67 protein-coding genes and 1 CRISPR repeat array are annotated in these 49,632 nt (G+C 45.9%); of the genes, 52 read left to right on the top strand and 15 right to left on the bottom strand.

Annotated features, from left to right (window positions below; genetic code table 11):
* Window positions 1-45 precede the first annotated feature (45 nt).
* Window positions 46-381, top strand: coding sequence for a hypothetical protein (locus HV832_RS16515; RefSeq protein ID WP_176805099.1), 336 nt, complete (start codon window positions 46-48; stop codon window positions 379-381).
* 33 nt (window positions 382-414) lie between these two features.
* A complete protein-coding gene (locus tag HV832_RS16510) occupies window positions 415-753 on the top strand; it encodes a hypothetical protein (protein WP_176805097.1) in 339 nt (112 codons plus the stop codon).
* Between the two features lie 358 nt (window positions 754-1,111).
* Here HV832_RS16510 and HV832_RS16505 read toward each other — a convergent pair whose 3' ends face one another.
* The 7 genes from HV832_RS16505 to HV832_RS16475 form a co-directional block, all read right to left on the bottom strand.
* The gene (locus HV832_RS16505; RefSeq protein ID WP_176805095.1) at window positions 1,112-1,621 is read right to left on the bottom strand and encodes a hypothetical protein; all 510 of its coding nucleotides are present in this window, start codon (window positions 1,619-1,621) and stop codon (window positions 1,112-1,114) included.
* A 97-nt stretch (window positions 1,622-1,718) separates the two neighbouring features.
* Complete coding sequence (locus tag HV832_RS16500; protein WP_176805094.1) at window positions 1,719-2,324, bottom strand: hypothetical protein; 606 nt, start codon at window positions 2,322-2,324, stop codon at window positions 1,719-1,721.
* 45 nt (window positions 2,325-2,369) lie between these two features.
* Entirely contained in the window at window positions 2,370-2,651 is a 282-nt protein-coding gene (locus tag HV832_RS16495; protein ID WP_223827372.1) for a hypothetical protein, read from the bottom strand.
* 43 nt (window positions 2,652-2,694) lie between these two features.
* Complete coding sequence (locus tag HV832_RS16490; RefSeq protein WP_176805090.1) at window positions 2,695-3,552, bottom strand: DNA/RNA non-specific endonuclease; 858 nt, start codon at window positions 3,550-3,552, stop codon at window positions 2,695-2,697.
* Between the two features lie 75 nt (window positions 3,553-3,627).
* Window positions 3,628-4,827 carry a DUF1173 family protein gene (locus HV832_RS16485; protein ID WP_176805088.1) on the bottom strand — a complete coding sequence of 400 codons (1,200 nt, stop codon included), beginning with the start codon at window positions 4,825-4,827 and terminating at the stop codon, window positions 3,628-3,630.
* 91 nt (window positions 4,828-4,918) lie between these two features.
* Complete coding sequence (locus HV832_RS16480) at window positions 4,919-5,554, bottom strand: hypothetical protein (RefSeq protein WP_176805087.1); 636 nt, start codon at window positions 5,552-5,554, stop codon at window positions 4,919-4,921.
* Entirely contained in the window at window positions 5,551-5,997 is a 447-nt protein-coding gene (locus HV832_RS16475; protein ID WP_176805085.1) for an adenine nucleotide alpha hydrolase family protein, read from the bottom strand. Before HV832_RS16475 ends, HV832_RS16480 begins: the two co-directional genes overlap by 4 nt.
* Window positions 5,998-6,083: 86 nt before the next feature.
* Between HV832_RS16475 and HV832_RS16470 the strand changes: the two genes are divergently transcribed.
* From HV832_RS16470 to HV832_RS16350, 25 genes are all read left to right on the top strand, one after another.
* The gene (locus HV832_RS16470; protein ID WP_176805083.1) at window positions 6,084-8,063 is read left to right on the top strand and encodes a PRTRC system ParB family protein; all 1,980 of its coding nucleotides are present in this window, start codon (window positions 6,084-6,086) and stop codon (window positions 8,061-8,063) included.
* 92 nt (window positions 8,064-8,155) lie between these two features.
* Window positions 8,156-8,611 carry a PRTRC system protein E gene (locus tag HV832_RS16465; protein ID WP_176805081.1) on the top strand — a complete coding sequence of 152 codons (456 nt, stop codon included), beginning with the start codon at window positions 8,156-8,158 and terminating at the stop codon, window positions 8,609-8,611.
* A gap of 12 nt (window positions 8,612-8,623) precedes the next feature.
* Window positions 8,624-8,833, top strand: coding sequence for a PRTRC system protein C (locus tag HV832_RS16460; RefSeq protein ID WP_176805079.1), 210 nt, complete (start codon window positions 8,624-8,626; stop codon window positions 8,831-8,833).
* A gap of 121 nt (window positions 8,834-8,954) precedes the next feature.
* A complete protein-coding gene (locus HV832_RS16455) occupies window positions 8,955-10,037 on the top strand; it encodes a hypothetical protein (RefSeq protein WP_176805077.1) in 1,083 nt (360 codons plus the stop codon).
* Between the two features lies 1 nt (window position 10,038).
* Window positions 10,039-10,773: a PRTRC system protein B gene (locus tag HV832_RS16450; RefSeq protein WP_176805075.1), complete on the top strand. Its 735-nt coding sequence runs from the start codon at window positions 10,039-10,041 to the stop codon at window positions 10,771-10,773.
* A complete protein-coding gene (locus tag HV832_RS16445; protein WP_176805073.1) occupies window positions 10,754-11,413 on the top strand; it encodes a PRTRC system protein A in 660 nt (219 codons plus the stop codon). Before HV832_RS16450 ends, HV832_RS16445 begins: the two co-directional genes overlap by 20 nt.
* A complete protein-coding gene (locus HV832_RS16440; protein ID WP_176805072.1) occupies window positions 11,394-12,179 on the top strand; it encodes a PRTRC system ThiF family protein in 786 nt (261 codons plus the stop codon). Before HV832_RS16445 ends, HV832_RS16440 begins: the two co-directional genes overlap by 20 nt.
* Before the next feature lie 216 nt (window positions 12,180-12,395).
* Window positions 12,396-12,623, top strand: a complete 228-nt coding sequence (locus HV832_RS16435; protein ID WP_218132068.1) for an antitoxin of toxin-antitoxin stability system — start codon at window positions 12,396-12,398, stop codon at window positions 12,621-12,623.
* Window positions 12,616-12,972, top strand: a complete 357-nt coding sequence (locus HV832_RS16430) for a type II toxin-antitoxin system PemK/MazF family toxin (RefSeq protein WP_244954629.1) — start codon at window positions 12,616-12,618, stop codon at window positions 12,970-12,972. The genes HV832_RS16435 and HV832_RS16430 overlap by 8 nt, the downstream gene beginning before the upstream one ends.
* Window positions 12,973-13,197: 225 nt before the next feature.
* Window positions 13,198-13,857 carry a site-specific integrase gene (locus HV832_RS16425; RefSeq protein WP_176805068.1) on the top strand — a complete coding sequence of 220 codons (660 nt, stop codon included), beginning with the start codon at window positions 13,198-13,200 and terminating at the stop codon, window positions 13,855-13,857.
* Complete coding sequence (locus tag HV832_RS16420; RefSeq protein ID WP_176805066.1) at window positions 13,857-14,582, top strand: phosphoribosyltransferase; 726 nt, start codon at window positions 13,857-13,859, stop codon at window positions 14,580-14,582. The genes HV832_RS16425 and HV832_RS16420 overlap by 1 nt, the downstream gene beginning before the upstream one ends.
* A gap of 188 nt (window positions 14,583-14,770) precedes the next feature.
* Window positions 14,771-14,992, top strand: a complete 222-nt coding sequence (locus HV832_RS16415) for a hypothetical protein (RefSeq protein ID WP_176805064.1) — start codon at window positions 14,771-14,773, stop codon at window positions 14,990-14,992.
* Between the two features lie 83 nt (window positions 14,993-15,075).
* Window positions 15,076-15,240 (top strand): hypothetical protein, encoded by a 165-nt coding sequence (locus HV832_RS16410; RefSeq protein WP_176805062.1) that lies wholly within the window; start codon window positions 15,076-15,078, stop codon window positions 15,238-15,240.
* Window positions 15,241-15,282: 42 nt separating this feature from the next.
* Window positions 15,283-15,411 (top strand): ribbon-helix-helix protein, CopG family, encoded by a 129-nt coding sequence (locus HV832_RS16405; RefSeq protein WP_176805060.1) that lies wholly within the window; start codon window positions 15,283-15,285, stop codon window positions 15,409-15,411.
* Window positions 15,412-15,606: 195 nt separating this feature from the next.
* Window positions 15,607-15,777, top strand: a complete 171-nt coding sequence (locus HV832_RS16400) for a hypothetical protein (protein ID WP_176805053.1) — start codon at window positions 15,607-15,609, stop codon at window positions 15,775-15,777.
* A 16-nt stretch (window positions 15,778-15,793) separates the two neighbouring features.
* The gene (locus HV832_RS16395) at window positions 15,794-15,964 is read left to right on the top strand and encodes a hypothetical protein (RefSeq protein ID WP_176805051.1); all 171 of its coding nucleotides are present in this window, start codon (window positions 15,794-15,796) and stop codon (window positions 15,962-15,964) included.
* Window positions 15,965-16,169: 205 nt separating this feature from the next.
* Window positions 16,170-16,589, top strand: a complete 420-nt coding sequence (locus HV832_RS16390) for a hypothetical protein (protein ID WP_176805049.1) — start codon at window positions 16,170-16,172, stop codon at window positions 16,587-16,589.
* A 19-nt stretch (window positions 16,590-16,608) separates the two neighbouring features.
* Window positions 16,609-16,887, top strand: coding sequence for a hypothetical protein (locus HV832_RS16385; RefSeq protein ID WP_176805047.1), 279 nt, complete (start codon window positions 16,609-16,611; stop codon window positions 16,885-16,887).
* 468 nt (window positions 16,888-17,355) lie between these two features.
* Complete coding sequence (locus tag HV832_RS16380; RefSeq protein WP_176805045.1) at window positions 17,356-17,673, top strand: hypothetical protein; 318 nt, start codon at window positions 17,356-17,358, stop codon at window positions 17,671-17,673.
* 13 nt (window positions 17,674-17,686) lie between these two features.
* Window positions 17,687-18,061 carry a hypothetical protein gene (locus HV832_RS16375; RefSeq protein ID WP_176805043.1) on the top strand — a complete coding sequence of 125 codons (375 nt, stop codon included), beginning with the start codon at window positions 17,687-17,689 and terminating at the stop codon, window positions 18,059-18,061.
* A 559-nt stretch (window positions 18,062-18,620) separates the two neighbouring features.
* The gene (locus HV832_RS16370; protein WP_176805041.1) at window positions 18,621-18,950 is read left to right on the top strand and encodes a hypothetical protein; all 330 of its coding nucleotides are present in this window, start codon (window positions 18,621-18,623) and stop codon (window positions 18,948-18,950) included.
* A gap of 147 nt (window positions 18,951-19,097) precedes the next feature.
* Window positions 19,098-19,349, top strand: a complete 252-nt coding sequence (locus tag HV832_RS16365) for a hypothetical protein (RefSeq protein ID WP_176805039.1) — start codon at window positions 19,098-19,100, stop codon at window positions 19,347-19,349.
* 12 nt (window positions 19,350-19,361) lie between these two features.
* A complete protein-coding gene (locus HV832_RS16360) occupies window positions 19,362-19,625 on the top strand; it encodes a hypothetical protein (RefSeq protein ID WP_176805037.1) in 264 nt (87 codons plus the stop codon).
* Between the two features lie 10 nt (window positions 19,626-19,635).
* The gene (locus tag HV832_RS16355; protein WP_176805036.1) at window positions 19,636-19,950 is read left to right on the top strand and encodes a hypothetical protein; all 315 of its coding nucleotides are present in this window, start codon (window positions 19,636-19,638) and stop codon (window positions 19,948-19,950) included.
* Window positions 19,951-20,057: 107 nt separating this feature from the next.
* Window positions 20,058-20,363: a hypothetical protein gene (locus HV832_RS16350; protein ID WP_176805028.1), complete on the top strand. Its 306-nt coding sequence runs from the start codon at window positions 20,058-20,060 to the stop codon at window positions 20,361-20,363.
* 46 nt (window positions 20,364-20,409) lie between these two features.
* Here HV832_RS16350 and HV832_RS16345 read toward each other — a convergent pair whose 3' ends face one another.
* The 5 genes from HV832_RS16345 to HV832_RS16325 form a co-directional block, all read right to left on the bottom strand.
* Window positions 20,410-21,573 carry a methyltransferase gene (locus tag HV832_RS16345; protein WP_176805026.1) on the bottom strand — a complete coding sequence of 388 codons (1,164 nt, stop codon included), beginning with the start codon at window positions 21,571-21,573 and terminating at the stop codon, window positions 20,410-20,412.
* Window positions 21,574-21,682: 109 nt separating this feature from the next.
* Complete coding sequence (locus HV832_RS16340) at window positions 21,683-22,147, bottom strand: hypothetical protein (RefSeq protein WP_176805024.1); 465 nt, start codon at window positions 22,145-22,147, stop codon at window positions 21,683-21,685.
* Window positions 22,148-22,157: 10 nt separating this feature from the next.
* Window positions 22,158-22,667, bottom strand: coding sequence for a hypothetical protein (locus HV832_RS16335; RefSeq protein WP_176805022.1), 510 nt, complete (start codon window positions 22,665-22,667; stop codon window positions 22,158-22,160).
* An 84-nt stretch (window positions 22,668-22,751) separates the two neighbouring features.
* Complete coding sequence (locus tag HV832_RS16330) at window positions 22,752-23,057, bottom strand: hypothetical protein (RefSeq protein WP_176805020.1); 306 nt, start codon at window positions 23,055-23,057, stop codon at window positions 22,752-22,754.
* Between the two features lie 449 nt (window positions 23,058-23,506).
* Window positions 23,507-24,361, bottom strand: coding sequence for a CPBP family intramembrane glutamic endopeptidase (locus HV832_RS16325; protein WP_176805019.1), 855 nt, complete (start codon window positions 24,359-24,361; stop codon window positions 23,507-23,509).
* 241 nt (window positions 24,362-24,602) lie between these two features.
* Here HV832_RS16325 and HV832_RS16320 point away from each other — a divergent pair, with 241 nt between their 5' ends.
* The 10 genes from HV832_RS16320 (at window position 24,603) to HV832_RS16275 (ending at window position 33,268) form a co-directional block, all read left to right on the top strand.
* Window positions 24,603-25,274, top strand: a complete 672-nt coding sequence (locus HV832_RS16320; protein ID WP_176805017.1) for a hypothetical protein — start codon at window positions 24,603-24,605, stop codon at window positions 25,272-25,274.
* Window positions 25,275-25,381: 107 nt separating this feature from the next.
* Window positions 25,382-25,756, top strand: coding sequence for a hypothetical protein (locus HV832_RS16315; RefSeq protein WP_176805015.1), 375 nt, complete (start codon window positions 25,382-25,384; stop codon window positions 25,754-25,756).
* Window positions 25,757-25,816: 60 nt separating this feature from the next.
* Window positions 25,817-28,036 (top strand): DNA methyltransferase family protein, encoded by a 2,220-nt coding sequence (locus HV832_RS16310; RefSeq protein WP_176805013.1) that lies wholly within the window; start codon window positions 25,817-25,819, stop codon window positions 28,034-28,036.
* A gap of 75 nt (window positions 28,037-28,111) precedes the next feature.
* Window positions 28,112-28,369, top strand: a complete 258-nt coding sequence (locus tag HV832_RS16305; RefSeq protein WP_176805011.1) for a hypothetical protein — start codon at window positions 28,112-28,114, stop codon at window positions 28,367-28,369.
* A gap of 114 nt (window positions 28,370-28,483) precedes the next feature.
* Window positions 28,484-29,149 carry a hypothetical protein gene (locus tag HV832_RS16300; protein ID WP_176805009.1) on the top strand — a complete coding sequence of 222 codons (666 nt, stop codon included), beginning with the start codon at window positions 28,484-28,486 and terminating at the stop codon, window positions 29,147-29,149.
* Window positions 29,136-29,411 carry a hypothetical protein gene (locus HV832_RS16295; RefSeq protein ID WP_176805007.1) on the top strand — a complete coding sequence of 92 codons (276 nt, stop codon included), beginning with the start codon at window positions 29,136-29,138 and terminating at the stop codon, window positions 29,409-29,411. The genes HV832_RS16300 and HV832_RS16295 overlap by 14 nt, the downstream gene beginning before the upstream one ends.
* Before the next feature lie 179 nt (window positions 29,412-29,590).
* Entirely contained in the window at window positions 29,591-29,773 is a 183-nt protein-coding gene (locus HV832_RS16290; protein ID WP_176805005.1) for a hypothetical protein, read from the top strand.
* Between the two features lie 419 nt (window positions 29,774-30,192).
* The gene (locus tag HV832_RS16285; RefSeq protein ID WP_176805003.1) at window positions 30,193-32,049 is read left to right on the top strand and encodes a DUF4942 domain-containing protein; all 1,857 of its coding nucleotides are present in this window, start codon (window positions 30,193-30,195) and stop codon (window positions 32,047-32,049) included.
* Window positions 32,050-32,189: 140 nt separating this feature from the next.
* Window positions 32,190-32,594: an MbcA/ParS/Xre antitoxin family protein gene (locus HV832_RS16280; protein ID WP_223827370.1), complete on the top strand. Its 405-nt coding sequence runs from the start codon at window positions 32,190-32,192 to the stop codon at window positions 32,592-32,594.
* The gene (locus tag HV832_RS16275; protein ID WP_176805001.1) at window positions 32,594-33,268 is read left to right on the top strand and encodes an RES family NAD+ phosphorylase; all 675 of its coding nucleotides are present in this window, start codon (window positions 32,594-32,596) and stop codon (window positions 33,266-33,268) included. The genes HV832_RS16280 and HV832_RS16275 overlap by 1 nt, the downstream gene beginning before the upstream one ends.
* Before the next feature lie 165 nt (window positions 33,269-33,433).
* On the opposite strand, the gene cas1 is transcribed toward HV832_RS16275, so the two are convergent.
* The gene (cas1, locus tag HV832_RS16270; protein ID WP_176804999.1) at window positions 33,434-34,459 is read right to left on the bottom strand and encodes a CRISPR-associated endonuclease Cas1; all 1,026 of its coding nucleotides are present in this window, start codon (window positions 34,457-34,459) and stop codon (window positions 33,434-33,436) included.
* 105 nt (window positions 34,460-34,564) lie between these two features.
* Window positions 34,565-35,108: direct repeats of the CRISPR family, unit length 27 nt; unit sequence GTAGGTGTTTTAGTTTGGTTGAAGGAT.
* Between the two features lie 262 nt (window positions 35,109-35,370).
* On the opposite strand from cas1, the gene cas12c reads away from it, so the two are divergent.
* The 7 genes from cas12c to HV832_RS16235 all read left to right on the top strand — a co-directional run bounded on the left by cas12c (window position 35,371) and on the right by HV832_RS16235 (window position 42,207).
* Window positions 35,371-39,093, top strand: coding sequence for a type V CRISPR-associated protein Cas12c (gene cas12c, locus HV832_RS16265; protein ID WP_176804998.1), 3,723 nt, complete (start codon window positions 35,371-35,373; stop codon window positions 39,091-39,093).
* Window positions 39,094-39,131: 38 nt separating this feature from the next.
* The gene (locus HV832_RS16260; RefSeq protein WP_176804992.1) at window positions 39,132-39,467 is read left to right on the top strand and encodes a hypothetical protein; all 336 of its coding nucleotides are present in this window, start codon (window positions 39,132-39,134) and stop codon (window positions 39,465-39,467) included.
* A gap of 265 nt (window positions 39,468-39,732) precedes the next feature.
* Complete coding sequence (locus HV832_RS16255) at window positions 39,733-40,146, top strand: hypothetical protein (RefSeq protein WP_176804990.1); 414 nt, start codon at window positions 39,733-39,735, stop codon at window positions 40,144-40,146.
* Between the two features lie 96 nt (window positions 40,147-40,242).
* Window positions 40,243-40,563 carry a hypothetical protein gene (locus HV832_RS16250; protein ID WP_176804988.1) on the top strand — a complete coding sequence of 107 codons (321 nt, stop codon included), beginning with the start codon at window positions 40,243-40,245 and terminating at the stop codon, window positions 40,561-40,563.
* A gap of 171 nt (window positions 40,564-40,734) precedes the next feature.
* On the top strand, window positions 40,735-41,337 hold the full coding sequence (locus HV832_RS16245; RefSeq protein ID WP_176804986.1) for a DUF7007 domain-containing protein: 603 nt from the start codon (window positions 40,735-40,737) through the stop codon (window positions 41,335-41,337).
* Between the two features lie 139 nt (window positions 41,338-41,476).
* A complete protein-coding gene (locus HV832_RS16240; RefSeq protein WP_218132067.1) occupies window positions 41,477-41,782 on the top strand; it encodes a hypothetical protein in 306 nt (101 codons plus the stop codon).
* Window positions 41,783-41,886: 104 nt separating this feature from the next.
* Window positions 41,887-42,207, top strand: a complete 321-nt coding sequence (locus HV832_RS16235) for a coiled-coil domain-containing protein (RefSeq protein WP_176804984.1) — start codon at window positions 41,887-41,889, stop codon at window positions 42,205-42,207.
* 41 nt (window positions 42,208-42,248) lie between these two features.
* Here HV832_RS16235 and HV832_RS16230 read toward each other — a convergent pair whose 3' ends face one another.
* Window positions 42,249-43,052, bottom strand: coding sequence for a hypothetical protein (locus HV832_RS16230; protein ID WP_176804982.1), 804 nt, complete (start codon window positions 43,050-43,052; stop codon window positions 42,249-42,251).
* A 1-nt stretch (window position 43,053) separates the two neighbouring features.
* Window positions 43,054-44,067, bottom strand: coding sequence for a tyrosine-type recombinase/integrase (locus tag HV832_RS16225; protein WP_176804980.1), 1,014 nt, complete (start codon window positions 44,065-44,067; stop codon window positions 43,054-43,056).
* A gap of 1,072 nt (window positions 44,068-45,139) precedes the next feature.
* Here HV832_RS16225 and HV832_RS16220 point away from each other — a divergent pair.
* From HV832_RS16220 to HV832_RS16185, 8 genes are all read left to right on the top strand, one after another.
* Complete coding sequence (locus HV832_RS16220; RefSeq protein ID WP_176804978.1) at window positions 45,140-45,622, top strand: hypothetical protein; 483 nt, start codon at window positions 45,140-45,142, stop codon at window positions 45,620-45,622.
* On the top strand, window positions 45,606-45,887 hold the full coding sequence (locus HV832_RS16215) for a hypothetical protein (protein ID WP_176804976.1): 282 nt from the start codon (window positions 45,606-45,608) through the stop codon (window positions 45,885-45,887). The genes HV832_RS16220 and HV832_RS16215 overlap by 17 nt, the downstream gene beginning before the upstream one ends.
* Before the next feature lie 679 nt (window positions 45,888-46,566).
* The gene (locus HV832_RS16210) at window positions 46,567-46,818 is read left to right on the top strand and encodes an AbrB/MazE/SpoVT family DNA-binding domain-containing protein (protein ID WP_176804974.1); all 252 of its coding nucleotides are present in this window, start codon (window positions 46,567-46,569) and stop codon (window positions 46,816-46,818) included.
* Window positions 46,812-47,162, top strand: coding sequence for a type II toxin-antitoxin system ChpB family toxin (locus HV832_RS16205; protein ID WP_176804972.1), 351 nt, complete (start codon window positions 46,812-46,814; stop codon window positions 47,160-47,162). Before HV832_RS16210 ends, HV832_RS16205 begins: the two co-directional genes overlap by 7 nt.
* 11 nt (window positions 47,163-47,173) lie before the next feature.
* Complete coding sequence (locus tag HV832_RS16200) at window positions 47,174-47,440, top strand: hypothetical protein (protein ID WP_176804970.1); 267 nt, start codon at window positions 47,174-47,176, stop codon at window positions 47,438-47,440.
* Between the two features lie 17 nt (window positions 47,441-47,457).
* Window positions 47,458-47,793, top strand: a complete 336-nt coding sequence (locus HV832_RS16195) for a hypothetical protein (RefSeq protein ID WP_176804968.1) — start codon at window positions 47,458-47,460, stop codon at window positions 47,791-47,793.
* 18 nt (window positions 47,794-47,811) lie between these two features.
* On the top strand, window positions 47,812-48,084 hold the full coding sequence (locus HV832_RS16190) for a hypothetical protein (protein ID WP_176804967.1): 273 nt from the start codon (window positions 47,812-47,814) through the stop codon (window positions 48,082-48,084).
* Between the two features lie 903 nt (window positions 48,085-48,987).
* A complete protein-coding gene (locus HV832_RS16185) occupies window positions 48,988-49,599 on the top strand; it encodes a hypothetical protein (RefSeq protein ID WP_176804965.1) in 612 nt (203 codons plus the stop codon).
* Window positions 49,600-49,632: the final 33 nt, after the last annotated feature.

Here is a 49,632-nt window from a genome sequence, read left to right as displayed (position 1 = left end):
CCGGGGTAGAGGCAGTAGGAATCCCCTGCCTTTAGGCAGGGGAGGATGTCAATTGCTCTTGTTTTTGCCTCTTCATCAGTTTTTGCTCAAGATAAAGTATTGTCAGTCGTTACACTGAAAACTGGTGGTGTTACTGTAGGTCTTCCGAAAACAAAAACGGAAGAAGGATTGATCTGCCAAAGTTATGTGAGTGATGTTAAGCGTGAAAGGGATGGTGCCATGACCCTTAAAGTTTCGAAATTTTGCGGAAAACCAGTGGTTTCTCAAGATTCGTTCGGTAATGAGCAAATATATCCAGCAGGTCTCTTATCAGTACAGGATGTAACAGTCGATGGCATAGTGGTTCAGATGCTTATAACGAAAAGTGACTCGATGGAATGATTTAGCGGGACAAAAATTATAAGGATTCAGAAATTGAACAAATTGCTTATCCCATTGCTTCTGTGTTTGGCTTTGTTGACCACCCAGGCCGTGGCTTGCAAGTTGACGGCCAGTGAAGTGGTGAACAACATGCAGGCGCAGTCCCTGACCACATTCAAGGTCGAGGTATCCACAGACTTTTGTATTGATGCGAGAAAATTTCAGAACTGGTCTATCGCGGATACTCAACATTGGCACACCAAAGTGACTGCACGTGATCAAAACCAGAACGCGGTTGAATACAGAATTGTGCCGCAAGTTAAAGGATGGACCACCTCAGTGATACTCATAGGGCATGATGGTAAGACCTATGAGATTTTACTCACGTCTTAATTGCAGATTGCAGAATCATCATTAGCATGACGCAAAAAACAAAATCCGAACGTTTTAAGATTTTCCTGCAACGATTGCAATTAGCCGAATCTGCCGACTCGCGTGAAGGCGCGCTGGCATTGTTGAAGCAGATTATGAATGAGGTTGAAGATGGGTATTCAGGCTATCCAATGTCAGAGTGGGATCGAAGGATGCATGTGTACGGCTGGGATCACGGCTGGGAAAATTTAGATACAGACCCTTGTTACTGGGATGATCGGATATCCAACAAACACAGAACGTGGATATTTAATGATGGGCGCATCGTGATCGAATCACTGCATGAACAACGTATCCTCATAGACAAACAAGGATTTAGTCAGTCGTCATCACTACTACAGCTACCAGAATCGAACGAACAGCTGCCACAGTCAAAATTACTTGAATCTGTGTCACAGTCTTGAAAGAAATTTCCGCCTGAACTGGTATCTGAGTCACTTTGGCTGAAATTCAAAGTGCTGCGGTTGTCGCCGTGGTCTGAATGGCTTGCCAGCATCCCGCCTAAAAAACCGCCTGAATATCCACCCAATAAGCCGCCGAGAAATCCACCACCAACATTGCCACTAATTAGTGTGCCAACAGAAAAGCCGGTCAAAAAATCATCTGACCGCGATGGCCGAGCTTCAAACTGTGACTGATTTCCAAGCACAGGGCAGGTGTACAAACCGGGCGTTGGAACAAAGTGCGTATTAAAACACTTAGGGCAGCGAACCCGGTAGTGTGGCCGGAATTCATCCTGGCAAGATTTTGCTTCTTGCAGCTGCATCTCTGCCTGATGGGATGATTTGCGTCCGTTGGATGAAAACAGATTTTTGATCCAGTTCCACATGCTCAAAATCCCTTCCTTCTAATTTCATGAATGCTGACAAAGCCCGGCTGTTATGATCGACCAGGTGCGCTGCAAACCCGGTCTTGCCAAGTAACGGTCAGATAATGGGGGTCGAAAGCAGGTCGGCAGCATCGGTATGGGACTTTTCCAAAGACTCCCAGGCTGCAAGGGTTTCTTCATGATCTGATCCGTAGCGTACATAAGAACGTTGGAACGCGCTTACGTTTTTTACCAAACTTTGCAAATGCTTTTGGTAGTGAATGTGCAAAGGGTCGGTTTTGTCACCATACAAAAGCTGTGGTTTAGCCGGTGATGCAGACGAAGTAGCTTGCCGGAGGATTTCAGTGATGGTATCGGTGATCGCATACCTGTCGGCAATATCAACCAAGTCCAGCGCCTGCTTCAATTGGCATCGGCAACTCAGATCATCCAGCACCATGAACGCCGCGAGGTTAGGGCTATTGACAGCATTCCTGCCGTCATAACTCTCGGTCTGGACATTTTCCAGCGCCTTTGCAGCAGCTTCATGAGATTGCAGACGGTCATACCGCTCGCCGGGACGAAGCTTGGCATAATACCGGTCATTCCGCAGCCACTCATACTCAGACAGCAGAGTGGCAAATTTGTTTGCCTCATCGCCTAAACCTTGAGACCGCAACTTCTCCGTCAGTTGACGCAATTTTTCGACATTGAGCGTATCCATGCGCTGTGAGCTTTCTGCTTTTATGAAATTAAATCAGTAGCCGTATCAGGCTTTACTGTTCTTGTTACCGGCCTGGTCAAATTTCCGCATTTCTTCTGCAGTGACATGAACAGTGCGCGACGTGTTAGGAATTTTAATACAGAGTTTCCCTTGATTGTCGCCGGACTTGGCCTCCCTGAACTCTGCTCCTGTCACGCTCATAACATCGTAAACCTTGCCGTTACCTAGCCATCCTGCTGCATAGAGTCGGAAATTGGCGCTGACCGGTGCCAACTTTCTCAAAGCAATCTGACCAAATGGATATTCGGAAAAAATGTCTGTACGCATGTCCATGAATTAACCTCCAAAAATTAAAATCTGCTGGCGCTGCTTATCGGAAAATGGCCTTCAAACCACGCTCCACGACCGCAGACATGTCATTGTTTGCGGCATGCCGTGAATGTGACCGGCCTCCTTTGTCATTGTGCGGAGTTGGCTCAGGCAGTCTGGCCGCTTTCATTTTGATGGATTCAGTAATGCCAGGGAAGACGTTGATGCCGATCTGACGTTCCAGATCGTGAATACTGACCACCTCATAATCCATACCCGGTGCATTTTGGACGATGTAAGCAGCGGCTTCTTTGCGATTGGGGTCATAAATCGCTTTGAAAATACGCGTCGGAATCATGATCCGGCCATTCAGCAGATGATCTCGCTGATCGAAGATTGGACCGGTGACGACAAAGAGTTTTTCATGCTGTGTTGCCAATGTCCGCGTAGCCGACTCGATGCCTTCCCACAGAATCTGATTATTGTTTGAGTCCTGGGCAATGATATTCGCCAGTGAAAACGATTCAAACTGCGCAGAGTAGGTCGAAAAGTCGCTATTGGGACTCATGTGGCCCCTGTCAATGGACAGCCTGCCAATACCCTTAAAATCCTTCAGCGTGTTGCGATCAGAAACCGGCAACCGGTCTTCCTCATGAAAACTGTCCTGTCGCTTTAATCTGCGTGCTTCCTTGACGCGATTATTAGTCAGGTATTCCGCTGTCCATAATGGGGAGCGCGTCACGCCGGAGTAGGTCAGCGCATACTGTTCAAAACAGAGAAAGGTGGTTCGGGATTGCAATTGCGCAGACAGCTGCGGTGCCTGGCCGTTATAGAATTGACTGCTGCAATCGTCGGCATACACGATAGGGGTTAGGAATACTGTCAGCACCAACAGTTTCATCATCCAATTTTTAAACATTTCATTACCTTTATACGTGGTGGGAATAGATGCAGAATCTCACGAAACGACAGGAAGTCAAATTCTGGATTCGCGTTAATTCTGAACTTCAGGAAGCGTAGGAAAGGGTGAACCATCTTCGCGAATCCAGGAAAGATAGCGTTTGCCTGATCCTTCGAAAAATTTGCCGCGCAGAGCAATATTATCCACACCATCCTGTAACAGTGAATCGAAGACTTCACAGTATGTTCTGGGGAAACCGTCAATCAAAATGAATTGGCAACGTGATTGCAAGTCATCCGGACCCTCATGAATAATGCGGACAAAGCGTCGCTCCTGGCTCACCAGAAAAGCCGCGAAAGCTAACTCAGCGATGGAGTTGCATGGGATAAGATTCTGATCGGTAATCATTCCATTTAACGACTCGCAATTCCACCACTCCTTATTGTCTGGCGCTATACGAGCAAGCATGATTTTGCTGGTCTGGCCAATGGAGTTGTCCCCCACATGCTGATGCGCGTTCAGGAACGATTCCAATTGCTCTCGCTGAACTGAAATGCGTGGAATGCCGCTGAATTCTTTCAGTGGCAGGATTTGGCGTTTTTTTTCAGGGTGAATATGGTGTAGCCTACCGATCACCAACAATTGGTGTTTTCCATTGCCGGCATGCGCCATCACAGTTTGATTATGGGCATTGATCAGTTTATCGTGGTTAGCCGCAGCGATAAGTAAATACTGGTCAAGCGTTGCGCCGGACTGATTGATGATGAAGCGCTTGGCTGCATTGAGTATTGCATAGCACGCTTGAAACCATTGAGTCGATTTTCCACGGAAAATATTCAAACTGCTTGTTCTCCATAGTGTATTGAGCAGCGTAGCATCGTCCAGCCGGTTTCGCTTTACCTCAGCGGACTTCGATTTAAATGATTTTAATTGCCCCGGGACGCTGGCTTTTGAAGGTAATTCCAAACCGGCTTCCAGATAGATTCTCTGCAGGCCTTCTTCTGTTTTTACCACGGCGGGCAGGGCGTGTTGAAGTCGATCAATTGGATTATCTCCAAAAAACAGACAATCCTGATGATGGTCAAACCCTGTTTCTGGCCACCGAGCCAGTCCATGCATCACATTCAAAGTGCCCTTGTGATAGCACTTGATAATCAGCTTCACCGGTTGTGAATGGCACATACAGAATGCTTCGCTCTTGTGATAGGCATGAGAAAGCGCGGATTGCAGAGCGTGGCTTGAACGGTCGGTGTATGTTTGATTATTTACCAGCACGCGAAAAATAGCTGACATGACAAGTAGCTCCCGGTTAGGTACTGATACCGATGAAGTATCCTGCAATCAACGGACTGCAGGCCATGCAAAAGCAATACGATATTTGTGGTCATTCTGTTTCGAACGTAAACGCCTGCTGCGCTGGGAGAATGGGGATCACTTTGCGTTCCGGGTCAGAAAAGCGTCGATCCAGTGCGTTGTCCGATGTCTGAAGTGCCGCTGCCGAGGTAATAAAACGCTCGATGGATTCAGCGCTGCGCCACACTCTGAAATCAGCATCGACCACATTATTGACTCTGGCCCACTGGTTCCAGCTGAAACTGCGGCCCAAGCCGACTGTAGTTGCGGTGGATGGAAATCGATCTGCGTTACGCACCAATTCTTCCCATGATGCGCCAAATTCAACTTCATCAAATCGGGAATGTTTGCCGGTCAGGGCAACGCGTTCCATATACAACGCCCGTTCCAACAACTCAGGTTCATGCGCTGCTATCCAGAACAATTCCCATACTTTGGATGCAGGACAAAAGAAACAGGAGGATTTGGTCGGCACCAATTCCGCACCCAGCAAATCCGTAATCGCCCGGACGCAATCGGAACGTTCCCAACCAAGCGTCTGTAAAGGATAGAAATAATCAAAATCAACATCAGATGTAGGAATTTTCTTTGATCGGCGCATATCCGCACGCCCCGCATCATAGCCAATCAGTTTAACGATCCGCTGACCGGTTTCTAGATAATTCAACCAGATTGGATGGGGAGGGCGCTTAGCAGGGCCGGACTTCGCGCCTTTAATATGTGAGTCCTGCGGACCTTGCTTCCACTTGACTGAACACGATTTTCGAATGCTAGCGCGGGCAACGTTTCATTATCAATGCAATTGCCGAACAGGTCGTCATAGCTGGTCGATTCCAGCGTAATTTTTTTGCATACTGTCACTAACGACCATCCCCAGGATGGTAAAACCTGATTCATTTTTTGTACATGCTGGTACGTGATGTTTTTTTCAGCCCCGGTATCTGCGAAGGTAATTAATTCCGGACGGATATTGGCAGCATGCAAGGCGCAAAGCATCGCGGTGCTATCCACGCCTGCACCAAAGCAAACCACCACGATGCGGCCTTCTATCGATTGTTGTAAACGCTGAATTTGTTCGTGCGTGAGGATGGAAACAGAGTTGGTATTCATGACGGACTCCAAAGGAAACATATTCCCATTCTCCGCCTGACAGAAAAAAATCAACTTTTCGCAACAAACCCACTCTGATATCGGATTTGGCAATTTTCTTAAAGTGCGGTATATTTAATCATCTTCGCGAGGCAACTCGCATCGTTTACTGGCGCAATGCCATATTTGTAGGTCAACCCATAGGGAAACATGTATCCCTATGGGGGCATAGTTTCCCTTTTTTTTTTGAGGACATTATGCTTACCGAATCTCAACCATCATTCCAAGATCCAACACAATTCCAAAGCGCAGCCGTATTGGAATCTGATAGTAGCTCAGGTAAAGATTGCCCTGATCGCAGTTACTACAAACTCGACGGGCTTGAACGTATCATTGACGCTAACTCTCTCACCACGCCTATCTGGTCGTTAGTAGTCGGTGATAATCCTCGTCAGTATTTTGATCCCCAAAATATGGACGAACTGAAAGCCGGCATTGCTGCACAGGGTTTGCTTCAGCCTATCCTGATTCGCGTCAATGAAAACAATTTATTAGAGATTGTCGCTGGCGAACGTCGTTATCGAGCATGTCTGGAACTCTTCGGTGACGACTATGAAATGCCGATCCGCTTTGCAGTCATGAGTAAGCAGGAAGCGGAAGCTGCTGCGATCATGGAAAACCATCACCGTGACAATGTATCCCCAACGGAGGAAGCCACGCATGCGGCTAAAGTCCTGGCGGAATTTCAGGGAAACAGAGAAGCGACAGCCAAGTTTTTAGGTTGGTCGCCGGCGACATTGAATAATCGTCTGGCGCTGATGAATCTGACTCAAGCAGTACGAACTGCCGTCAACACCAAGCAAATTACCGTATCAATCGGTGAATTACTGGCCACGCTGAATAAAGAGCGGCAAGAAAAGGCGCTGGCAACCATTCTGGAGAAAAAACTCACCGCGGTTCAGGTGAAGGCTTTCATCCAAAGCCAGGCAAAGGAGTTGGCAACGTGCATTTTCGATAAAACCGAATGTAATACCTGCCAATTTAACTCAGACCTGCAGCAAGGCCTGTTCGCAGAAACCATCAAGTCAGGTGTTTGCAGTAACAGTCCGTGTTTCGACAAGAAAACTGACGAAAAGCTGGAAGAATCCAAGTTATCGCTCCAGGACGAATTTCCGCTCGTGAAGTTCATCAATGTGGGTGATAACCATACCGTGATTCGTATTGTTCCTGACGGTACCAATGGCGTCGGGCAGGAACAGGCAGAGTCGTGTAAAGCATGCGCCAATTACGGCGGGGCAGTATCAAAATTGCCGGATTCGCTCGGTAAGATTTTTACTAACCAATGCTTTGATGTGAAGTGCCATAAAGAAAAGGTGGATACATTCAAAAAAATGTCTTCGCCAAATCAGGGTGCCAGCGCATCGAAACCCACTCCAGCTTCAGGTACCACTGCCAAATCCGATGCCAAAGCAAAGGATAAAGCCGTGTCCACTGAAACTAAAGCGGTGGTCACGTCAATTATTGAAACCACACGGGTAGTCGAATATCGTGTTGATGTCTGGCGAAATGCGCTGCGTGCCGTTCTGATGACGTCGCCGGAAAAGTGCTTGTCACTGTTGTTTGCGTTAGCAGCCACAGGAAACATTCACCATCTGTCGAGTTCGTCAATCAAAGACGCAATCATTAAATTGTCTGCCTCTGACAGCACTGAGGAAAGAACCAAGGAATCCTCATTTGATGTGTCCGCTCTGGCGACTAAAACCGACGCACTGAGCAACGAGAATCGTGAAAAACTTCTCAGCGGTTTGACGCGCTCTGCAGTAAAAGGCGTTGAGGTGCATGTTTTGAAATCCATGTTGAAATATGCCAATGTCAATCTGGCCGATCACTGGGTAATCAATGCTGACTTCCTGAACTTGCTGACCAAATCGGAAATGGAAGTTCTGGCTAAAGAGATTGGATTGATTTCATATCTCGACAGCAAATACGCTGCCATGAAGCAGAAAAAAAAACCCGAATTGATTACTGATCTGCTCGGTTGTGGTTTCGATTTCAAAGCCATCGTTCCTAAAGTCATGCGATTCTGATTGAACAGATTTGCAGTCTCCAACATGCCGTGAGGCTCCGTAGATTACGGAGCTTTTTTTCGGCCAAATCAATCTACTTCTTGAAAGAAAATATGAACCAATTTTTCTCAGAATTAATGCCGGTCATCCAGCAATGCAAAACCTTTTTGATCAGCATTACGGTCAACAGCGACGGTAGCCGATTGAATGTCATCACGACACCTGTGTTGAATCATTCTGATGCCAGTACGGTAGTCACTCCCATGCAACTGGTGGGTACACCGGAAGAACTGGATGCCGAGTTTATTACAGCCATCCAGGGTCAGACTCCAGAATTTGCTTCGATCAATGAAATGCTGATTCAGAACAAAGAAAATCTGGAAAAGCTGAAAACAAAGATCGCCAGCAAGAACAAATCGAAACCGGTCAGTGCTCCAAAGCAGGCCAGTGAAGACGATGATGATGATGAAGATTCAGATTCTGATGATGAAAACCAATCAGAAAATGAAAATCCACCAAAGGCATCCCCTGCATCTCGCGATCAGGAAACCATGATCGATTTATTTTAAAAGGATCACAACATGGCACTCGAAATTGCAAATGTGATCCGTTTCTTTGTCTATAACGGCACAAAACTACCTGATATCAATCCAACTTTTTCGGTTTCAAAAATCGCTGAACTCTACTCTGCAGCATATCCGGAATTAACCAACGCCCTGATTGAAGGGCCGGTCATGAAGGATGGCGAAGCCATATTTACCTTTTCCAAAGCCGCTGGCGGGAAAGGCTAATCATGAGTGCTGAAATAGATGCTTGGTTATTTGAAGCTCTACATTCAGCGAAAGTAAAGGGACTCACAAGAGTCTCTTTACTTCCTGAGTTCAATGAAAAACAAGCCAAGGACTTGAAACTATGTATGCAAACTTTGATGAACTTGGAATTCCACAAGTCAGAAAATCTGTTAAATCTTCCAAACGCAGGACTTCCCCCTCCGTTCTGAACGGTCTCCCTCTCATCGATGAGAATGTTCCGTTTCAATATATTTCACCACCTTCTCCTGTGTTGATCAAATCGATTTATCAGGCAGCGCAATACGGCCTGATAAACGAAACCGATCGCCAGCAACAAATGCCACTGCAAGAGATTTTCAAGAATGCATGCCTGCGCCGCTTCACGCAATTGCTAGGTCAAACGCATTGTATCGATATCGATATCGAACTCATTACCAGCGAAAGTAATTATCTGGGGGATTTATACGAAGCCATGCCAGAAGAAACGGAATGGATGGTTTTGCGAATTCATAATGCAGCGCAATTCCACATTGCCTGTATCGGTGGTGCAATCGCTAAACTCAATCTGATTCATCCGGATTTGGGCGAGACGATGTATGCCATTCTGGAAAATGTGAACGACCATTATTTTCCGATTCATACGATTGCGGAATTGGTGAATCGCTTTTCTTGGGAATTACGATATACAGAAGATTCCCTCGAATTTGAGTATATGGATGACGATGAAGACTCGGATACCACCATCTTAAATCAACACGAACTACTGACTTATCTTAGTCAACTACCCTTCGACTGGGTGGGTAATGCAAAACAAAAGCTCACGCTTGAACAGCTTCAGCAACTGCATTCCTCAACCCAATCTGTTGAATGCCAGTCCGTGATCAGCGCTGCACTTGACCTGGTAAGAATGAATCAGACAACAGCCAAATTTCCAGTTGTCGGATATTGCCCAGTTCACCCATTACTGATTCTCTCAGTAGATTCGGATGTCGAAACTGATCCGGTCATCCAGATGCAAGATGATGTGATTGAAATCGCAAACGAGTGTGAAGATAACTTCAGTCATTACCAATATCAACAGCAGATTGATGTCAGTTCTGCAGAGGCATTTGGTGAAACTTTTCACCAATTTGAACAATACTTACAGCGTATTTCCATTGTGGATCGGTTGATCTTTGCATTGGAAGCTCTTGAGGAAAACTAATATGGAATTTTCGATTAACACAAACTCGGAATCGCATTCTTTGAAACATGCAATCCTGATTTATCAGAGTGACCACCACAATGGAACGCATTATCTGACCAAAAACGAGGTCACCGAAATCAATGGTAAGTCGGTGATTGGCGCAGGAACCATGTTGACAGCTGATGCTTTGAAACAAGTAGCAAACAGTTTAAAAACACGCCAGAAAAAGCAAGAAAATCTGGCATTTCTCGATACCAGCGTGATCGCCAAAAGCGACAAAACCATCATTTGGTGGGTGCCGGCCGGTAAGCAAAAAATCTTTTTCAATACCAAAACAGAGGGATTGGAAAAAGTTGCTGCTGTTGTAGATCAACCGGCGTTGGTGTTCTTTTATTCAAAAAAGACCTGGAAAGTTTTTGCTTTGGCGAGTAACAAACGCCCTAATGAAAATACGCCCTTGTTGGTAAGTCCGTATCTGAACGTCAATGATCAGCATTCCATTTGCATAGGAAGCACAGTCATGCCGAAAGGTCTGGACCATCAATTGCTGACGCAGGCCTTTTTTGCATCGGCGTTCACGCATTCAAACTATCGTTCCCGGCCTATCAAATATGACGGAGACAGAGAGCAGCTTTGGATCGATTTGATCAATGGAAAGCTCACACAGTTTCCGCGCAAATGCCTGCCTAAGTGCAGGCTGACCGTGGGTGACTTAATTGCAGAAGGGAGTCGTCGTGAATCTATCTCCTATTGATGCACAGCTGCAAGGTCAGTTTCCAACAGTGATGGTACCTATTTACTCCACATTGGACGGACTCGACAGGAACGGCCATCGATTTCTGATGGCCAAAAACGGTTTATGGATGGAAGTAAAACGATCGTATCTCCATGCGGTCATTCCAGTTATCAACCAAATTCCCTGCGTTGTGCCTTATGGTCAAGTGGAAAAATCATTATCGATCCTCCCGATCGCCAGCCAACTCATCCGTGAATTCAAAAATTATGCTGCTACGGTTTTACCGTTTGAATGTGCAGGACGGATATTGCTGCATAAACCAACGGGCACTATGCGCCTTGAAATCTTGAAGGCAACATCAGTTAGCCCAAGTCACGTGGAATACCAAATACCAACTCTGTCAGTCGATGAGGAAATGGTATTGGACATTCACTCGCATGGAAACTTCAATGCCTTCTTTTCATCGCGCGACGATGAAGATGATCGGTCTGAAGTCAAGATTGCAGGGGTGATTGGAAATCCAGCGCGCAACGAGCGCTGGGAGGCCTGTTTCCGTCTGTGTCTGAATGGATTGTTTTTTCCATTGAAAGTCAATGTTGAAAATGATCACTACCTATTTTCTTTTGGAGAAGTCGTAAATGAAACACCACATTCATAGTGATTTACTGACTGATAAAGTCAATGTATTAGTGGTTGGTGCCGGAGGGACGGGTTCTCAAATCCTTTCTGTGCTGGCCAGACAACATCATGCGATGCTCGCATTTGGTCATCCTCATGGATTGGATGTCATGTTGTGGGATGACGACACGGTATCTGAAACCAATTTGTTTCGACAAGCCTTTTATCCTTGTGATGTGGGAAGTTATAAATCCCACGTGGTAATCAACCGGATCAATCTGGGCTTTGGAACGCAGTGGAAGTCGGAAGTGAAGCGGCTGTCTGAAAATGACAAACTCTCAAATTTCGACATTATTATCGGCTGCGTTGATAATCGGGCAGGCAGACAGGCAATACTTAAAGCCTGGAATAAAGGGCAATCCTACAGCAATAGTTATTGGCTGGATTGTGGTAATCGCTTATCTGATGGGCAGATCGTGCTGGGTGAATTGCCCGGTACCAGAGCCAAACAAGAACGCGACATTCTGCCCCATGTGGGTAACCTCTATCCGGAGCTGCTTGATCCGTTTTTGGATGAAACCGATGTCATGCCAAGTTGTAGTGTGGCAGAAGCACTGGAGAAACAGTCATTATTTGTCAATTCGGCGATGGCCATGTATGCAGGCAATATTCTCAATGAATTGTTCAGACATGGGGCTATTGATATACATGGCTATTTTGTGAACTTGAAAACTGGCCGTTCCAGTCCGTTAGAAGTCGATCCGGTAGCATGGGAGCGTATGGGCTACCGCCGGCAGGTAGTGTAATAGTATTCTGTTCAGAGCAACGCCTGAATATTTTAAAAAAAACGCCCCTAACCGAGGCAATCAATTAACCCAGAGGGTACGCATCCCCGCTGGGGATGCTCTCGCTTCATTAAGTAGGTCTTTATGGTCAATAAAATAAATAACAAAATTGTAGTGCATAAATGTAAGACATTTTGTGCTACTATTAATTCCATTCTCACTGCACTTGGAATTATCATGTCTACAACACTATCGTTTCGTACAACCAGTGAATTTGTCGAACAAACACAATCGTTCGCGGGTATGGTCGGATTAAAAAGTTCTGACTATGTTCGCGAAGCTGTTCGTGAAAAAAACGAAAGGGTTATGGCGGATCGTTTGGCCAATCTGTCACGTAAACTTTCAGGCAAACATCAGTCATTCAATGAATCTATGGATGATTCGATAGGAGATGGAATTGCATAATTTTAAACGCGGACAAATCTGGGAGGTTGATTTTACCCCTCAGACACATAAGGAAGAGCCAGGCAAGCGACAACGCCCAGCTCTGATTATTCAAACCGACAAGCTCAATGATGCCGGACATAGCACAACCATCGTCATTCCTAGAACATCTGATGTCGAAAATGCAGATTATTTTCCTCTTCGGGTTGCGCTTGGAAAATTGCCTGGGTTGACCTATTCGACAGATTTACTGATTGATCAAGTCCGGACAATATCAAACAAACGTTTCATTGGAGAGCAACCCATTGCAACGTTGACTATAAATCATATGCGTCGAATTGAGGATGCATTGAAAATTTTGACGTCGTAATTCATTGATCTACAAAACCACCTCACCTCACGGCAAGGTGGTTTTTTTTTCGTCTATTGGTTTTGGATTTGATGGCGACACTGTTCCGAATTGCAAAATGGTTTTCCTAGTTTTCCACTTTTCGCGTGCTTTTCCGAGGACTCAAGCCAGTGCTTGATAATCGAGCATTTCAGAGTTAATATTTGTCTGTTAACTCTGAATAAATACGATTTAGGATGTAAATTAATGGCAAAAGCTCCATTTATTGAAGACGCGAAGCTGAAACATTTACTGAAAGTCGCAAGCGTTTCTGGCGGTCTTCCAGTGCGCAATATTGCTCTGTTGTACGTGATCTACGGAACCGGCCAAATGCTGACAGAAGTTGCGCGTTTCCCCCTGTCTGCATATTTGAATGCTGACGGCACGATCAAAACAACCTCCGAAGTTTCAGCAGAAGTGGCATATAACGGGAAAGCAAGGCCGCTTTATTGGTCAAGTCCTCGCGTTACAACAGCTATCGACAACTACCTGACATACAGGATTGCCGCGAAACATGGCGTAACAACTCGATTTGCGGCCTATCGCGGCCTCGATCCCGATTCCCCATTGTTTCGAACTGATGAAGGTGAACCGTACCGCTTGACGAAGCGCAAAACAACGACTGGTGCGATCAGCTATTCGTGCGATTCATTAAGTCAGCTTTTCAGAAAGCTTCACTTGCAATCAGGGATAGAAGGGGCAAGTGCAATGTCAGGTCGTAGGACGTTTGCGATCAGGCTGCATCAGAAAGGCTATGACCTCCGGCACATCAATGAGCTTCTTGGGCATGAGACGTTGACAGCGACCAAGAACTTGATTGATGCTGATCCGGTGCGGCTGGGTGCATTGGTTGCTGGAGTTATCTAATGGTCAAACCGTTCAGATTCCCATGGAACGAGTTTCCAGATGTTTTGATTCACGCGGAAGAGTTATTTGTAAAGAAACACCCCTCCTATATGGCAGCTAAATCTGGTGATGTGGATGCTGCGTCAGAGCTGGTGTTAGCAAGTGTAAACGAAGACGTTCTCTATCAATTACAAGATCAATTTGATGAGGCAGAGCCGCCAACATTAATCAGTGTTCACGCCGAAGAAGCTGTTGGAGTAAATGCGATACCTGAAATAATGGCTGACTTTCTGTCCTATATTTTGCAGTGGCGAATTGAGCGATTTGTTATACAAGCCAATGTTGTAAATCACACCGGAGCGAATGGGTTTTCTCGCATGGCAAAACAGGCTGTCTTTGAGGGTGAGATTGCGCCAGGCAAAAAATATGTGATTGTTGATGATTTTATTGGGCAAGGTGGAACGATTGAAAACCTGCGCGGGCATATATTGGCAGGCGGTGGTGAGGTAATCGGTTCTACGGTGCTTACAGGGAAAAGTTATTCAGCAATATTAAGTCAGCAAAATAAACAGTTATTGGAATTGAGGGAACGTCATGGACAAATTGAAGACTGGTGGAAAGAGCACTTCGGCTTCGGATTCGACTGCCTTACAGAATCGGAAACAAGGTATCTTATTAAGACTCCAACAAGCGAAAAAATCAGGGGAAGTATCCAAGAATACTTTGAGCAAAACAACCAGGTCTAGCAGCCATTTAATTGTTTCTGTTGGGACTGGCGACACGCTGCGAGGCAAGGCCAGAATGCTGACAAAAATTGAGTTAGACGGACTTAGAAAATCTAAAAAGATAATCGCCAAACGAGCAATAGCAATCATAAAAAAACGTTCAGTGTGATTATTTCGCATGCGAAAACGTGATACTTGAGAAAGAAACGATGCCTAAGAAGATGCAAGCCCCGCCAAACTACGATTACACAGGCAAGGAGCGCGTCCAGCGGCAGCGTGACGCCTTGGCACAAGCTGGCGGTGCGCGAGTAGAGGCGCACCTTGATGCAAGCGAGCTTGCCCGGTTAGACGCCCTGGTAGCGACCGGCATAGCTCAGTCCCGCCGCGCTGCATTGAAATACCTGGTGCAGCAATTACCTGAAGCGAAATGAAAGAAATTGCTTGACACCGTAACCGGCTACGGTATAATGTAAAACATAGGCAGAGCATTGTGCGCGAGTAACCGGAGATTAAAATGAGCGTAGAACAAAAAGGCAAACTGATTTGGGCGATCATCGCGCACTTGAAATTTGCCGCGCAGTCTCAGAAAAAAGCATTTGACGAAGGCGATACGTTTTTCTCGCTTGCTTTCAAAAGTGACGCCGAATTGCAGCACATTGCGAAACTGGCAGGCGTATAAATACCAACCGCCCCGAAAGGGGCGCTACCGAAGGAAAACGAAATGGATGACGTGACTTTCAAAGTAACCATCAGCGAAGATCACAGCAAAAAACTGAATGCCCTTGCGAACGCCAAAGGAATTTCAGTCAATGAGCTAATCGAACAACTGATTGAAACAGCCAGCGAATAGGAAAAATCGTGACAGTTAAAGCATACAAAGCAATCAAGTTTCACTGCGAAATATGCGGCGCAGCCCAACATGCAGACTACTCATTGGCACCGGATTGGGAAGATGATCGTGCGGTGAATGCAGACACTATTGACTGCAACTTGTGCGGCCACACAAACCGCGTGATTGAAGAACTCTAATCGGATCGGAAAAATCGTGACAGTTAAAGCATACAAAGCAATCAAGTTTCACTGCGAAAAATGCGGCGCAGCCCAATATGCAGACTACTCATTGGCACCGGATTGGGACGATGATCGTGCGGTGAATGCAGACAATATTGACTGCAACTTGTGCGGCCACACAAACCGCGTGATTGAAGAGCTCTAATCGGATCGGAAAAATCGTGACAGTTAAAGCATACAAAGCAATCAAGTTTCACTGCGAAAAATGCGGCGCAGCCCAATATGCAGACTACTCATTGGCACCGGATTGGGAAGATGATCGTGCGGTGAATGCAGACAATATTGACTGCAACTTGTGCGGCCACACAAACCGCGTGATTGAAGAACTCTAATCGGATCGGAAAAATCGTGACAGTTAAAGCATACAAAGCAATCAAGTTTCACTGCGAAAAATGCGGCGCAGCCCAATATGCAGACTACTCATTGGCACCGGATTGGTAAGATGATCGTGCGGTGAATGCATACATTATTGACTGCAACTTGTGCGGCCACACAAACCGCGTAATCGAAGAACTCTAACCGGATCGGAAAACGACCATGACTGCTGTCGCAGATCTATTTCCAGAAACAGTTAACGGAGTTGTGCCAGTGCGTCGGTTTGAAAGCACGCTTTGCGATCCAAAATGGGGGAATCCTCGCGCACTTGCCGAGTTGCGTCCACAGTGGAATGCGAGTTCCGGCGAATGGGTCATCGGTTGGTTCTGCTTCGTTGAAAAGGCAAGTGCTGACGAATGGCTGCATGGACAGAATACACCGCAGAGTTGGCCGTGGTATCGACCTGGTAGTCAACCTAACGGCAAAGAGCTTGATGTTGCGTTAGCGGTTGCCGCGAGGGCGCTGAAGATCGTCCTGACGCAGATTAAAGAATACGCTCAACCGGAAGCAGCAAAGGCCGCTGATGAACTGATCGAACGCTTGGAAACCGAAGCTCGTAAGTGGCTCGGTGCAATCAACTAAGGAAAAATCAGAAGTGTCAATGAGCGATAAAGACCAAAAAATAGGAGGCGTGGCGTTTCTGACGTATATCGGCGGGGTTGTATGGCTATTCCTTGCAGAGACTCGTCTGACTACGCTCCTGGCTATGACGGTAATAGTTATCACGGGTTGGATTTTGGCGAAAGTGATCAACAAAAGCGGCTTTGCCAGTCAGATCACCCGCGACATTCTGTTTGACAACCCGATTCAGGAAATGCGCAAAAATGAATTGGCTAGTTGGAAAGCACGCTGGCATAACGCACAAAAGAAAAACAGATAGGAAACCAACCGTGAGCACTCCATCTGTCGATGATATGTATGTGGCAGCGAAGAGGCTTATGCTGTACTTGTTTGCGAAATTCGCACGTTACGGGAGAAGCTGGATCGTACAGAAAAGAACCTGCGGAATGCCCTCGATCTGATTCCCCGTAGTCCGTTATTTTGAAAAACAAATTAATGCCGTTCGAAAACCGCCCTAACAGACATGATCAAAAATGCCCTGATGGGTTCGTCTGCAATGGATATCGACGTATCAATAAGGGCGGCTACGTTCGATTTTCTTCAGACCGCCATTACCATGTCGAACTTGCGAAATATGTTGGGGAGTGGGTCTTTGTTGAGCTGGATGATCCCTACGGTATTCATGTGAATATTTGGCTAAACAAGCCGTGGCAGAGTGGCGTTAGGCCGCTGGCGGCATATAACGAGCGCGAGTGGATGCTTGCGCAGAAAACATAAAGGAAGAATAGTGGAATCACCAGTCATCACTAATGAATATTTATCGACGCTGGACATAATCGTGCGTGAGGCACGGGCAAATGGCGACTTTGAATCGTCGATTACGGATACTGAGCGTACAACTACGATTTCGAACATTCAGAAAGCGCTACGGCAATTTGGTCACGAGGTTTCAACCGGACAGGCTGAGGAAGTGTACCGAATGTATTCGTATAACAAATGGTCAAGCTGGATAAGCGGAGGCTGCAAATCGCCTGAACATGCTGTTTTAATGCTCAAAGAGTTCTGCCATGACGTTCGATTTGGTGAAAACCACATTGGACTGTAACCAAGGAAAGCTAATGAACAATCCACTCAAAAATCCAATCAGTGTTGGTTTTTCAATTCTGATTACAATAATCACCTTTGCCAATTGCGTATTTGACAGTCAATCAAATGAAGTAATACTCTTCCATTGTTTTGTCGCATTTATGAGCGTTACAGCGGTATTCGGATTTTTAATGTTTTTAGCGCATTTAGATAAGTATGAATATCTCGATAAATTTAGTTTTCAAGATATAAGGCAAGTAAATTGGTGTCCTGCCGCAATCGAGGTTTTACAAAGTCGTATAAACAACAATCAAAAACTCCGTGGAATTGATGCTGACACTATGCGATCTATCCAGGATGAATTTGAATGTAGCGAGTCGATAAATGACATCTTAAAAAAAACATGAAACCACAACATTTCCATATTTTCGTAGCCGTAATTTTGTTCGTCTTGGCCCTTGGTTTGGTTGTCAACAACGAACTCGCCATAGCACTCTTTTTTGGGATTGGCTCTTTCGTGGCACTGCTACACTGGAAAGCTGCTAAGGTAGGGTTGGCTGATTGAAAGAATCAGGTTTACGTGAATCCAACGAGTGCGGGTTGTTCTTCGTGGGAACAAGGTGATCTGAGTCTCAGGATTTACAAGTCACCATATTAGATCGAGGAATAAAATGAAATTGATGGATTTACGTGTTATCGCGAGTTTAGGGTGCTGCTGTGGCGTTGCAACAACCATGATTGCAAATCATACGGGCAATGTCGCTTACGCACTGTTTGCGTGTGTTGGGTTGGCCGTGATGTGCGGTTTGGGTTACGGACTTTTCTTGATCTCTAAGAGATAGGAATTCACTATACAAGAAGAAACGAAAGCTCAAAAAACATACTCTTTGTTCTTTACTGTTGGGGTGGTTCTATTGGGTGTAGTTGCGATTTATTTTCAGTTTCAATAAACAACTGCAAAACTTGATGAAGATTTCAAAACTTTTTTTTTCAAAGGAGGTTGCGCAGGAAGTTATATTTGCCGCTGACATGATCACCTCAAGAACTACCAGAGAAATCGATTGTACAGGTAACGAAAATCTTGGCGTCACATGCAAAGCAATTGGGCAAGAATTGTTCACCATAAATTTTACCACCACATTTCCGATGCCAGATTTTAGAATCCATGTGGTTAGAGAAAACAATAGTCTGGATATTCGGCAAGCGACTGGATTGCCATTGCATCGGGATAGCCCCGATATAGAAAAGATTTTGAAGGTATTTAATAACCCTATTCTTAGCCAGGAAAATGTTTAAAGTGAGACATAACTTAATGCCGATGAACAGGCTATTGCATTGGCAGTAGATGAATTGGCTGATTGGATTTACAGGCATCAAGCGGTATTAATGACTGGACGGATAACATAGAAGAAAAACCGGCGCTGGCCGAAAAAAGGAGAAAACATGTTTGCAAAGCTGTTTGGATCGGATGACGATCAGATTCTTGTGACGGCTGGATCGGCGGAAGATGGTAGGCCAGAAGTGAAATTTGCATTCGAGCCGAAGGGCTTGGGTGTTTGCCACATCGCGGCGTTCTATCCTGACACCGATGAGGGTTGGGATAAGGCGGAACTGGCACTGAAAGAGATGACCGAAGAAAAGGCCCGTGCTGCTATTTCTGCTGCGAAAGCGCAGATGGAAGCGATGGCTGAATAACCGAGGAAAGTAATGCAAAACAATCATAGTCATCAAATCAATATTGGCAAGACTTCCGACGCCATGAGAGAAGCGCCAAAAGGTGGCACGTTTACGACGTTCATTGCTGCTCCGTCAGGAGAATCAAAATCTTTATTGTCGAAGCTATCGCCTGAGCAGTTTAAGACATTAAACGAATGGTCGAATGCCCAGCCGTGTCGGGATGGTTGCATCAATTTAATGGAGTGGCCTGGTTGGGCTGAAGCGCTGCAACAAAATTTGATATCCAAACCATAGGAAAATAGTCATGGGCGACCTTGAGAAGAAGGTTAAATCCGTAATCCAAAGCGCGGCAACGGAAGCGCGAACCGCGAAAGCGGAATGGGAACAATTCGGCACCAACACCGCAGGCTCACGGTGGTTCAATGGAGTGCCGAAGGTTGCACTGACGGAGAGCCATCGCGTTGTGTGGAAGTGCCCGACAACAGGCTGTGATGGCGATATGCAGGACACCGGCGAGATGTGGATGACTGGCGATCCCGGCTATCACCACGAATGCAATGTCTGCGGCTTCAAAGCGGCAATAAAGGGAGCGGTTTTTAACCCTCGTGGCGATCAATAGTTTTCAAGGAAAAAGATGAGCTTTATTGAGTGGACAATAATTGCAACAGGTGAGGTTAAACGAACTCGCCAAAAAATTGAAAATGATGTTGCGGAAAAATTGGTGAAATGGTTAAACACACCAAACTCGGCATCACAATACAAACTTATTCCAGCGTAGAGGAAAACATGCTTGCCCCTAATGACCGAACGCCCAATGTTGTGATTCAACTGGCTGGAATCAGCAATAAGGGCAAGCAGCGCATCAAACAGCATGGGTCTGCCTGGCGAGTGATTTTTAGGCGAGATACGGTACTATTCAGCACTCAGCGCGGACCGTGGCTCATGGTTGTACCAGATAGTCATGGGGATACCAGTGAGGCTTCCAGATGGGTGCATGCACTTTTTGACGCAAATTTCAAAGTAATGCCATAAAATTACAAACAAAAAAGACAGCGAGATTTCCCGCTGCCTTTTTGTTTTAGAAAGCAAATTCTACCTGTTTCACTTCATGACGAGCCGGTACCGGCCTGTCAATCAGATTGCCGGGAGATGCAACTTCTGAAAGCACCGGTTCCTGCGTTGTGAATCGTTTCAGCACTTCTACCGCGTGCGCGTTTTCAATCAAAGGAACTTTCACGGATAAACGGATTGTGCGTACAAGCGTGCCACTTTCTTTAAACGCATTTGCCGGATTTTCGATGAAGCTACCATTCATCGATTCAATGAGTGCTTTGAATTCCAATATCTTCCGGTTAGTACGAAATAACAAAGAAGCGCTCATAATTGCACGTAACTCACCACCTGGCTTCAAGAACTTCAGCGCATGCAAGACATGATCCAGATCGCGTTGTTGCTCAAAGGGCGGATTCATCACTACGAAGTCCGCGAATGGGACCGGAATCTGCTGCAGGAAATCACCCTCGGTGACGTTAAAACCCAGATTTCTTAAGACATCACAATTTTTCTTCTGGATCTCAAAGCAATGGATTTGACTGATATCCACAATTTCCGCACACAACTTGGCGAGATTACCGGTTCCTGCTTCGGGTTCCAAAATAATGGAATCCTCGTTGATCGGTAAGTCAGCCAGCAATTCACGTCCAATCGCCGGAGGTGTAGGAAAAAATCCGAATTTCTTCGGCTTTTCAAGCTTTCCGGTCAGAATGAAATCTGCGATGACTTCCTCTGGGTCATGTTCTTTAAAGACATGCCCTTTTGCAGATTTATTCCATTTACCACCCAACGCATTCAGGATGGTGTTGACGGTTTCATAGTCCTTTCGTTCGAGTTGCATAGGAAGGCGCACCATCTGACCGTCATAGCTCAGATTTTTCAGCGAATACATGACTGAATCAAAAATGTGAACCTCTTCGATGTCATCGTTAAAGTATTCCTGCAGGCAGCTGGCATCGACTTTTCCCAAAGCCCACTCATCAATGTCGATCCTGCACTTTGACTGGATAAGTTCAATATCTGCTTTGCTGATCGTGCCGTCAATACGTCGCTTGGACTGGATCAGATGGTAGATATCTGCAGAATTTTCCATGGTCAAAATTGCAGACCATGTGGCAGACAGAGTGTGATCCGGATGCGTGATTTCCTGGATAGCTGAAAGATATTCTTTCGAGTAAGTTTCGTTCATGGAGATTTCCTTAATCAGTTGAAAAGGGAAATCCCCGGTCGGGAGATTTCCCGATGGGATAGAAATGGCGTTGAACGAACAGACCGGGTACGCCCGATCTGTTCGCAAGTCAGAATTCAATAGATGCTTCTGACAATGGCTTGTGGCCGGATTTATTCCGGAATTGATTGAGTATTTCTTTGCGTTGCATGTCCGGCAGTGTCTTTGTCGATTCGCCATTCAAAAAGGAACAGACAGAATTCGTCAAGTCTTCTTCGGATAATGGAAGTGCTGAACAGTGATCTTCAAAGAGTTGCAGCGCTTGCTGTGCTTCCACCAAATCCAATTGCTGCAACATGGATTGAATGAAAGGCAATGCTTCAGAGACGGCGCAGGCGGTGAAAATCGAATGCTTGTATTCGTCCCCCAGAACAAGGGCAAAATGCAATTTATTCGCAAACAAAATCCAACGCTCGGCACCGCAATCCTTATGGATATTCAACATGAATTCCATCGGGTGACGACGATCAACATAGACACCAGTGATCTGATCCCGTTGGAAGTTCATTCTTTCAAGTAAAGCTGGAGTTTGCATGGGTGATTCCTTATTGATCAAGTGGATGTGATGACTTAATACGGGAAATGACTTCACAAGCCTTATCACAAGCGTCTTTGCCGTGGTGCTCATGAATGAGACCAACAACGCCGGGATGCAGCAGTTTCAGCAAGTCAGCGATATTCTGTTTCAAAGTCACCATCTGATCTGCAGAGACTTCTGCAAGCGTGTTTTGAATGATTTCCTTGTCGTGTTCCAGCATATTGATAACGCTTTGCTGGACCACTTTGTCCAAATCGGACTGTGCTTCAATCTGCGCCCAGTTACCAAGGTTGACCGACAGGAAGCCGGTGACAGATTCGCGGAGGCTGTTATTCATTGCCTGTTGATTCGCAATGACTGGTTCTTGATGACGCACCCGGCTTTCGAGTTCGAGACAGTATTGCCGTAATTCGGCAATTTCCTGTGCTGCATATTGAAGATCGGTATGCAGCACTTTTTCGTGTAGCCAAAGATCGGATTCTTTGCGATCGTGCCATGGTTGAATATTGGTTTTCATGGAATTACTCCCTGTAAAGCGGATCATTCCCCTGCGGAAATGGGTACCCGCAGGTTTATCAATTTTGGATTTATAAGCGAACGATTACGTTCCCTGGTGAAAGATCAGGTAACTCAAATTCTTCGCTTTTGCCTGCTCAAACACTGGTTGCAATCGTTCTGGAATTGCATCAAATGCATTGGAAAGATTCAAAATAAATTCGAATACGCCATCTTCGCCATTTGAGCAGTGTTGATACGACGCATTCTGTTCAATCCATGTCCACTCCGGGATTGTGTTTGCATCATCATAATCACCAACAACATCCGGCATAAACACTTCTGCGACCGCATACATGGAACCTTGCGTAATGAAGGCTGTCGCTTCATTTTGCGATTGGTAAGTCATCATTTCTCCTGAATGGATTGTTCGACCCTAACCTCATACCAGGTGGTCATAAGTGGGTGATGTTGATTTCATTGACAATTTCAATACCAGAATCTGGTGGTTGAAATAAGGATGCTTGTGAATGCAAACGCATTCGCAAGATGCTTTATCATGGGTTCTACAAAAAAGAATGCGGAGCTTCCCATGCGGGATAGCGTACCCGCAGAATAAGCAAAAGGAATGTGAATAAAAAAGTTCAAATCACGATAACCTCCGGGGAACTAATGGAGAATCGTGAATGAATGGAATTGTTCAACTACCCATAGGGACTGATGAACACTTGAATGACAGGCATTCGCCCTGACGATGTGAGTTTCCTCACGTAGATAACATCAAGTATAGCAATAAGTCGCGATTTAGTGCTAAAAAGTGCTCAAGGCAAGAAATAGTTGCTTAATGAAAATACGACCCTATCAGATGGGGAGGGCGTTGTGGGTGTCTATCGCTGGGTAAATGAATAAAGTGAAGTGCAAGATATTCACCAAAAAATGCAGAATAATAGACAAAGAAACACGCTTGGTAGTTGCATACACAAACCCGTTTCCTATGCCGGCCACAGTTGCCGCTATCATCAATGGCCAGCCGCCACCAAGATGAACCAGCCCAAAAAATATGCCGGTAATGACTACAGGTATTAAATTGCCGGCAAAGCGATGATGGCAGAATCGTTGAATTCCGGATCGAAAGAAGACTTCTTCCGTAAAACAAGTAATGAATAAATTAACCATCACGAAAGGCCATAGGTAAGAACTGAGGTGGGGATCAAACCGGGTCATTCCACTGAGTAACGCAAAGCCAAATACAGCCAGGATGGTAGCCACAGCGATCACACTAATACGATTTACATTGAGCGGTGGCGGCGTCCTGACCTGATCCAAACCAATCAGGGTAGCAAACATAAATAAGCCAGCGAGTCCTTTATCCAGGTTCACGTAAAGTGTAAAGGGAATTGCTGAAGTGGATAACACCGCTTTTTCTACAATGAGCGGATTATGAAAAAATGGAATTTTATGTAAAGAGAGTGCAAGCCCAATACAACAGGTCAGCAAAATTGACAGCCGTCTGTATCTGGCCTGATTGCCATTCAGGGCAGTAAAATGCAGGCTGGTTAGTACAACGATTAGCGCAAGGACAGTCGGTGTGAAAAAGCCTTCATAAATTCCAGCAACTAAAAATGCACTTAAAGGGATATACCAATAGTGTTTCGCGGGCTTGATGACCAAGACACAAAGCGTGGCTAAATAGAGCAAAAAAGATGTGCTTAACATAAAAGAGCAGGATTCAAGCAAATTTGACTGGCTGGCTCAAAATAAGCGCAACCGCGGCCAACATTATGACGGATGAGGTCGTTTTCGTGTTGGTCTGTAAGTAGATTGACACAGATAAATTGGTTAGGTAGAATCAAATTATCTTCAGTGAGGCAACTCACATCGTTTAAGGCAAACGCCTTCTTACCCATCGGGAAATCTACCCGATGGTATGGATTTCCTGAAATTTTAAGGAAATTCCATGCAAACACTACCTCCTGGCATCTTTGCCATCGATCCTTCCGAATTACAAGATGTCTTTTCTTTCGCTGCAAAGTCCATACTTTGTTTCCCGGCATTGTATTTAAAAATGCAGGAAACAACGGCAATTCCCATTGCGCAACAGGTTCAACACTGTATTGATGCCAAACAGAATTCCGGTATCCGTACTGACATTGAATGTTCTATTCAAAAATCAACAACCTCACAACCGCGTAATTTCAAAAAATCACCGCGAAATATTTTCACAGATATTCTCGATGCGTGCGAAATTTCTTCCTCCAACTCACCACGCGAGCCAATCCGGGTTCGTCGAGATCTGATCGCCGGAGAAGTATTGTCATGGTATCCAATCGATACTGTGATCACGCGTGAACTCTATGACACAGATACGCAATTCGGTGAATTATTAATTTGGCTTAATCCACATTTCGAATTTCCCGATTGGGAAGGTTACACGCTGTATAAATACCTGCGGAAGTTTGCAACGAAAGCTGATAATGCGGCGCTGAATGCACTTCAAATCAGCAGCAAGCAGATCAATAAAGACGGAGTATGCGCCGTCAACGTCACCCTTCAACATTTATTTGATGCGCAGCCCATTGGCGAATCAGGATGGCTTCTGCCTTCTGGTTTGGAAGTCTGGTTCCATTAAATCCAGCGCCGGCCATGACAGCCTCAGCGACAAATTTTTGATGATCATCACGTTCATCACAACCCATAACGATAAAAAGAAAGGTCTCTTTAAAGAGACAGGCATCTATGCGAAATTCAACATTAAAAAATTACATCCAGCTGATTCCAATCCAGAATCTGACAGCAATAACAGAGGAACGATTTGAACAGTTTTTCAAACCGGAACCCAATCCGATTGAACATTCAGAAGTCACCAACACAATCCACCGTGCTTTTCTGGACCCGTATGATCCTGCTCAAAAAAAGATCATTACCCATTTCCGAGATGTCTATCCACGTCAAATCTGGACATTAATGGAGATCCAGGATCAGGATGTTTTGGTCTCCGGATACATCCATGCAAAACGGGAAGGTTTCCGTAGTCTGGGATATCTGCTCTCCAAAACCAGCGTCAACGTGGGTACGGAGTTTGCTGTACCTATGACCAAAAAATTCATCTGACCAATCCACACGCAACGCCATGTTTACAACGGCGTAAATCTAAAAAATAAGGAGTACATCATGGAACTTTCGCAAGTTCTGCATGCAGATTCTGCACAACTGCAGATATTCGATTCTGCTCTCTGCGGGCTATCACCAACAGTGATGACCATCGAAGAACACAAATCCCTGTTCAAAAACATCGTTTCCGGCGACATGCCAGAAGTGGGTGAAGTAAAACTCAGCTTTGAACGACTTGTCAGAGATGCGGAGCCGATCAAAGCGGAATTGAAGAAATTCAAAGTAGCCGAACTCGAAGCAATGAATGGCCCGATGTTCAGAAAGGAAAATAAACCGCAACTCATCAATAGCGTTTATGCCCGATTGATGAATGACTACGGTTTTCTCACGGTCAGGGACGGGTGCCTGAGCATTTCAGGTTATGGTGACGACGCCCGGACTATTGGCATCAGAAAACGACTGGCTTCACTGACAGCCGCCGACCTGGAATTTCGACGTGAGAAGGCGAATGCTCAAATCGCTGAACATAAGGCTAAAATCGATAAGATTAAAAACGCCATCTCCAATCCGACGACAAAAGAAGACTTTGAAACGCTTGTGAAATACAAGGGTGAAGAAAGTCTCACTCCCGACCAACGGATTTTGCGCGATGAACTCGTTGCAGCAGAAATGAAAGCGAAGCTTGAGTCAGCACAACTGGCAAAAGCTCAGGTGGATGGTGTGAAGGTTGACACGGAAGTGGAGATCATCAAGACACAACATACACGCGATCATTATGATTTATTCGTGGTGCGCTTTAGCAATCGCGTATCCCCGGATGAATTCAAACAACTGCTGGCATCGGCCAAGAAACTGGGAGGCTGGTATTCCTCTTACCAGGCTTCAGGTGCGATACCGGGTTTTCAATTCAAAGTGGAATCTGATGCAGAAAGTTTTAAGGCAATTTGCCGTGGCGACACAGTAAATACTTCAAACAAAATCATCGGTGCCATTGAAGAGAAAAAATCCACTGCGGTGGAAAGACTGCGCGTCATGGCCGAGCGTCTGCACATTTCTGGTTCGGCTGCATTGAATCAGACACGCAAAACCAATACGCACAGAAGGGCAATGCAAGCGTCCCGTACTGAAGGTGTGGCGCGTGAACTCATCGCACTTGCCAATACCATGCAAAACATCGCCAATGCAATTGAAAGCGGGGCTGCAAAGCATTTGGATAAATTGCGGGACAGAGCACAGGTGGAAATGTTTATTCGTTTCATCAAAAATGCGAAGTCCGACGAAATCTTATCCACATCAAGTGGCTATGCCGAACAATTGAAACGCGAAGGTGAACCGGCAACGCTTGCTACGATTGAGTATGTCAAGTTTCCCGATTACTCAGCATACGGATACAACTTGTCACCGGTCATCAAAGCGTTACGCCAACGTCCAGGAATGGTCCGGTTGGCTGACCGGGTTCAAAAAATGATCCCTGCGGACAATCAAGACAATGTGAAGCTGCGCATACCTGCTGAACTGGCCGAAGAAGTGTTTGCAAAACTGGGCAGTGCAAAAGATCAAGTATGTCCGATGTCTTGGTTACTGGCACATGAAAGACGTGAGCGCCTGCAAAAGATGGGGATCACGTCGATTGAACAGTTGCGTGCAGCCTGCCGGGAGTTCCTGGAATTTCAGGGAGATGCGCCAAAGGTGGATAAAGCAGTTCAATTGGAGCGTGCATTGGTTGGGGCGAAGGTCGGCATTGACTTCTTCCCGACACCAAAACACGTTGCAAGAGAAATGGTCCAAATGTCGGGTTTGTCGGATTGTTTGCATCGGAATCCGGAGGCGCTTGAACCACAAGCAGGGAATGGCAATATTGCTGAAGCGATCCGGGAAACCGGCGTAGAACCAGATGTAGCAGAAATTTCATCGCAGCTGAGAGAAATCTTGGAAGCCAAGAAATTTAATCTGGTCGCGTGGGATTTTCTGGAATACAACACGAAGCAGTATGACTTTATTTTTGCCAATCCACCGTTTGGCAACAATGCAGACATTATGCATACGCGGCACGCCTACTCCCTGTTGAAGGAGAACGGTGTGTTGACAACCATTGTGGGCGAGGGCGCATTTTTTCGATCCGGCGCAACAGAAAGTAACTTTAGAAACTGGCTTGATGAAATTGGCGCTGAAATTACACAGTTGCCAGATGGAACGTTCAATGATCACACATTATTGGCAACCACCAATACCAATGCCCGGATCGTTAAAATCATCAAACGCGTTTCAGCTGACAACTGATTCCGCTACATCTTGAAATCCCGATATCCCATGCTTCCGATTAGGAAGCTGGGATATTTTATTAAAGGATAAAAAATGTCGGATAAAAATTTCACGATAATCCTCAACCAAACAACCGTCAGAATCGAAGCGGAAGAGGAAGGGAGGGCACGCTATATGGTGCGGATGGTCAAGAACGGTGAGAGTGGGGCGACTCGGATAGGCTATTTGACGGGAGCCAATCAAACCTGGCTGGCCGAACCCTATTCCGGTACCAAGCAATCTTTCACCGCCACCTCCGCGAAAGAGGCCTGCACAATCCTGGCAAAGATGGCGAATTCAATACAAGCCTGATCTGTATGTATGGTTGGCGCATCGTCAGATGCATATGCACGCCAAACATTTCAGGTCATATATCCTCAGTAAATCACAAAGCGGCATTTGCCGCATTTTTTTTTGGAGATCCACATGGATACCACCCAAGAATCAAAACCCATTCAGTTTTTAAATTGTGCCTGCTGCGGCAGTGAAACATTAGGACGTCAGTGGTTCAACCAGGATGTCGGCTATGGTCTTTGCAATAACTGCATTCCTCGTTGTTTGACATCATATGGTGCGGAAGAATTTCAACGCATCTATGGCGTTATCACAGAAAACGTAGGTATCCAACCACAGCAAATAGTCAGACAGTTATTTGCGAAAGTAGCGCAGGTTAATCAACTGGAATCGCGTGTTGACTACATCGGCAAAGGTGCCGACACTCCGATCCAATCGGATGAGGCATTCAATCGCCGGTACCGGTCGTTCCAGCGTCAATTACAAGATGCTGGACTGTCACAGCTCGGCCCGGGTGGTTATGAATTAAAACTCGAAGACAAGGGTCGTATCTTCTACGCTGTAAAACGAACTCACGGCCGGAAATGGCAAGTCTATTTCTCTGGAGTGTCGATCGGTTTTTCGGATGCGGAGACATCCGAGGGGGCGATTGCTGATTTACACCGAAATTGTGTGAACAACGCGCTGTATGTTAATTCAAACAATGCAGGCAAGTCACTTCCAATGGAGTACACCATACCGCCTGCAGAAGTTCTCGCTGATTATCCTGACCTGGTGAAAAAATATGAAATCAGTTAAAACAAACCACATCCCTGATGAGATCAAAAATGCGGCTATTCAATATGGTTTCCATATTGAATACAGCGCATCCGAAGCATGTGAAATGCTTTTACGGTCATCAGATAGCAAGCCACTGCTCGGGTTGGAAATTAAGAAGAATCGTTTGCGCGTATTTTCACCAACGACAAAAAATCTTCTTTTCTCCGGCTCGGTGACCGCTGCTGCCATTGGCAATTTTTTGGAAAATTTTTTCTACGCCAGAAAGGTACAGCAAAACTAAACTCTACTTACACGAACTAAGCCACTTTCAACGTGGTTTAGTTCGTTGAGAATGTGCCTATCTCGCGGCTTTGGTTCATCTGGAGTGTGACAGCCCAAGTTAGCCAGCAATTTAAATTTGACGATTTCATACCTAACTCCTAAAATGCCATTAAGTGACTATCAAACAGGGAGGAAACTATGAAATCCAAAACCATTTTAGCCTCTTGGATTATTTTCTGGGGGGTGGCCGCGCTACTGATCCCGGTAGTGTTGATGCAATTCGTGCCCAGTCTGAGCCAAACTTGGTTATTGTCGTCTTCGTTGGCATGCTTAGTGATTGCGTGTGCCAATATTTCAGAATTTATCCCGGCAAACGAATAAGCCGTTCAAAATCAATACAGAAACCACCTTTTAAAAGGTGGTTTTTTTGTGCCTGAAAATTCCACGATTAATCTGTTCCGGGGATTTTTTGCTATACTTCCAGTCACTCCAGTGAGGAAACTCACATCGATCAGGCTCATGGCCTCAGCGCAGTTAATACTGTAGCTTCACGCAAGTATTCAGCCGACGGATTTCGATTTTGAATCTGGCTGTTTAAACCAACAGTAACTCTGATATCCCTATTAAATAGTCCTTTGAATGGTTAGCAATGACCATTTGAATTCATTTTCACACGGTACCAACTCACTTTGATCAGCTGTGATTCACACAGCGTGATTTCCTATTTGTAAATTTCATTAAACCCTGCGGGTATATGCCTCCCGTCAAGGGTGGCTCCCCGCTATTCGTGGAGAATAATAATGTCCTTTCAATACTACGCAACCGGCGAACACACCGCCGTTAAAATGTGGGCCAAATTCAAGAAACCCATTGAGCATGTCTGTGAACCAAATGCGGGAAAAGGGCATTTGCTTCGTTATGCCCTGGATGGGTTTTCAGGGGTGTCTGATGACGAAGTTCCCTGGCTATCCGAAAAAAATATGCCAGACATAGAATCACTTTCCCTGAAAACACAGTTCAAAAAACATTACCGGCAGATCTTGGATCGCAATATTCCAATATCGGTAATCGAAATTGATGTGAGCCACCATCCCAATCTGAAGGAGATTGGATCAAATCTCAAAATTGTTGGTTATGATTTCTTGCAGACCGAATCCTTGGCCACCGTCACACATGTAATTATGAATCCGCCATTTTCTGAGGGTGTAACGCATGTTTTGCATGCGTGGGATATAGTGTACGAAGCGGAAATTGTTGCCATTATCAACGCTGAAACCATTCGTAATCCATACTCTGCAGATCGTAAGCGACTCGTGGAACTGATCCAAAAATACGGAACCGTCGAATTTCTGAAAGATGAATTTATACATGACGTCGAACGGAAAACGAAAGTCGAAGTTGCTTTGATTTATCTGGAAAAAATTCCTGATAATGGTTTTGATGTAGCGGCCATTCTCAGTGAATTAAGTCCAAGGAAGAAGGTTGAGGATCTTGAGCCAGAAATCAATCACGCGTTAGCGCTGCCTGGTAATCTTGTAGAGAATACCTTTGAACGTTATCACATAGCTGTGAATGCAGCCGTGAAGTCTATTCAGGCCAACATGGTGAGTGAATGCGCAGAAAACTCTTTGGGGGTAACTCTGGAGGTAATGCAGTCTAAGGGCGTCAATAACAATTTCCGGTTGAATTCAGACAAACGATCCTTCCAAAAGGCTATGAATGTCCAATTGCGGAAAAAAATGGACGAACTGACTCGCAAAGCATGGTCACAGATCATTCGATCGTCCTTGTTGACCGATAAACTCAGTAATCAGGCGCGAAGAAAAATGGAATCAGAAGCCGAGTCTATTTTTCAGCTTGAATTTTCAATCGGTAATGTCCATGGATTTTTAGCAGGTTTGTATGCATCGTTGGGCGACATATATGCCGATATGATTTGCGGCATGTTTGACAGCATCATTGGACGTGATTCAGATAATGTAGCGTTTTTCAAAACCTGGAAATCCAATGAAAAACATCGATTTGGCATGCGTATCCGGCGCAGCCGGTTTATTTTTCCTTTGCGTATGAGCTTCAGTGGCTTGAACTATGAAGCGGAGCAATTCTTAGCCGATATCGATAAGGTATTTGGTTATTTGCATGGCATATCGGGAAAATATAATGGATTGGTTGCCGGCTTCCAAAACAATCTTCATGCCAATGGCGAGCGTGCTAAGACTGAATATTTCGACTACCGTTACTATCCGGGCGTTGGATCGATTCATATCTTCCCTAAGTCACATCAGGTGATTGAAAAGCTGAACCTGTTTGTTGGTAAGCGCAGGCAGTGGTTACCTGACCAAATGGAAGCAGCGAATGATGATTTTCTTAAGCAATATGAAGAAGCAGAAGATTTGTCGAAAAAATATTTGACGGTTTTCAGGCGGACAACAACTTCGACGTATCGTCCAGCTCAGCTGTTCTCTGCACTAAGACACAATACTTGTGAATCAGATCAGGAAATTTGTCAACAAATGGCTGATTGCATTGACACGGTTCATACTGAGTTGAATTTACAGTGCGGCCCGTCTTTGACCTATAGTGACAAGGAAAAAGAAACAACGGAACCCCCGCTGAGACTGGCAGAGAGCAACCAATTAATATTTGAAGCCCTCTGATATTCATCCAGCTGGACTCGAAATTGACATTGAAACAATAACAAATGCACCTCTTATGGGGTGCATTTTTTTTAAGAAAGGATTTGCATATGTCCAAAAACGTACTAATATTAAGTAAAAGTACCGATATGGATTGCAGCATGAAAAAATTACCATTAAACGATCAGCAAAAATCAAAGCAACTTTCCGTGGCTGGTATCAAGGCCTTCTTCAATATTGCCGCAGCCTGGAAGTTAAATAATGCTGAAGAAATGATCTTGTTGGGATGGCCGGGTCGCACAAATTTTTATAACTGGAAGAAAGATCCCACTTCGGCCAGACTCAGCCGCGATACGCTGGAGCGTATTTCGTACATCCTTGGCATATACAAAGCCTTGCAAATTTTGCTTCCGGATGCAACAGCAGCGGATGCGTGGGTAAGCCAACCCAATGAGGAAGTCATTTTTGGGGGCCGTCCTGCAATTGCAAGGATGTTGTCTGGCAATGTTGCTGATTTATATGTTGTCCGTCAGTATCTTGATGCAATGAGGGGAGGGTGGTCTTGATGGATTATCCTGAATTGAATCTGAACTGGTCACCGGGCTATCGGATTATCCCCACACGATTTCCTTCAATTTACCTCTATGACCGGGTTGCTGATCAAGATGAATTTGATTTGCTTAATGAAATTGAATCAATGACGAATGATCGTTTGCGCGAAGAGATCGGTAGTTTGAATCTGGTGCCCGAATCCGAACGCATTTTCGGAAATGGATGTGGTCCGATCATGAGCGCTTTTACACACCTGAATCCTTTGGGGAGCCGGTTTTCCAATGGTAGCTATGGTGTGTTCTATGCTGCGAATGACAAGGAAACAGCTATTGCAGAAACGCGATATCACAGTGAGAAATTCATGCGGGCAACTAAGCAAGAACCGACGTATTTGCAAATGCGTTTGTACTGCATGCAGGTTAAGGGTTCAGTGGTTGATTTACGCCATGTGAGCCTCGAAGACACGCGCATGTTCGATCGGGAAAGTTATACCTATTCGCAAACAAAGGCACTGATGCTGCGTCAGTCAGGTGCTAATGGATTGGTATATCCTTCTGTAAGAAATGCCAATGGAGAATGTCTGGCAGCATTTAAAACGACTATTTTGCGTGATTGTCTGCATGCTTCGTATTTGGAATATCACTGGAATGGACATTCAATTAATTATGTGACTGAAAAAATTTCTTGACATCCAATTTCCAAGGTGAGAATATTGTCAAACCAACCCGTTTCGCCCTTGGATCGTTGATCCTTACCTTAGCAAACGGGCGCGAGTAACAGCGACTAACAAGTTACACAACCAATCCGCTTCGGCGGATTTTTTGTTTTTAGCCTGCCTTTCCTGTTGTCCGGGTCACTTTGCTCCCGGTATCCTGAATGCCGCTTTAATAGGTCTTCCTCCTTTACGGATTCCTTCAGCGGGTATCGCAAAGCGTTTGGTTTCCCCGGCCAGATAACTGCGCAGCGCCAGTACCACCCCATGCATCAGATTCTTCCGCCTGGCAGTAATTTGCATGGTGGGGACCCAGACTTCTTCGTTCAATAAGACTTTAAGTTCCTTGATGCTTTCAGCGATCAATTCGTTTTCATCAGTATTGTTTTCACTCAACCGTTGATAGCTCGCAAATACAGCCTGTTCGAAGATATACCGGAATGGTTCAATCAAGTCATAGACCAGTGAAATATAGTTTGTGGGCTGATGCAGATAACCGTGCGTTGGTGCTAGTTTGTGAAACAAAATCCAACGCAATAAGATCCCGGCCATGAAGGTGCTGCAGGCATCTAAAGCAGAATTGACGATATGGGCCTCTCTACGGGAGACATCAATGTTCAGCGCGTCGTAGTACGCATTCCAATACCGCCTTGTGGCGGTTGCTTCAATATTACGGACAACGGCAATGGAAATCGCAGCAGACAATTGCTCTTGCGTTGTTCCGCTAATAGCAATCAGAGATTCCATCTTTTCTAATCTGGCGCGAATCAACGTTTTGGCGATAAAACAGCGTTTTCTCTCATTAGTACGAAACTCAATTTGCTTACTAAGAATATCTACATTGTCAGAGCCATTAGACGGAGAAAAGAAATATGGCCGGGGTTGGTTCCGACGATGAATTGCCAGCGGAATACCGAGATCGTTGAGCAGATCAAGAAATTCGAGTGGAAATGTGCAGTTTGTTTTTCCGCCATAGATCAAAATGAAATCTACATTTTTTAAATCAACCTCAACTTCTCCACCATTGTATTCAAATCTGAACTGGTGTTTTTTGCGTGGAATAGGATTGATGGAAAGTAAGTACGGAAGCCACAGAGAAAATTTCTTTTTGCTTGAATTATTCCATGTCCAAATAGAATCTGGATGTGTTAATTGTAGTGTTTTCACTTCAAAAATTTATTTTCATTGTTGGAATTAGTCTTATAATTCAATTTGCTATATGTGTAAAGGTAGGTGTTTTAGTTTGGTTGAAGGTTCCAGGAATGACGATGGGTAGGTGTTTTAGTTTGGTTGAAGGATATAAGGGCACATAGCGAGTAGGTGTTTTAGTTTGGTTGAAGGTTCGGCTCAAACTGGGCGAGTAGGTGTTTTAGTTTGGTTGAAGGTTTGGGCGTCGGGTAAAGTAGGTGTTTTAGTTTGGTTGAAGGATCGCGTTAGCTTTTGTCGTAGGTGTTTTAGTTTGGTTGAAGGTCCGGTAGTCGGTTTAGGTAGGTGTTTTAGTTTGGTTGAAGGATCTTCTAGGGAAAGTATGTAGGTGTTTTAGTTTGGTTGAAGGATTTTTCCATATGCATTTGTAGGTGTTTTAGTTTGGTTGAAGGATTCACCACATCTTATGAGTAGGTGTTTTAGTTTGGTTGAAGGAACCAGCCCTAGTTGAGGTAGGTGTTTTAGTTTGGTTGAAGGATGATGTGACAGCAGGCATGTAGGTGTTTTAGTTTGGTTGAAGGTTCGTCCTTAGATCCGCAGTAGGTGTTTTAGTTTGGTTGAAGGCGATTTAGCGCACCAGCTGGTAGGTGTTTTAGTTTGGTTGAAGGTACAAATGAAGACATCGCGTAGTGAAGTTAGTTTGGTTAAAGGATCGGTCAGAGATTTTGGGTAGAGATGTTGGTTTGGTTAAAGGTTTTGTGTTTGCTCCAAAGTAGGGATATTGGTTTGGTTGAAGGTTCGACTTCCTGTAAAGAGTAGGAATGTTAGTTTGGTTGAAGGACGATGCAAGTGCCGTAGTAGGTATTTTAGTTTGGTTGAAGGATAGACACATTGATCTGGGTAGGGATGTTAGTTTGGTAAAGGAAAAAATAATGCAAGTAGAAACAAACGCAAAAATAAAGTTGCATCAATCAAGAAATTCCGGTGCTCAGGCGCGACAATGGAAGGGAGAAATTGCGCTACTTGCTAAAGCAAATAAGCCATCAATGAGAACTCTGCAATTTCCACTTGATATCACTGACTTTGTTGGTATCGATCAAAATGAATTAGGTCAGCTGTACAACGTTGTAGAAGGAACTCAGCCGGGATCACTCTTCCATTTTTTTTCTACTTTGCACATCTGTGGATTTCAGTTTTTCGCAGCAGCGGGGGACGCCACAACTTTTCGTCAACTAAAAATATTTGATGATAAAAACTGGCACAACACATTTTGCCGGGTCTCGGGACTATCCATCGACAATTTCATTCCAAGCCAGTTGTATTCCTCCTTGCAAAAGGGTGTCAGAAGCACAGGGGGTAAAGATGTATCATTTACTCCCAACGTTATCGCCAACGAAATGGCAAAACGAATCTGCACCAAGTCCTTACAAAATTCAAAGGGTGAAGATAACTATCCACAAGAGGTGGTTGCGTTTTTTACTGAACTCGGTGACTCAATTGCCCAGTCATGCACCAGTTGGAAAGCACTCAATGACAATCCTGTGCTTGGTATGCAGTCAATGGATGCTTTGTTCAAGGCGAAGGGCTGGCAGCTGCCGTCATTAGCATCAAAAGCATTGCAATTGGTGGACACTGAACCTGCAGGGGCGACCATTGCATTCAATGGCAATGTATTGCCAGCTGGTGAATACCCGATTCAAAGCGTATTCGCCATTATCGCGGCAAGAAAACCCGATGAAATCAATTTAAAATCCTGGGTACAAGCGGAGTCCGTCACACCCAATGCCAGCGCGTTGAGTTGGATTTTCAATAAAGGGATTGCCTATTTTTCCGAAACGAACCTTGATCAGATTCTGAGTGATTTCGACATTGCGGATAATTTCAGATCCAATATCGCTTTGGTAAAAAGTGCTGCAACATCGATCCCTCCGATAAACCAGCTCGGCCAAAAGCATTACGGCGGATTCAGAGCAAATTTTGGTGGAAAGGTGACTTCATGGGTTGCCAATTATCATACGAGACTGGAAGAACTCACGCAAATCCTGGAGGGTATTCATCGCATCGAATTACCTGCCGATCTCGTCAGTGAGCCTGCAGAACGGTTTTTCAAAGGCATGGACATCACCGCGCACAATTTGACGGATCTGTGCTCTCATATCCTTACTCAGTCTGAATCAGCCAAGGCAATGTTGCAGACCATATCAGGCAACATCGTCATGCCGGTGGACGAAGCCTGCAATGGCATAGTGCGCTTATCCAACGATATTGATACGCTGCATGGACAGCTGAGTATTCTCAAAACCAATATCGAGCGTGAAAAAGACATCGCGCTTGCCAATAGTGATAGCAGCCTTTTGGCGTTAACCACGGCATGTGCTTTTGAAATTCCAAAGTGGCTCAGGGCCTTGCCCAAGCTCAACCAGTTTTCAGGAGGTAATCCTGACGTTGCTAAGGAACTGGCAACGAAGGTAAGCACCTTCAATGTGCTTTGGCAGGATTGGCACCAAAACAGCCAACGCTTATTCGATTATGCTGGCGCTGATTGTGATGCCTATCAACGTGTAGCAGAACGTGAAGCCATGCATCTGCATATCATCAATCCAAAATTTCATGAGCCGCGTGGTGATCGCCGTGCTCGCCGGAATATCTTGAACAGAATCGGACGCAGCATCCAAAACTGTTCCGAAAAAACCAAGCATGCACTCGTTGTTGCGCTCAAAGCAATTGATGTATTTGAAAATCCTTCCCTACTGAACACCTGGATTTTTAATCAAAAGGGGCGTGTTTATGCCAGCGTCTTTGATAAATCACGGCACGGCACCTACCCATTGAAGGACGGACCTTTAATGGGTACCGATTGGTTGCAGTGGCTGTCCGATGTTATTGACGACATGGAAATCCAGTCTCAGGATGATATTGAAGATGTCCTGACCCTGAAAAAAGCTTTGCATGCCCTGCGTTGCTCCGGATTGCCTGCCATCGACTATCCGACAGAATTACTGACACCGATGGTGTCCCAGTTAACTGCCTACGTGGAAATCCCGGCGACTGTCTCGATCAGCCTAAAAAACGCCAGCGTACCGGTCTCCATCGTTCAAAAAATACTGAATCTGTATTCATCTGCGGTGTCAGGTTTGATTTTTCCGTTATTGCGGAAACAGTTCATTATTAAAATGCGATTCGCACTCGGCGGCGACAACGCCCTGATGTACGTACCCAAGGATAAAGAGTGGTCGTTCCCGGCGCAATATCTGAAGTCCGATCAGCCAATCGGCATCGCAGCTCGCATCCTGCAGGCCAGCGCATTGCAAACAGCCAAACCGGTAACGATGTTGAACCGGCTACAAAAGGATGATGTGCCGTTAGAGGCATTGAAGGCGTGGATGGTACAGGCTCCCCATGACTGGTATTACTCTCCAAAACTGGGCAATGAACCTGCGATACATGGCCTGCGTGTCTCCAAAACCAACGGCAGCTTTCATGCATTCAAACAAGAAACCGGATATCGCCTCATTGGTAGTCCAACCTATAAATCGGTGCTGGAGCGCACGCTGATCGACCAGACCGTCATGAGCGATATGTCGTTCATCGTTACCCAGCATTATCAGCAGCAAGTGACCTGGAACAACAACCAGTTACGAGTGACCGCGCATCAGGACAATATGACGGCGATGGTATCGATACCGGTAACGGAGACCAGACCGGCAAAACCGGCCAGCGAAAGCTTTTACGACCACATCGTTTCCATTGACCTGGGTGAATTCGGCATTGGGTACGCATGCCATCATATCCGTAGCAAGAAATTGATTGATTCCGGATACCAGTCCATTGCTTCCATCCGGCGTCTGATCAAAAAGACATGGAGTTATGAACACCGCCCGAACATCCGGCAGAAATTCCAGAGCAAATTCAATATGAACCTGTCTTCAGTGCGAGAAAACGTGGTGGGGGACATTTGCCATCATATCAACCGCATCTGCCAGTATTACAACGCGTTTCCGGTGCTGGAGTCATCAATAGGTGACACAGGTAATAAGCAATTGAATTCGGTTTATGAATCCGTATTGAACAGATATCTGTATTCCGGAACCAGCATGCATCAAATGGACAGAAAACAGTTCTGGTTGGGTGCGGAGACCTGGCACCATCCCTATTTGCTCACCCAAGAATACAAAGAGGGTAAGCCAACCGGGAAATACAAACCGATGAATTTATTCCCAGGTGCATCGACCAGCGGTAAAGGGACCTCGCAACGTTGCTCCTGCTGTGGCAGGAACCCATACGACCTCTTGGCGCAGTACAAAGACACCGATAAACTGAGTGTGCTCAACGGTAAATTAACGATTGATGGTTTAGTGATGCAATTACGTGAGCGCAATCCGGACGGCCAGCAGCATCATGCGGCCAAACAGCAAAACAAGCGACTCTCGCCTGTCAGTCTGGTGTCATCGGGAAATTACACGATCAAAGAACTGCGCCGCATGCTGAAAACATCACTGCGCTATGCGCCGGAAAGTATGCAGGCGAAAGGAAGTACGGTGAGCAAATACCATTGTGTATTCGAGTTATGCGGTCAGAAAATACATGCCGATCAGAATTCATCAATCAACATTGGTGATAAATTTCTGAGTGAAAAGACGCTGGCCAGCGCTTGACGCGACTGAAGATAATAGAGTTATTTGGAGGTCAGGATATGCAACAGACTTTAAAAACTGCCCGGAAAATCTTTTGCTTATTCTGGAGCGCTGCCATCGTATTCACGGTCGCGCCAACTACTGCGTCAGCAACTACTCCGTTGCCGGTACCACTGAGTTACCGGGCACTCAGTGGCTTGTGCCTTCTGGAAGAGAAAGCGGCCATCGATGGTGTTTCCGGTGCTTATCCCATTGGAATGGTGGTCGTGACCAAATTGGGGACGTGGAAATGTATTGAGGCCGTGATGCAACAGTCACCTTTAACTATTGCGGGTATCTGGGTAGTGGTACCGAATCGACCATATACCATCAGGTCCGGCGCACAGGAAAAATAGTAGATTTTGACTTTGAATTCAATCAGTCTTATCATTTAGAAATCTAAGCAGGGAAACTTGCATCGTCTTTTCACTCACTGAACCGGACTTCCAACTTGCAGGTAATGCCAAGCTGGACGATCGCTTGCTGTGACATGTGCTTCCGGATTTTCCGGTGTCAACAACCTAATCCCCTTTCGGTCTTTTGAAGACTTTCTTTCCAACCCACGCGGGCAGATTCCCCGTTGCTGGGGAAGGTCTGCCTACATACTTTAAGGTGGCTAATATGAATACCTTCTCCAAGCAATTTGATGCAGCCATTGCATGTCGCACAGGCTACATCCTGTACCAAATTTTTAACAAGCACGGCGTCAATTCCCCAATCGATGACGCTGATTACTGTCTCGATGCATTTTTGTTGGCATTCACGCAGCCATACTCTCAGCTGATCGAGAACTATTTTGACGGCACGCCATTAAAAGAGTCATACATATCCGGATATCAGGCCTTGCAAAACGCCGGCACCGATATGGATTGTTTTGATTCAGGAACCCTCGAAGAATATCTCGCTTTATCCGATGAGGAAAAGCAAGACATTTGGGAGGAATTTCACAGCAAATGTGCGCAAGGCGTCGCGGACGAATTGTATTTCTATCATGTACTGATGGCGCAATGGCTAGAAGGCTACGTTGGCCATTAGTCGAACAATTCTTTTGAAATTTCATTCAACCACTTTGCGGGTATTCGCTACCCGTCAAAGGGTAGCTCCGCATCTAATTCAGATAGGAGCATCAAAATGAAAGTCACATTCTGGAAATTTGTTAATCACACCATTTCCACTACACCCGAAGAAGCACGCGCTCTGGCAGAAAAAATTGAATCCGGTGAATTCGTACCTCACAACAATCATGGGGAACGGTTTTACAAGTGGATGGGTTATTGCTATGACATTGGCAGAGTCCCATATCTGATTCAATACAGCCACGGTTCAATTGAGCGTGCCTGGGGCTTGTCTGTGAAGGAAATCCGGGAAAGCCTTTACTTGAAACGAAGTGATAAGGTTATTCCAGATCCATTCCTTCTTAAAAACATGCGTCATTTAAAAATAGCAGCGTGAAATTCCGCGTTGTTCATCTCGCAGTAAAAATCAAACATCACGCCTACGCTCGTGCATAAATTCAACTATCAAGGTTGAAATTATGTGTAAGGAAAGCGTGACATCAACTAACCAGGCGGGTACGCATCTCCCGCTTGGGGGAATGCGCCGCCATGATCGGAGTAATCAATAATGGCAACATCTACACCTTGGGGCGTGGCCCAGAACGTAACGAATATCGCTCGTGGAATTCGCTCTGTTACAACAGCAGGACATGGTGGTGTGCTGGTCAGTCCTACCAAAAACAACTTGATCCCTGAATACATGCGCCATCACGCGGGAGAATACGAAGAAGATTGTGAATGGTGTATTCCAGCAATCGTCTTCGAATCAGAGTGGCGGCTTTGGGCAGACAAAACGAATTGGACTTCCGGTGACTTTCAAATGGAATGCGCCTGGAACACTTTTAAAAACTGGTTTCCGGAATCTTACGAAAAATTCACCGGCAAGCAACTCCAAATTGGTGAATCGTATAACTACAATGAACGTATCCTGAAGTTACAGGTACGTGAACAATTTGTCACATGCGCTGCCTGGGGAGACTGGCAGGCGGGTGTTCCGGAGGGAATGGTTGGCCTGTTGGCACGACGTGCGGCAGACGGCCAAGAAATATTCAGTCTGGTGCCAAAAGCAGAATACTCGGATAGGAAAAATGTTGTTGTCGGAAAGGCGGGAGTCTTTGTTATTGACCCTGCTAAACATCAAATAATTCCAATACCAGAGTATGCAAAGTAAGTTGGTCTGAAATAGAAATTTTCCGGGATGGCTGTTCACATAATGAATGTCAAACCAAAAAAATTGCATGCGCCTATCACTTAACCAAGCGGGACGCCTCCCGCTTGGGGGGGGCTTCGCACTTCTCTCAGACTATATCATGCAAAATATTCAATACGAATACAAACTCATATCTCACTCTCATGATGACTGGCAGGCAATGGTCATCGCTCAACATGAAAATGAAAAACCTCATGCACCAGAAAACGGATCGCCGCTGAAATTTAAAGTCGGAGATTCGGTCATTTTCACCAATGATTATGGTGTGACTTTCAAACTAAAAATCACTGGCTTGTATCAACCAGAGCCTATCAACTCTTTGTATGCTACGGGGAGCCGTTATTTGCTGAGTGGTTCATCCCCTTGGTTCCCATGCAAAGAATCATCGCTGCAGCTGGATAGCTAACGGTTATTTTGGCAATCGGCTGTTCATGGCATAATGGGTTCAAACTAAAACGCATAGGCGCAGGCAAATTGGCGCAAAATGCATATATTCGATAGGAGTAATACATGATGGCAATCCCTTTCGACACTTTGAAAGTCGTAGAACAACTGGAAAATGCTGGTTATTCACCGCAACAGGCCAAAGCGCAGGCTTCGGTCTTGGTGGATGTTTTGTCTGAAGAAGCAGAACGCGTGGCGGACAAGTTTGCAACCAAGTCCGACTCCACACAAGAACTCGCTAATGTAAAATTGGAAATTAATAATTTACGCCAGGAAGCAAAAGTAATGAACTCTGACACAAAATCGGAAATAATCCGCTGGGTGGTTGGTGTCAGTGTTTTGCAAATGGGATTAATTTCTGCATTGGTTCTGAAAATCGTTCACTAAAAAAATACAAAAAATCCACCTCTCCCCGGGGTGGATTTTTTTTAAGGCTTATACATAGCAATCAATTGCTGCTGCATCATATTCAATTCATCCATGACGAGGTGAGGGTGGTTCAGCTTTATCTGCTGATATAACAACGACGTCCAATTCAGCGAATCAGCCACAGAGACAGGGATAGCGATCGGAGACCGTCCGCGCTGAACCATCCTGAAAAAGAAATGGCTGTCTTGCACCTGGCCTTCCAGCAATTTGTCATGTTGACGACCGTGGCCAGCAAATTTCAGGCTCACAATTTTTCGGTTGAACAGCGCCAGCATGATAAACATTTCCTCCGGCGAGAGTTGCATGGTCATTTTTTGCTGCCAATCGTAGCGATTGCCGCTCAGGGCATGCGCGCCTTCAATGTTAATGGTGGCACGTTGCTGCACTCGTGTCCTGGCCTCAGAAATGCATAAGGCGGCTTTGGTGGAGTACACATGAAAATTGTAATAGGGAGCCGGCGTGGGGATTTTATCCATTCGCTTAAATCCCTGCCGAGCGATGTAGTCGCGCGCCGCCGCATCGGTGCGCGCCTTGTGTAAAGCGATGAACAGGCCTTTACGTTCACGGAGTGCAGCGTCGAGCAGAACAGACAAATCAAACTGGTATCCCAGTTCTTCCAAAGTTTGCTGCACCGTGGGCTGGACACTGCGAACAAACAATTCCAGATCCGCGGCGTCGCAAAAATGTTCGAGGTCCACGAGAGCGGCCCCGGCCAGTGTTTGGACAAGTTGCGCCCATTGCGCCGGCGTTAAGCGCGGGAAATGGGCGGCGTCGCATGCTTGGTTGAAGTGATCTAAAGTCAACTTAATTTACTCCATTCGCGGCGTTCGCGTAAATTTCAAGCGAACGTTCCTCAAACAACCCCATTTTTTCAACCAGCTCCGCGGTTGCAGTCCCGGACGACAACTCACTCACCGCATAGGTATTGCGCAAGGTACGGCCGCCGCGCCGGGCAATCGCAATGCCTGCCGCATCAAAGGTCTTCCGGATCTGACGATACACGGATGTCTTATCCATCACTTTTCCATCTTTTCCTGGAAATACCAGAGAACACGTTGGAAACAGGGTGCGCCGTTCGTTCAGCCAGCACAGGAGTTCAGGGCAGAGGTCAGCATGCATGAAAGTGGTGTGAGAAGTCGTTACCGGCGCATCATGCGCAGATGTACCATCGTTGTGGACGGTGATACGCAGGGTTCCATCCGTCTGCAGCAGGGGATCGATATCTTGCATGTTTAGATGGACGACTTCCTGAACGGTCAGCCCGGCTCCGAGCAGAGTGCATTGCAGGGCGCGGTCACGCCGTTTTTTCCAGCCGGCCAGCGATCGGTTGGAGCGAACCTGTGATGTATCGACCGGCAGGCAAGCCAGAAAAGAGGTTTTTTCTGCGTCCGTCAGCGCTACCGTCTGCAGATTACGACCCCGGAGCTTGTATTGCTCTTTGAGCGGGCCGAACAGCAAATTATCTGTTGGCCGTGGAAAGCATTGCAAATGTGTGAACACACGCTCCAGCAGCCGCAGATACCGGTATTGAATCTCACTTTCCAACACCAACCCCGCACCGTCCTGGCGCTCGGTCAGAAAGGCGTAAATGTCTTCCGCGGAGGCATGCTGTAAAGAACAGCCACGCTTGGCCAGAAAATTCAGAAAGCGTTGGAACATGACCTGGTACACGTATACCGAGTTAGCCGACAAAGTGGATTTGCGCCGATCCCGGAACGCGGTTTTTTTGAATTCCTCAGAACTGATCCATGCGGTAAACGCCGGCAGGGGGGAGTTGAGCCAGAGCAGACGATCTGCAGGAGAGAGTTGGGTATGCATAGCAGTCAAAAGGAGAGTGATGCTGATATCGTAGCAAAGAAATCAGAAAGTCAAATGGCGGGGTAGCCGGGAATTTTGCGTCATGGACATTGTTGAGGAATGGTCAAATTCCCACACTGAAAATACAGAAATAGCACACAAAATCAGTAAGTTAAGTGAATTTCTGCGGAATTTTAAGGAATCCCGGTCGCGCCTCCTATCCAAATTTCCGCAAAAGATGACTTGACTGAATATACCATAAGCGCAATTAACGCACATACACCCCGTATAACCACAACCCCCCGCTGATCCGACCGCCTTCCTTCTTGCTGGCGCAGCCCATTCCCATTCTTTTCGTTCTTTCTTTTCTTTCTATTCTTTTCACTCTTTGGGGCGGTCATTCAGAACGGCGCTCTCAACACAGTGGGGGGTTGAGCAACGGCAAGGGTAGCAGGGAGGTGGTGGGGTGAGTTAAGGTGGTGTGTATGTGCGTTAATTGCAGTCGTGGTATATGGTGACCTCCGTTTTGCCTGTTTCCTCGTGGCCCAGGTTCACAGTAACTTGCCGATACCTTACTTGCGCGTCCTGGGTTTCTGCCCGCCTGTGCTCTGGTGGTCGCGGTGGCAGTCAACTTTTCAGGAAAACTTTGGTCTGCCAATTTGTTTGTGCTACCATCATAGTTATCCCACGTCAGGCAACTGACATCGTTCATGGCAATCGCCACTCTTTCCCTTTTCCGGGAGTATTTTCAGATAGTTCAATGACTGTATACCAGTCGGCTATCTGATTACCTTTTGCGTCTCAAGCAACACCGTATCTGGCATTTGTCAGACACATTACCCATACCACGTCTATTTTCACACAGCTACTTGTATTCGTAGTTACTAAGAAAGCACAACCGCCTTAACAAAGGCAATCATCAACCGGCCATGTTCACAAGGGAATCGGTGAGATTCACGCCAGTTCTGAAAGCGCTTCCGAGTCCGTATTTCAGTATTCGCATCGTGACTAAAAACAAGTTGGTCATCAGCAATTGACCAATGAATTAAAACCTCAATGGAATCGTAAGATTCTTTTTTTTTACGGAAATCATATGCAATTATTTGTCGAAAACCCACTCGCAATACTGAGTAACTTGTTTCTCAGTAATCCCTATCTGAAAAAATACATGGAGGATGTTCTACTCTATGCAGATTTAAAACAGGCTAAAAACCGCTTTCGCTATGTCTTATGGAAGTATTTGTCTGCTCACGTCACCGATCAATCCAGGGTATTTCTTGGCTTACCGGAGAGAAACGGCCTTCAAGTATGCCCAGAAGTCACTGTTGAGGTGCTGATGGACTTCATGGCGGCGGTGATTCTCTGTACTGACAGTAACCGGGTCTGGACAGGCTCGGATGTCTGTTCACTGATGGCCTGTTTGAATCGCTACTATGCCATTATCCCTGCTGAATCCGGCATTCTGACACCAGAATACTGGGATTGGAGAATGCAGGAGATTTACCAAAAGTCTGAACAGGCATTATCCGATTTGTTCAAAGAAGCCAAAGGAATTCACCATGTCCACAAATGCTAATGCGGCGTCGATTATCAACGTACACAGCCTTCCTGGTGTACTTCACGTTGAGGACGCAAGCAACGAATATCCACGTATGAAAATAGTCTTCGCTGACGGCGTTGAGGCAACCGTTGCGCGGTCTCCAATAAACAAAGCACTGTTCGATATTTGGCTTCCGCCAGATAGTCCGTTCATGGCCGCATCCGTAATGCCGAGCATCGATGAGACAAGAGTTATGACCGAGCTTACAAAGCTTGCCGCAAAAGCGACGGTATCGGAATAGGAAAAACCGCTGGCGCAGACCAGCATTCAATGAAAGGCATTCAAAATGGACGCATCAGAATTAAAAGGTCCAGCCCTTGATTGGGCTGTAGCTACAGCAGCTGGCATACCAGTTGTTATCGGATGGAGTAGGGGAAGAAAGGCACCTCTCCTTGATCAAGGTGAGCGGCTGACGTTGATCAACCCATCGGCAAATCCGGAGCAGGCTGGCTAGATCATCAAACGGGCAAATATCAAGATTTACCCTGATGACCCGGTTTCACCCAAAGCTGTGATAACGCCGGACCCAAAAGAGCCGCATTATTGGTTTCGGCAATATGGTCCAACCGACCTGGTTGCCGCGATGCGATGTTTTGTGGCGAGTGTTCTGGGAAATGATGTCGAAATCCCAGAAGAGTTGTTTGCTTAAATCGTAACTAGAGAAAACACAATGCCACCCGGTTATTCCTGGGTGGCATTTTTCTTTGGCGGAATGGTTTTCCCATTTTTCCGACAACCCCGCTGAAAAGCTTGTGATTCGGGCATTCGATTGGATCACGTGATGCCGTATTTAGAGTTGCAACCGAGCAAGCTGAGAGAGATGTTTGCCGAAATGATTCAGTAGATACATTGTTTAAACCAATTGCTTGACAAGGTAAATTAAAGAATCTACATTGTAGATACTTATAGGGAGTTTGCAAATGGAACTATCAATTCAGAAATGGGGCAACAGCGCAGCGGTTCGCTTGCCGACCGAACTGCTTAGTATACTCAAGGCATCGCTAGGCGATAAGTTGTCTGTCGATGTGCGGCCAGAGGGCGTCATGCTCAAAGCCAAGCGCCCCGCATATTCGCTGGTCTGCCTTGTGGCGCAGTGCGATATGAGCGCACCAGAACCCGCAGATATGGCAGTTTGGAACAATGTTAAGCCTGTCGGTCGTGAAGCATGGTAAAGCGCGTCAAATTTGAGCGCGGGGACATCGTGTTGGTCAATCTGGAGCCAGCAGTGGGACGCGAACAAAAAGGTGAATATCGACCCGCCCTGGTGCTCTCTACATCTGTGTTTAATGTGATGGGCGTCGTTTTGATCGCACCGATTACGCAAGGCGGTGACTTTGCGCGGCATGCTGGCTTTGCGGTGCAATTGAGCGGTTCAGGTACAAAAACGCAAGGTGTGGCACTGGTCAATCAAGTACGCATGCTTGACCTGGAAGCGCGGGGCGCGAAGAAAATTGAAGCCGCTCCCGATTTTGTTGTTGAAGATGCGCTTGCAAGACTGCAAGCGATTACGGTATAAAAGGAAACGACATGACGGCAATCACGCCATCTCATGAAGACATGAACTTAGCAGCTCAGTGGCTTACGGAAAACGAAAGCGCTCATGGCGCTGATGCATGTAAACGGGTTGCTGAATGGTTGCAGAATCAGATCTCGAACAAAGGATTTGTTTTAGTGCCGCGTGTACCTACCCCTGAAATGACCGATAAAGGCCGCAACAGTGTCGCGCAACTCAGCGAACATCGTTTCCTGCTTATCTGGAACGCTACGCTTGCTGCTGCGCCTGCAAACCAATAACCGCAAGGATGACTTTAATGTACTTCATATTAATGATAATGCTTTACGCTGCAATTGGCGGTTTAGCCTGTTTTGTAGGTATACGTAAGAAATCACGAAGACTTAATGAACCCTTGCCTCCAAAAGAAAAAATGATTTTGCGTATCATCGGTTGTGCATTTTTCTCGGCAATAGTTTCTACATTGGTAATTCAGGTTGCTGCATCAATATATATAGACAACACTATAATAAAAGCCATTAAAGAAAACAGGGAGCTTACAGCGGATGAAAATCAAGCGGTCTACAAACTGAGTTTGCTACGGTATGGTCCAACTTGGAATGTTAAGAATCATATATTTGCGCGAAGAGATTGATCTGAAAGGAAAAACTCCATGTTCGGACAAAAACAACTAGACGAATTCATGACCGCCCTGAATGGCGGTCGTGGCGACTTGGACGCCTGGCTTGAAGCTAATGACGAAGCAGAAGTCAGAACCGCAGTGAAAGCGGTTATCCATGTTACCAAGACCCAATGCGCAAATGCATGCCTCGACATCGCATTGAAACACCAGCAGACAATGGCAACGCATGGCACGGGCAAGAGTGATGGCGCAAAGGAGTGCGCTGAAACGATTCTACCTTCCCCGTTTACACAACCAACCTGACAAGGAAATTCATTGTTTTGGTCTAATAAAAACTACCAGGTGATTGAAGGTGTCTTGAGAGGATCTGGTCGGAAATTTTCTGACGCCAAACGGCTGCGATTAATAGATGAGCACATGCTGCCTCTCGTACACGGTTTAAATTCACTGTTTGAAGTCGAGACGGTTGCATGCTGTCATGGGCATGGATTTTTAGGTAGATACAGTACGCCTTATGTTGCGTTCACTGCTCCGTCAAATGTTGCATGTCGATTTCAAATTTCTCTTGATCGAGCATGCAACTCGAACAGCGCAACCTTGAATTATTGGTGGGATATGGACGCAAGATATAGGGAAGATGGCATCCTCATTTACCGGATTAATGCACCGAGCCTTGATCACCATTTCTGGGTAACTCGGCAGAAGCTAAATGCAGATTTCGAAGCTATCCTGAAGTTGTTTCAGGAATCTCACTCGCAAAGCCACTAATTAAAGTAAAACGAATCATGCTTAACACATTTTGGGCTAATGGATTCATGGACGATTTTGGCAATTTGATTGATCACGAAATTGAAGCTCTCGATCTTGCGATCGGTTCTCTCACTTGCCTTATTTAGGATCGGAAAACGAATTATGCGATTCAGTAACATACCTTACCTGGCATTCGGTCCTAACGGAGAATACGAACGCGACGCTTGTGTAATCGGTGAGCTGCCGCACGAAATGCGCAAAGTAGCGTCGGAGCATGCTGCACAGTGTATTGCCCAGACGCTCGGTTTGTCTGCACCGCGAAGAATCTTGGCAGGGGTTCCTGTTTATAGGTCATTCGAAATGCGCCCCGCTGACGCTAAACGTCATCAACATGCTGGCCTCTTGCTCACCCTCGGCACTGATGTGTCACTTTCTCACTGCGGGTAAAGGAAAAACATGCCGAACTATATATACGCATTTCTGGTTGGTACCGCAGTAGCGGCTATTATTTACCTCATAACCCGCTTTGTACTCGGTGATCGCGCCGACAAACTGATCGGCGGCGCTGTTCCAATGGCCTTTTTTGTCTCACCATGGTGGGCAGGACTGGCTGGAGCACTGGTGGGCCATTTTTTTGCGATCTTCGTTTTTCGTTACATCGCTAAAAAATCCATCCCCACGCATTTGCGTGTCATAAGCATTTGTGTTCTCGGTGCATACTATTTGACATCAATATACGCTACTCACTCAACGATAATGGAGGCGCAGCGGATTGGGCAGCAATCGCTGAATTACGCGTGGGAAAAATTCTCCGGTGAAGGTGACGCGCAGAAATACGTTGCTGATCATTACCGTCCGTGCATTGAATCAAAGCTTCACAGCTTCATGTCAATTTCGTCACGTAACGATCCAAGTGTTTGCCTTTCGTCGGTCGTCCACATGGCGGCATCGACAAAGGGACAACAGTTTGCAAATTCCGTTCAAACCGCGGTTGAAATCTGGAACATGACTGGAAGAATCGACTCCGATGCCGACGCAAAGATTAAACGGATATTGACCTCTCTCTGATTGAGGGGTGGCCGGGATTCGTGTAAAAATACT

It is taken from the genome of Cognatundibacterium oligocarboniphilum (assembly GCF_013377855.1).
Taxonomy (GTDB): Bacteria; Pseudomonadota; Gammaproteobacteria; order Burkholderiales; family Burkholderiaceae_D; genus Undibacterium; species Undibacterium oligocarboniphilum.
This window is presented reverse-complemented; position numbering and strand designations above follow the sequence as displayed.

Excerpts from the sequence above, each read along its gene's own strand:
- HV832_RS16515 (WP_176805099.1), top strand. The coding sequence starts at position 46 with ATGTCAATTGCTCTTGTTTTTGCCTCTTCATCAGTTTTTGCTCAAGAT.
- HV832_RS16505 (WP_176805095.1), bottom strand. The coding sequence starts at position 1,621 with ATGTGGAACTGGATCAAAAATCTGTTTTCATCCAACGGACGCAAATCA.
- HV832_RS16500 (WP_176805094.1), bottom strand. The coding sequence starts at position 2,324 with ATGGATACGCTCAATGTCGAAAAATTGCGTCAACTGACGGAGAAGTTG.
- HV832_RS16495 (WP_223827372.1), bottom strand. The coding sequence starts at position 2,651 with ATGCGTACAGACATTTTTTCCGAATATCCATTTGGTCAGATTGCTTTG.
- HV832_RS16490 (WP_176805090.1), bottom strand. The coding sequence starts at position 3,552 with ATGTTTAAAAATTGGATGATGAAACTGTTGGTGCTGACAGTATTCCTA.
- HV832_RS16485 (WP_176805088.1), bottom strand. The coding sequence starts at position 4,827 with ATGTCAGCTATTTTTCGCGTGCTGGTAAATAATCAAACATACACCGAC.
- HV832_RS16475 (WP_176805085.1), bottom strand. The coding sequence starts at position 5,997 with ATGAATACCAACTCTGTTTCCATCCTCACGCACGAACAAATTCAGCGT.
- HV832_RS16465 (WP_176805081.1), top strand. The coding sequence starts at position 8,156 with ATGAACCAATTTTTCTCAGAATTAATGCCGGTCATCCAGCAATGCAAA.
- HV832_RS16460 (WP_176805079.1), top strand. The coding sequence starts at position 8,624 with ATGGCACTCGAAATTGCAAATGTGATCCGTTTCTTTGTCTATAACGGC.
- HV832_RS16455 (WP_176805077.1), top strand. The coding sequence starts at position 8,955 with ATGTATGCAAACTTTGATGAACTTGGAATTCCACAAGTCAGAAAATCT.
- HV832_RS16450 (WP_176805075.1), top strand. The coding sequence starts at position 10,039 with ATGGAATTTTCGATTAACACAAACTCGGAATCGCATTCTTTGAAACAT.
- HV832_RS16440 (WP_176805072.1), top strand. The coding sequence starts at position 11,394 with ATGAAACACCACATTCATAGTGATTTACTGACTGATAAAGTCAATGTA.
- HV832_RS16435 (WP_218132068.1), top strand. The coding sequence starts at position 12,396 with ATGTCTACAACACTATCGTTTCGTACAACCAGTGAATTTGTCGAACAA.
- HV832_RS16425 (WP_176805068.1), top strand. The coding sequence starts at position 13,198 with ATGGCAAAAGCTCCATTTATTGAAGACGCGAAGCTGAAACATTTACTG.
- HV832_RS16420 (WP_176805066.1), top strand. The coding sequence starts at position 13,857 with ATGGTCAAACCGTTCAGATTCCCATGGAACGAGTTTCCAGATGTTTTG.
- HV832_RS16415 (WP_176805064.1), top strand. The coding sequence starts at position 14,771 with ATGCCTAAGAAGATGCAAGCCCCGCCAAACTACGATTACACAGGCAAG.
- HV832_RS16410 (WP_176805062.1), top strand. The coding sequence starts at position 15,076 with ATGAGCGTAGAACAAAAAGGCAAACTGATTTGGGCGATCATCGCGCAC.
- HV832_RS16405 (WP_176805060.1), top strand. The coding sequence starts at position 15,283 with ATGGATGACGTGACTTTCAAAGTAACCATCAGCGAAGATCACAGCAAA.
- HV832_RS16390 (WP_176805049.1), top strand. The coding sequence starts at position 16,170 with ATGACTGCTGTCGCAGATCTATTTCCAGAAACAGTTAACGGAGTTGTG.
- HV832_RS16385 (WP_176805047.1), top strand. The coding sequence starts at position 16,609 with ATGAGCGATAAAGACCAAAAAATAGGAGGCGTGGCGTTTCTGACGTAT.
- HV832_RS16375 (WP_176805043.1), top strand. The coding sequence starts at position 17,687 with ATGAACAATCCACTCAAAAATCCAATCAGTGTTGGTTTTTCAATTCTG.
- HV832_RS16370 (WP_176805041.1), top strand. The coding sequence starts at position 18,621 with ATGAAGATTTCAAAACTTTTTTTTTCAAAGGAGGTTGCGCAGGAAGTT.
- HV832_RS16365 (WP_176805039.1), top strand. The coding sequence starts at position 19,098 with ATGTTTGCAAAGCTGTTTGGATCGGATGACGATCAGATTCTTGTGACG.
- HV832_RS16360 (WP_176805037.1), top strand. The coding sequence starts at position 19,362 with ATGCAAAACAATCATAGTCATCAAATCAATATTGGCAAGACTTCCGAC.
- HV832_RS16355 (WP_176805036.1), top strand. The coding sequence starts at position 19,636 with ATGGGCGACCTTGAGAAGAAGGTTAAATCCGTAATCCAAAGCGCGGCA.
- HV832_RS16350 (WP_176805028.1), top strand. The coding sequence starts at position 20,058 with ATGGTTAAACACACCAAACTCGGCATCACAATACAAACTTATTCCAGC.
- HV832_RS16345 (WP_176805026.1), bottom strand. The coding sequence starts at position 21,573 with ATGAACGAAACTTACTCGAAAGAATATCTTTCAGCTATCCAGGAAATC.
- HV832_RS16340 (WP_176805024.1), bottom strand. The coding sequence starts at position 22,147 with ATGCAAACTCCAGCTTTACTTGAAAGAATGAACTTCCAACGGGATCAG.
- HV832_RS16335 (WP_176805022.1), bottom strand. The coding sequence starts at position 22,667 with ATGAAAACCAATATTCAACCATGGCACGATCGCAAAGAATCCGATCTT.
- HV832_RS16330 (WP_176805020.1), bottom strand. The coding sequence starts at position 23,057 with ATGATGACTTACCAATCGCAAAATGAAGCGACAGCCTTCATTACGCAA.
- HV832_RS16325 (WP_176805019.1), bottom strand. The coding sequence starts at position 24,361 with ATGTTAAGCACATCTTTTTTGCTCTATTTAGCCACGCTTTGTGTCTTG.
- HV832_RS16320 (WP_176805017.1), top strand. The coding sequence starts at position 24,603 with ATGCAAACACTACCTCCTGGCATCTTTGCCATCGATCCTTCCGAATTA.
- HV832_RS16315 (WP_176805015.1), top strand. The coding sequence starts at position 25,382 with ATGCGAAATTCAACATTAAAAAATTACATCCAGCTGATTCCAATCCAG.
- HV832_RS16310 (WP_176805013.1), top strand. The coding sequence starts at position 25,817 with ATGGAACTTTCGCAAGTTCTGCATGCAGATTCTGCACAACTGCAGATA.
- HV832_RS16305 (WP_176805011.1), top strand. The coding sequence starts at position 28,112 with ATGTCGGATAAAAATTTCACGATAATCCTCAACCAAACAACCGTCAGA.
- HV832_RS16300 (WP_176805009.1), top strand. The coding sequence starts at position 28,484 with ATGGATACCACCCAAGAATCAAAACCCATTCAGTTTTTAAATTGTGCC.
- HV832_RS16295 (WP_176805007.1), top strand. The coding sequence starts at position 29,136 with ATGAAATCAGTTAAAACAAACCACATCCCTGATGAGATCAAAAATGCG.
- HV832_RS16290 (WP_176805005.1), top strand. The coding sequence starts at position 29,591 with ATGAAATCCAAAACCATTTTAGCCTCTTGGATTATTTTCTGGGGGGTG.
- HV832_RS16285 (WP_176805003.1), top strand. The coding sequence starts at position 30,193 with ATGTCCTTTCAATACTACGCAACCGGCGAACACACCGCCGTTAAAATG.
- HV832_RS16280 (WP_223827370.1), top strand. The coding sequence starts at position 32,190 with ATGAAAAAATTACCATTAAACGATCAGCAAAAATCAAAGCAACTTTCC.
- HV832_RS16275 (WP_176805001.1), top strand. The coding sequence starts at position 32,594 with ATGGATTATCCTGAATTGAATCTGAACTGGTCACCGGGCTATCGGATT.
- cas12c (WP_176804998.1), top strand. The coding sequence starts at position 35,371 with ATGCAAGTAGAAACAAACGCAAAAATAAAGTTGCATCAATCAAGAAAT.
- HV832_RS16260 (WP_176804992.1), top strand. The coding sequence starts at position 39,132 with ATGCAACAGACTTTAAAAACTGCCCGGAAAATCTTTTGCTTATTCTGG.
- HV832_RS16255 (WP_176804990.1), top strand. The coding sequence starts at position 39,733 with ATGAATACCTTCTCCAAGCAATTTGATGCAGCCATTGCATGTCGCACA.
- HV832_RS16250 (WP_176804988.1), top strand. The coding sequence starts at position 40,243 with ATGAAAGTCACATTCTGGAAATTTGTTAATCACACCATTTCCACTACA.
- HV832_RS16245 (WP_176804986.1), top strand. The coding sequence starts at position 40,735 with ATGGCAACATCTACACCTTGGGGCGTGGCCCAGAACGTAACGAATATC.
- HV832_RS16240 (WP_218132067.1), top strand. The coding sequence starts at position 41,477 with ATGCAAAATATTCAATACGAATACAAACTCATATCTCACTCTCATGAT.
- HV832_RS16235 (WP_176804984.1), top strand. The coding sequence starts at position 41,887 with ATGATGGCAATCCCTTTCGACACTTTGAAAGTCGTAGAACAACTGGAA.
- HV832_RS16225 (WP_176804980.1), bottom strand. The coding sequence starts at position 44,067 with ATGCATACCCAACTCTCTCCTGCAGATCGTCTGCTCTGGCTCAACTCC.
- HV832_RS16220 (WP_176804978.1), top strand. The coding sequence starts at position 45,140 with ATGCAATTATTTGTCGAAAACCCACTCGCAATACTGAGTAACTTGTTT.
- HV832_RS16215 (WP_176804976.1), top strand. The coding sequence starts at position 45,606 with ATGTCCACAAATGCTAATGCGGCGTCGATTATCAACGTACACAGCCTT.
- HV832_RS16210 (WP_176804974.1), top strand. The coding sequence starts at position 46,567 with ATGGAACTATCAATTCAGAAATGGGGCAACAGCGCAGCGGTTCGCTTG.
- HV832_RS16205 (WP_176804972.1), top strand. The coding sequence starts at position 46,812 with ATGGTAAAGCGCGTCAAATTTGAGCGCGGGGACATCGTGTTGGTCAAT.
- HV832_RS16200 (WP_176804970.1), top strand. The coding sequence starts at position 47,174 with ATGACGGCAATCACGCCATCTCATGAAGACATGAACTTAGCAGCTCAG.
- HV832_RS16195 (WP_176804968.1), top strand. The coding sequence starts at position 47,458 with ATGTACTTCATATTAATGATAATGCTTTACGCTGCAATTGGCGGTTTA.
- HV832_RS16190 (WP_176804967.1), top strand. The coding sequence starts at position 47,812 with ATGTTCGGACAAAAACAACTAGACGAATTCATGACCGCCCTGAATGGC.
- HV832_RS16185 (WP_176804965.1), top strand. The coding sequence starts at position 48,988 with ATGCCGAACTATATATACGCATTTCTGGTTGGTACCGCAGTAGCGGCT.